48 protein-coding genes and 1 riboswitch (1 of these 49 cut by a window edge) are annotated in these 57520 nt (G+C 63.0%); of the genes, 21 read left to right on the top strand and 27 right to left on the bottom strand.

Annotation, left to right across the window (positions count from 1 at the left end):
• On the top strand, positions 1-1301 hold the 3' portion of the coding sequence (thrS, locus tag NKJ46_RS23320) for a threonine--tRNA ligase (RefSeq protein ID WP_352667954.1). It extends 673 nt beyond the left edge of the window; the window shows 1301 of its 1974 coding nt (coding positions 674-1974); its start codon lies beyond the left edge, outside the window; the stop codon is at positions 1299-1301.
• Between the two features lie 118 nt (positions 1302-1419).
• Here the strand turns inward: thrS and NKJ46_RS23315 are convergent, their stop codons facing one another.
• Positions 1420-2385, bottom strand: coding sequence for an RgsD C-terminal domain-containing protein (locus tag NKJ46_RS23315; protein WP_352667952.1), 966 nt, complete (start codon positions 2383-2385; stop codon positions 1420-1422).
• 156 nt (positions 2386-2541) lie between these two features.
• Here NKJ46_RS23315 and NKJ46_RS23310 point away from each other — a divergent pair, with 156 nt between their 5' ends.
• Positions 2542-3126 carry a nitroreductase family protein gene (locus NKJ46_RS23310; RefSeq protein ID WP_352667950.1) on the top strand — a complete coding sequence of 195 codons (585 nt, stop codon included), beginning with the start codon at positions 2542-2544 and terminating at the stop codon, positions 3124-3126.
• Positions 3127-3145: 19 nt separating this feature from the next.
• Here the strand turns inward: NKJ46_RS23310 and NKJ46_RS23305 are convergent, their stop codons facing one another.
• Together NKJ46_RS23305 and NKJ46_RS23300 are read right to left on the bottom strand one after the other, a co-directional pair.
• The gene (locus NKJ46_RS23305) at positions 3146-4027 is read right to left on the bottom strand and encodes an HpcH/HpaI aldolase/citrate lyase family protein (protein ID WP_352667948.1); all 882 of its coding nucleotides are present in this window, start codon (positions 4025-4027) and stop codon (positions 3146-3148) included.
• 3 nt (positions 4028-4030) lie between these two features.
• Positions 4031-4522 (bottom strand): MaoC family dehydratase, encoded by a 492-nt coding sequence (locus NKJ46_RS23300; RefSeq protein ID WP_502903444.1) that lies wholly within the window; start codon positions 4520-4522, stop codon positions 4031-4033.
• Positions 4523-4632: 110 nt separating this feature from the next.
• Between NKJ46_RS23300 and NKJ46_RS23295 the strand changes: the two genes are divergently transcribed.
• The gene (locus NKJ46_RS23295) at positions 4633-5754 is read left to right on the top strand and encodes a DUF2336 domain-containing protein (protein WP_352667944.1); all 1122 of its coding nucleotides are present in this window, start codon (positions 4633-4635) and stop codon (positions 5752-5754) included.
• On the opposite strand, the gene NKJ46_RS23290 is transcribed toward NKJ46_RS23295, so the two are convergent.
• Positions 5751-7817 carry an FUSC family protein gene (locus NKJ46_RS23290; RefSeq protein ID WP_352667942.1) on the bottom strand — a complete coding sequence of 689 codons (2067 nt, stop codon included), beginning with the start codon at positions 7815-7817 and terminating at the stop codon, positions 5751-5753. The genes NKJ46_RS23295 and NKJ46_RS23290 overlap by 4 nt on opposite strands.
• 42 nt (positions 7818-7859) lie before the next feature.
• The gene (gene parE / locus NKJ46_RS23285; RefSeq protein WP_352667939.1) at positions 7860-9911 is read right to left on the bottom strand and encodes a DNA topoisomerase IV subunit B; all 2052 of its coding nucleotides are present in this window, start codon (positions 9909-9911) and stop codon (positions 7860-7862) included.
• Positions 9912-10177: 266 nt separating this feature from the next.
• On the opposite strand from parE, the gene NKJ46_RS23280 reads away from it, so the two are divergent.
• Positions 10178-11347 (top strand): GGDEF domain-containing protein, encoded by a 1170-nt coding sequence (locus NKJ46_RS23280; protein ID WP_352667937.1) that lies wholly within the window; start codon positions 10178-10180, stop codon positions 11345-11347.
• 72 nt (positions 11348-11419) lie between these two features.
• Here NKJ46_RS23280 and gcvP read toward each other — a convergent pair whose 3' ends face one another.
• From gcvP to gcvT, 3 genes are read right to left on the bottom strand one after another with little or no spacing between them, the layout of a single operon-like run.
• Positions 11420-14230, bottom strand: coding sequence for an aminomethyl-transferring glycine dehydrogenase (gene gcvP, locus NKJ46_RS23275; protein WP_352667935.1), 2811 nt, complete (start codon positions 14228-14230; stop codon positions 11420-11422).
• A 16-nt stretch (positions 14231-14246) separates the two neighbouring features.
• Positions 14247-14615 carry a glycine cleavage system protein GcvH gene (gcvH, locus tag NKJ46_RS23270; RefSeq protein ID WP_352667933.1) on the bottom strand — a complete coding sequence of 123 codons (369 nt, stop codon included), beginning with the start codon at positions 14613-14615 and terminating at the stop codon, positions 14247-14249.
• Between the two features lie 5 nt (positions 14616-14620).
• Positions 14621-15739 carry a glycine cleavage system aminomethyltransferase GcvT gene (gene gcvT, locus NKJ46_RS23265; RefSeq protein WP_352667931.1) on the bottom strand — a complete coding sequence of 373 codons (1119 nt, stop codon included), beginning with the start codon at positions 15737-15739 and terminating at the stop codon, positions 14621-14623.
• 148 nt (positions 15740-15887) lie between these two features.
• Positions 15888-15974: riboswitch (glycine riboswitch) on the bottom strand.
• A gap of 213 nt (positions 15975-16187) precedes the next feature.
• Here gcvT and NKJ46_RS23260 point away from each other — a divergent pair.
• Positions 16188-17186, top strand: a complete 999-nt coding sequence (locus NKJ46_RS23260; protein WP_352667929.1) for a hypothetical protein — start codon at positions 16188-16190, stop codon at positions 17184-17186.
• 25 nt (positions 17187-17211) lie between these two features.
• On the opposite strand, the gene NKJ46_RS23255 is transcribed toward NKJ46_RS23260, so the two are convergent.
• From NKJ46_RS23255 to NKJ46_RS23230, 6 genes are all read right to left on the bottom strand, one after another.
• Positions 17212-18021, bottom strand: a complete 810-nt coding sequence (locus NKJ46_RS23255) for a molybdopterin-binding protein (RefSeq protein ID WP_352667926.1) — start codon at positions 18019-18021, stop codon at positions 17212-17214.
• Between the two features lies 1 nt (position 18022).
• Positions 18023-18901: a cytochrome b/b6 domain-containing protein gene (locus NKJ46_RS23250; protein WP_352667924.1), complete on the bottom strand. Its 879-nt coding sequence runs from the start codon at positions 18899-18901 to the stop codon at positions 18023-18025.
• A gap of 101 nt (positions 18902-19002) precedes the next feature.
• On the bottom strand, positions 19003-19680 hold the full coding sequence (locus NKJ46_RS23245) for a DUF1345 domain-containing protein (protein WP_352667923.1): 678 nt from the start codon (positions 19678-19680) through the stop codon (positions 19003-19005).
• A 5-nt stretch (positions 19681-19685) separates the two neighbouring features.
• Positions 19686-20153: a YaiI/YqxD family protein gene (locus NKJ46_RS23240; RefSeq protein ID WP_352492737.1), complete on the bottom strand. Its 468-nt coding sequence runs from the start codon at positions 20151-20153 to the stop codon at positions 19686-19688.
• A gap of 170 nt (positions 20154-20323) precedes the next feature.
• Positions 20324-20893 carry an S-(hydroxymethyl)glutathione synthase gene (gene gfa, locus NKJ46_RS23235; protein ID WP_352667921.1) on the bottom strand — a complete coding sequence of 190 codons (570 nt, stop codon included), beginning with the start codon at positions 20891-20893 and terminating at the stop codon, positions 20324-20326.
• A gap of 71 nt (positions 20894-20964) precedes the next feature.
• A complete protein-coding gene (locus NKJ46_RS23230; protein ID WP_352667919.1) occupies positions 20965-22092 on the bottom strand; it encodes an S-(hydroxymethyl)glutathione dehydrogenase/class III alcohol dehydrogenase in 1128 nt (375 codons plus the stop codon).
• 212 nt (positions 22093-22304) lie between these two features.
• Here NKJ46_RS23230 and NKJ46_RS23225 point away from each other — a divergent pair, with 212 nt between their 5' ends.
• Together NKJ46_RS23225 and dnaE are read left to right on the top strand one after the other, a co-directional pair.
• Entirely contained in the window at positions 22305-24317 is a 2013-nt protein-coding gene (locus NKJ46_RS23225; protein ID WP_352667917.1) for an acetyl-CoA carboxylase biotin carboxylase subunit, read from the top strand.
• A gap of 469 nt (positions 24318-24786) precedes the next feature.
• Positions 24787-28314 (top strand): DNA polymerase III subunit alpha, encoded by a 3528-nt coding sequence (dnaE, locus tag NKJ46_RS23220; RefSeq protein WP_352667915.1) that lies wholly within the window; start codon positions 24787-24789, stop codon positions 28312-28314.
• 14 nt (positions 28315-28328) lie between these two features.
• On the opposite strand, the gene NKJ46_RS23215 is transcribed toward dnaE, so the two are convergent.
• Entirely contained in the window at positions 28329-29210 is an 882-nt protein-coding gene (locus NKJ46_RS23215; RefSeq protein WP_352667913.1) for a DMT family transporter, read from the bottom strand.
• 171 nt (positions 29211-29381) lie between these two features.
• On the opposite strand from NKJ46_RS23215, the gene NKJ46_RS23210 reads away from it, so the two are divergent.
• Positions 29382-29888, top strand: a complete 507-nt coding sequence (locus tag NKJ46_RS23210) for a hypothetical protein (protein ID WP_352667911.1) — start codon at positions 29382-29384, stop codon at positions 29886-29888.
• Between the two features lie 3 nt (positions 29889-29891).
• Here NKJ46_RS23210 and NKJ46_RS23205 read toward each other — a convergent pair whose 3' ends face one another.
• Positions 29892-31220, bottom strand: coding sequence for a DNA polymerase IV (locus tag NKJ46_RS23205; RefSeq protein ID WP_352667909.1), 1329 nt, complete (start codon positions 31218-31220; stop codon positions 29892-29894).
• Positions 31221-31288: 68 nt separating this feature from the next.
• On the opposite strand from NKJ46_RS23205, the gene NKJ46_RS23200 reads away from it, so the two are divergent.
• Positions 31289-31864, top strand: coding sequence for a GNAT family N-acetyltransferase (locus NKJ46_RS23200; protein WP_352667908.1), 576 nt, complete (start codon positions 31289-31291; stop codon positions 31862-31864).
• Between the two features lie 82 nt (positions 31865-31946).
• Entirely contained in the window at positions 31947-33485 is a 1539-nt protein-coding gene (locus NKJ46_RS23195; protein WP_352667906.1) for a hypothetical protein, read from the top strand.
• Positions 33486-33676: 191 nt separating this feature from the next.
• Here the strand turns inward: NKJ46_RS23195 and NKJ46_RS23190 are convergent, their stop codons facing one another.
• A complete protein-coding gene (locus NKJ46_RS23190) occupies positions 33677-33976 on the bottom strand; it encodes a DUF3572 domain-containing protein (protein WP_352667903.1) in 300 nt (99 codons plus the stop codon).
• Between the two features lie 172 nt (positions 33977-34148).
• Between NKJ46_RS23190 and NKJ46_RS23185 the strand changes: the two genes are divergently transcribed.
• The 8 genes from NKJ46_RS23185 to NKJ46_RS23150 all read left to right on the top strand — a co-directional run bounded on the left by NKJ46_RS23185 (position 34149) and on the right by NKJ46_RS23150 (position 42676).
• A complete protein-coding gene (locus NKJ46_RS23185) occupies positions 34149-34565 on the top strand; it encodes a response regulator (RefSeq protein WP_352493125.1) in 417 nt (138 codons plus the stop codon).
• Positions 34566-34598: 33 nt separating this feature from the next.
• Positions 34599-35972 carry a PleD family two-component system response regulator gene (locus NKJ46_RS23180; RefSeq protein ID WP_352667901.1) on the top strand — a complete coding sequence of 458 codons (1374 nt, stop codon included), beginning with the start codon at positions 34599-34601 and terminating at the stop codon, positions 35970-35972.
• Between the two features lie 462 nt (positions 35973-36434).
• Complete coding sequence (locus NKJ46_RS23175) at positions 36435-37169, top strand: FadR/GntR family transcriptional regulator (RefSeq protein ID WP_352667899.1); 735 nt, start codon at positions 36435-36437, stop codon at positions 37167-37169.
• A complete protein-coding gene (locus tag NKJ46_RS23170) occupies positions 37166-38353 on the top strand; it encodes a PLP-dependent transferase (RefSeq protein ID WP_352667898.1) in 1188 nt (395 codons plus the stop codon). The genes NKJ46_RS23175 and NKJ46_RS23170 overlap by 4 nt, the downstream gene beginning before the upstream one ends.
• Before the next feature lie 29 nt (positions 38354-38382).
• Entirely contained in the window at positions 38383-39660 is a 1278-nt protein-coding gene (locus NKJ46_RS23165; RefSeq protein ID WP_254820140.1) for an ABC transporter substrate-binding protein, read from the top strand.
• 172 nt (positions 39661-39832) lie between these two features.
• Positions 39833-40756, top strand: coding sequence for a carbohydrate ABC transporter permease (locus NKJ46_RS23160; protein ID WP_352667896.1), 924 nt, complete (start codon positions 39833-39835; stop codon positions 40754-40756).
• Entirely contained in the window at positions 40756-41604 is an 849-nt protein-coding gene (locus NKJ46_RS23155; RefSeq protein WP_352667893.1) for a carbohydrate ABC transporter permease, read from the top strand. Before NKJ46_RS23160 ends, NKJ46_RS23155 begins: the two co-directional genes overlap by 1 nt.
• Before the next feature lie 4 nt (positions 41605-41608).
• Positions 41609-42676 carry an ABC transporter ATP-binding protein gene (locus NKJ46_RS23150; RefSeq protein ID WP_352667891.1) on the top strand — a complete coding sequence of 356 codons (1068 nt, stop codon included), beginning with the start codon at positions 41609-41611 and terminating at the stop codon, positions 42674-42676.
• A 68-nt stretch (positions 42677-42744) separates the two neighbouring features.
• On the opposite strand, the gene rpmG is transcribed toward NKJ46_RS23150, so the two are convergent.
• The 9 genes from rpmG to NKJ46_RS23105 all read right to left on the bottom strand — a co-directional run bounded on the left by rpmG (position 42745) and on the right by NKJ46_RS23105 (position 52440).
• Positions 42745-42912 carry a 50S ribosomal protein L33 gene (gene rpmG, locus NKJ46_RS23145; protein ID WP_006201775.1) on the bottom strand — a complete coding sequence of 56 codons (168 nt, stop codon included), beginning with the start codon at positions 42910-42912 and terminating at the stop codon, positions 42745-42747.
• Positions 42913-43243: 331 nt separating this feature from the next.
• Positions 43244-43612 carry a YybH family protein gene (locus NKJ46_RS23140; protein WP_352667890.1) on the bottom strand — a complete coding sequence of 123 codons (369 nt, stop codon included), beginning with the start codon at positions 43610-43612 and terminating at the stop codon, positions 43244-43246.
• Positions 43613-43663: 51 nt separating this feature from the next.
• A complete protein-coding gene (locus NKJ46_RS23135; protein ID WP_352667887.1) occupies positions 43664-44125 on the bottom strand; it encodes a YqfO family protein in 462 nt (153 codons plus the stop codon).
• 110 nt (positions 44126-44235) lie between these two features.
• Positions 44236-45411, bottom strand: coding sequence for an MFS transporter (locus tag NKJ46_RS23130; protein WP_352667885.1), 1176 nt, complete (start codon positions 45409-45411; stop codon positions 44236-44238).
• 16 nt (positions 45412-45427) lie between these two features.
• Entirely contained in the window at positions 45428-46162 is a 735-nt protein-coding gene (locus tag NKJ46_RS23125) for an NUDIX hydrolase (RefSeq protein ID WP_352667883.1), read from the bottom strand.
• Positions 46163-46234: 72 nt separating this feature from the next.
• The gene (locus NKJ46_RS23120) at positions 46235-46687 is read right to left on the bottom strand and encodes a DUF983 domain-containing protein (protein WP_352667881.1); all 453 of its coding nucleotides are present in this window, start codon (positions 46685-46687) and stop codon (positions 46235-46237) included.
• On the bottom strand, positions 46687-48993 hold the full coding sequence (gene rnr, locus NKJ46_RS23115) for a ribonuclease R (protein ID WP_502903443.1): 2307 nt from the start codon (positions 48991-48993) through the stop codon (positions 46687-46689). The genes NKJ46_RS23120 and rnr overlap by 1 nt, the downstream gene beginning before the upstream one ends.
• Positions 48994-48999: 6 nt before the next feature.
• The gene (gene topA, locus NKJ46_RS23110) at positions 49000-51615 is read right to left on the bottom strand and encodes a type I DNA topoisomerase (RefSeq protein WP_352667878.1); all 2616 of its coding nucleotides are present in this window, start codon (positions 51613-51615) and stop codon (positions 49000-49002) included.
• Positions 51616-52062: 447 nt separating this feature from the next.
• The gene (locus NKJ46_RS23105) at positions 52063-52440 is read right to left on the bottom strand and encodes a COG4315 family predicted lipoprotein (protein ID WP_352667876.1); all 378 of its coding nucleotides are present in this window, start codon (positions 52438-52440) and stop codon (positions 52063-52065) included.
• 188 nt (positions 52441-52628) lie between these two features.
• Here NKJ46_RS23105 and NKJ46_RS23100 point away from each other — a divergent pair, with 188 nt between their 5' ends.
• The gene (locus tag NKJ46_RS23100; protein ID WP_352667875.1) at positions 52629-53375 is read left to right on the top strand and encodes a cytochrome c biogenesis CcdA family protein; all 747 of its coding nucleotides are present in this window, start codon (positions 52629-52631) and stop codon (positions 53373-53375) included.
• A gap of 65 nt (positions 53376-53440) precedes the next feature.
• Here NKJ46_RS23100 and NKJ46_RS23095 read toward each other — a convergent pair whose 3' ends face one another.
• Positions 53441-54334 (bottom strand): SDR family oxidoreductase, encoded by an 894-nt coding sequence (locus NKJ46_RS23095; RefSeq protein ID WP_352667872.1) that lies wholly within the window; start codon positions 54332-54334, stop codon positions 53441-53443.
• Between the two features lie 129 nt (positions 54335-54463).
• On the opposite strand from NKJ46_RS23095, the gene NKJ46_RS23090 reads away from it, so the two are divergent.
• Both NKJ46_RS23090 and glmU read left to right on the top strand, forming a co-directional pair.
• Entirely contained in the window at positions 54464-55411 is a 948-nt protein-coding gene (locus NKJ46_RS23090) for an AraC family transcriptional regulator (protein WP_352667870.1), read from the top strand.
• Between the two features lie 130 nt (positions 55412-55541).
• A complete protein-coding gene (glmU, locus tag NKJ46_RS23085) occupies positions 55542-56903 on the top strand; it encodes a bifunctional UDP-N-acetylglucosamine diphosphorylase/glucosamine-1-phosphate N-acetyltransferase GlmU (protein WP_352667869.1) in 1362 nt (453 codons plus the stop codon).
• The last annotated feature ends 617 nt before the right edge of the window (positions 56904-57520 follow it).

The raw sequence follows: 57520 nt of genomic DNA, 5'->3' as shown, positions 1-57520 counted from the left end.
CCTGGGCCGACCAGGCGCAGCTCGACGCCTACCAGACGATGCTGGAGGAGGCCGAGAAGCGCGATCACAGGAAGCTCGGCCGCGAGATGGACCTGTTCCACTTCCAGGAGGAGGGCCCCGGGGTCGTGTTCTGGCACGCCAAGGGCTGGAGGATGTTCCAGAACCTGGTCAACTACATGCGTCGCCGCCTCGACGAGCAGGGCTATCAGGAAGTCAACGCGCCGCAGGTGCTCGACAAGAGCCTGTGGGAGACGTCAGGCCACTGGGGCTGGTACCGGGACAACATGTTCAAGGTGACGGTGGCCGGCGACGACACCGACGACGACCGGGTGTTTGCGCTGAAGCCGATGAACTGCCCCGGCCACGTCCAAATCTTCAAGCACGGGCTGAAGTCCTACCGCGATCTCCCGGTAAAACTTGCGGAATTCGGCAATGTGCATCGCTATGAGCCGTCCGGCGCACTGCACGGGCTGATGCGCGTGCGCGGCTTTACCCAGGACGATGCCCACATCTTCTGCACCGAGGAACAGCTCGCCGACGAGTGCATCAAGATCAACGACCTGATCCTGTCGACCTATGCCGATTTCGGCTTCGACGAAATCACCGTCAAGCTGGCGACCCGTCCCGAAAAACGGGTCGGCACCGACGCGATGTGGGATCATGCCGAGGGCGTGCTGCAGGACGTGCTCGACAAGATCGCGGCGCGGTCGGGCAACCGGATCAAGACGGGCGTCAATCCGGGCGAGGGCACGTTCTACGGGCCGAAGTTCGAATATGTGCTGAAGGACGCCATCGGCCGCGACTGGCAATGCGGCACCACGCAGGTCGACTTCAACCTGCCGGAACGGTTCGGCGCCTTCTACATCGGCTCGGATTCGGAAAAGAAGCAGCCGGTGATGGTGCATCGCGCCATCTGCGGTTCGATGGAGCGCTTCCTCGGCATCCTGATCGAAAATTATTCCGGCCATTTCCCGCTCTGGTTCGCGCCGCTGCAGGTGGTGGTGGCGACGATCACTTCCGATGCCGACGATTACGCGCGAAAGGTCGTCGCGCAGCTGAAGGCGGCCGGACTGATCGCCGAAGCCGACCTGCGCAACGAGAAGATCAACTACAAGGTTCGCGAGCATTCGCTGGCCAAGGTCCCGGTCATCCTTGTCTGTGGCAAGCGCGAGGCCGAGGAAGAAACGGTCAATGTCCGCCGTCTCGGGTCGCGCGACCAGGAATCGCTCGGCCTCGCAGCCGCCGTAAAGCTGCTTGCCGACGAGGCGGTGACACCCGACCGCAAGCGCCGCGCGGCCTGAACCAGCCGACCTGCAATGAATGGCGGTGGAGCGATCCACCGCCATTTTTCATGTGCCCGTCACGCCGCGCGCAGTTGTTGGCGCAACGCATGCGCAAGGCAGCTTAGACAGGCAGCGCTCAGTCGGCGCTTTCCTCGGAATCGATGGCCGAAGCCTCGGTGGCCAGGACCTCGATATCCTGGTTGTGCCCGGCCACCACCGTAAAATCCTTCTGGTAGATGCGGTCGCGGTTCTTGGCGATGATGGTGTAGTCGCCCTCGGCCAGCACCATCGAGGCAAAGGCGCCGACGGTTTCCTTGATCGGATCGCCGGATTCGTTGAGCAGCGACCAGGAGGTGTCGGCGATTGCCTCGCCGCCAGGCTCGCGCACCAGCTTCATGGTCATCTCGGCGGCACGGTGCTCGACCGTCGCTTCGGTGAGCTTGCCGGCCTCGACGCGGATGTCGGAGCGGATGACCGCGTTCACCGCACCATAGGTCGACACGACATGGTAGGTGCCGGCATTGAGCCGCACGACGCTGTTCGGCTCGACATCGGGTATGATCAGGGCGCGATCGCCATCGGCCGCGGCGTGGCTCTCATAGATCGAGAAGCGCAGCTTCTTCGGCGGTATGCGCACCCCGCCGGACAGCACGGCATCAAGCTTGAGGCCACCTGCATCGAGCACGAGGCTCTCACGCTTGGCTTCCTTGCCGACGGTGATGCGCTTGGTGGCGCCGGCACGCCCGTAGGAGGCGTGGACCAGATACGAACCCGGCTCGAGCTGGAATACGGCGGTACCGCCATGAGCCGAGGCGACCATCGGCAGCTTGCCGTCGCTGGCCGATTCGGGCTTGAAGACTCGCCAGACGATGCCGCGCGTGATGTCGGCGCCCTTGTCGGTCAATTGCGCCGACAGCGTGATTGCCCCGCTGCTCCCCAACGCCAGCGATGTCTCGCTTTTCGGAGGCGCATAGCCCGAAATTCCGGGAAGTTTCAGCTCGCCGAGGCCGTCCACATCCTGGGCGACGGCGAGCGAAACCGGCACCATCAACAGTGCGGCAGCGAGCGATATCAGGAAAAGACGCAATGTCCCCTCAAACATGCCTTGCGTTGAAGCCCAAGGCGGTGGCAATTTCAAGGCTTAAGAGTCCGGTTGGCTTCTGCTACAGGGCTCTTTGTCCGGCGCGCCGCGCCAATGCCCAAGCCGCCCGATGTCCCGATGGTGCGCTTCAGCTCAAATTCCAGGAGACTTGCGCCCATGGCGTCGCCGATCATCGATCTTCTGCTGACCCGAAATTCCGCGCCGATCCCGGATTTGAAAGAACCGGCACCGAGCGATGCGGAGATCGCGACGATGATCGCCGCAGCCTCGCGGGTGCCGGACCATGGCCGGCTGGAGCCCTGGCGTTTCATCCTGTATCGCGGCAAGGCTCGCATCGAGATCGGCAAGAAGCTGGCGGCACTTGCCGAACAGCGCGAAGGGCCTCTGCCGGAAGGCCGCCGCAACCAGGAATTGGCGCGCTTTTCACGCGCGCCGCTGGTCATCGGCGTGATCTCGATCCCCAGGGAAAATCCAAAGATCCCGCAATGGGAGATGTTCCTGTCCGGCGGCATGGCAGCGATGAACCTGATGCTTGCCGCCAATGCGCTGGGCTACGGCACCAACATGATCAGCAACTGGTATTCCGACGTGCCCGAGGGCAGGGCGATCCTCGGTCTGGCGCCGCATGAGCGGGTCGTCGGCTTCGTCCATATCGGCTCCTACCGGGGGCCGGCACCGGAGCGGCCACGGCCCGATCCGGCAAAGCTCTATGCCGATTATTCGGGGCCGTGGGCGGGATAGTTTTCGGCGCGGAACAGGCTTAAGCGCCAAGCCCAGCCACCCCGGCCCGCGCCAGGAGCCGCTCGGCGAGCTTGAGATGCGGCCGGTCGTACATCTTGCCGTTGATGCCGACGACGCCCGGATTTCCTGCCGCCTTAAACGCCTCGACGATCGCCAGCGCGCTTTTCACCGCTTGCGCCGAAGGCGCGAAAGCAGCGTTGATGACCGGCACCTGCACCGGATGGATCGCCATCTTGCCGGTGAAGCCGTCGCGCTCGGCCTCCGCGCATTCGGCCTCGAAGCCTGCCATGTCACGAAAGTCCGGAAAGACTGTGTCGATCGCCGCGACCTCCGCGGCACTTGCGGCGAGGATGGTCATGGTGCGGGCGAGGCGGAACACATCCGTGTAGCGGCCCTTCGCGTCGCGCGCGGCGCGCGCGCCGATTGCCGCCGACAGATCTTCCGCGCCCCAGGTGACGCCGACAAGCCGCGCGCTTGCATGGGCGTAGGTCGCTGCGGCCAGAACGCCGGCGGCGGTTTCAGTGATGATCGGCAGGATCTTTATAGCTCCATCCGGCAGGCCGCTTTCAGCTTCGTGCACCCTGAGCTTGGCCGAGAGATGCTGGACATCCAGTCCGCTGTTCGACTTAGGCAGCATGATGCCGTCTGGTTTTGCTGGCACGAGCGCCGCCAGATCGTCGTCGGTCAGTCCGGTCGAAAGATCGTTGACGCGAACATAGATCGCGGGGCTGGTCCGGTGCCTGTGCCCGGCGATGAAACGCGCCGCTGTGTCGCGCGCCAGATCCTTGTCTTGCGCGGCAATCGAATCCTCGAGATCGACGATGACCACGTCGGCGCCCACGCCAAAGCCCTTCTCCAGCTTCTTTTCCGAATCGCCGGGAACGAAGAGAAGAGAACGCATCGGCTATCCCTTTTTCATCATCATGGCTTGCCTCGTGCATTTGGCAACCAGCACGTCGTTCTGGTTATAGGCGCGATGCTCGAGCTCGACGATGCCGCGGTCCGGCTTCGACCTGGATTCACGCACCGAGACGACAGTGGTCTCGACGCGAATTGTGTCGCCATGGAAGACAGGATGCGGAAATACCGTCTCCTTCATGCCGAGATTGGCGATGGTGGTGCCGACGGTGATGTCGTTGACTGAAATGCCGATCATCAGGCCAAGCGTGAACAGCGAATTGACCAGCGGCTTGCCCCATTCGCTCTTCGCCGCGAAGTCGAAGTCAATGTGCAGCGGCTGCGGGTTCAGCGTCATCACCGAAAACAGCATGTTGTCGCTTTCGGTCACGGTTTTGCGCAGCGTGTGCTTGAACACATGGCCGACGACGAACTCGTCCAAATAAAGTCCGGCCATTGTCGATCTCCTCCGCCGCTTAAGGGTTGATAGGCGTTGCATACCGGGCTCGCAAGCCAGTTAACGAACATGGTGAACCGTTCGTAAACCATTTGTGCCTACGGTCTCGACAGGGGCCAGAAGCGTTCTGGCAAAGGGCGTAAGCAGGCGACATGGTCGTTTCGCATTTCCTGAAATGGATCCACACAGCGAAGGTGTCGGAGCGCGCTGCGGCGGCAAGCGCGCTGGCTCGCGCCTATGTCGACTCGGACTTGCCTTTCGAGGACCGCTGCGCTGCCGAGGCGGCGCTGACATTGCTGCTCGATGACGCGTCGTCGAAGGTGCGGCTGGCAATCGCCGACGCGCTTTCCATGAGCCACCACGCGCCGCCGCAGATCGTCAGCGCGCTGGCTTCGGACCAGCCCGAGGTGGCCGCTTTGGTATTGGCGCGGTCGCCGCTGCTTACCGATGCCGACCTGATCGACCGGGTTGCCGGCGGCCAGAAGGCGACGCAGAAGGTGATCGCCAACCGGCCACGCGTCTCGATGTCGGTTGCGGCGGCGATCGCCGAGATCGGCGAGCCGGAAGCCTGCGCCACGCTGCTCGCCAACAGCGGCGCCGACATCGCATCGATCAGCTTTCGCCGCATGGCCGAGCGGCACGGCCATCTGCCTCTGGTGCGCGAGGCGCTGATTGCCGACGCACGCCTGCCCGCCGATTGCCGGCATTTGCTGCTGGTCAAAGTGGGCGAGACGCTCAAAGGTTCGCCGCTGGTGCTGGCGTTGATGGGCGCCGCCAGGGCCGAGCGCGTCACCCGCGATGCCTGCGTCAAAGCTTCCGTGACATTGATCGAAGGCACGCGTGCCGAGGAACATACAGCGCTTGTCGAACATCTGCGCCTGCGCGGCGACCTGACCGCAAGCTTCGTCATCCGCACCATCGCCCACGGCAAGGTCGACTTCTTTGGTTCGGCGCTGGTCGCGCTCAGCCAGCAGTCCGAACAACGGGTGAGCGCACTGCTGGCCGGGGGGCATGACATAGCGTTGCAGGCACTGTTCCGCAGCGCCGGGCTTACCGCCGCCACCCACGCAATCATCCTGCGCGCGCTGAAGGTCTGGCGCGAGGTCGCCAATGGCAAACGCCTCGCCGGCGTCCAGGAAGTCAGCTGGCTGATGCTGAAGGAATTGGGCGGGCAGTCCGCCGAAGGCGATCTCGCCGGGCTGGTCAAATCGATCCACCTCGATGCGCTGCGCGTGAACGCGCGCGGCCACGCGCTGGCGATCGCCGCTGCTTAAACCCGGTCCTTCGCGAAAAAATCCGGAAAATCCTCGATAGCGGCGGCGATGATGCGCAGCGAGGCGGCGATCTGCAGCATTTCGGCTGCTTCGCTTCGCTCCGCGATGCCTGCTGCATATTGCCTGGCGACGGCGACGGTCGCCGTCGGCGGCTCGCCGGGCCGCCTGAACAGCAGTTCGCGCGCCACACCGCGCAGGAAATTGGCGATGGAAAGTGCTGTTTCAGGCGGGATCGCGGAACTCTGTTGCGCGTTGCGCAGCCGCAGGATTTCGAGGCCGACAGTAACGGCAGCAATGCCGCCGGCGAGAACGGCGTCGCCTTTCTCGCCGGCGTTCTGCAGCAGCGGCATCAACTGATTGACCCGATCATAGGCAAGGCTCTCGAAAGCCAGCCGCCGCGGCATACGCTCATGTAGACAGAGGCGGGCAAGATCTTCGCGCATGGCTTGCAGGATGCGGTTGACGGTGACCCAGGGGTCGGCGGGCAGCACGATGGCGAAGACGCCGATCGCCAGAAGAATGCCGACCAGGACCGATGCCGAATTGGCGAAGAACGGAAACGGATCGTAGGTCATCGCCTGATGTGGGCTGAGGAAGGCGAGGAAATTGATGGCAAAGGCCGTTGCCACGCCGACATAGCGCGGATTGGCCATGCCCAGTGCCGCTGGTACCAGGATCGGGACGACAAAGACCATGAACCATCCGAAGCCTGGCAAAGCCGGAAGCGCCAACTGGCCGATGAGAAACGCAAAGGGCAGGGCGAGCAACGTGCCCTCGAAGAAGTTCCATGCCGACCGGATCGGATCGGGGCGAGCGGCAAACAGGCTGGAGACGACGGCGACCAGAATGACCGTGCCCGTCGCGTCCGACCATTTCGTCGCCAGCCAGAAGCCGGCGACCAGGAGCGTGGCGATTGCTGCGCGCACGGCATTGCGCGATGCCGCACGGTAATCGCGGTGCACCACCAGCGCCGGCTGCCGCCGTTCGCGACTGGCACGAGACGGGGGAGAGCGGAGTGCATCCAGGCCGCGCAGCACTTGCTGAATGGCCTCGGCGAAGTCGGCGGCAATGGTTAGGCGGGTGACAGTGCCAGCCCAGTCAATGTCTTGCCCGGCCGCGACGTCAGGCATCTGCCGCGCCTTGCCGGCGATTGCGTCTAGCCGCGCCACCCAGGGCGCCGTATCGTCCAGCGCGCCCGGCCTGGCTACCAGTTCGCTGACAACGGCCTGCAACTCGGCGCGAACGGGGATGAGGGCTGCGTTCTTCGGAGCGGCATGGGCATGCAGCGCACGCGCCGCTGACAGGGCCGACAGAAGCTGACCGATTGTACGCCGGACTGGATAGGCGCGGGTGGCGAGGCTCGGCCCCTCCAGCCTTGCGTAGGTGCGCATCTCGCCGAGCGTTTGGACATCGCCGATCAGCTTGCGGTGCAGCCCGGCAAGCTTTTCCGTATCGCCGCCGGAAAAAGCGCCGTCCGCGTAGGCCGCCAGGTCGAGAATGCTGCGTTTCAGTCTTGAGATGATGGCGTCGGCGGCCAGTTTCGGCAGGATCAGCCGGCTGGTCAGCGCAGCGCAGGCGATACCCAGCACGATTTCCGCGCAGCGCGCCACGGCGAGATCGATGACGAGGTGCGGCTGGCCGAAAGCCGGCAGGCCGATGATCATCGCGGTGTAGCCGGCAAGCGCCGCGCCATAGGCCTCCGGATTGCGTAGCAGCGACGAGACCAGCGTGCAGATGCTGATCCAGACGGCAAGAACTGCAACCAGCAACCACGAGTTGGCACCGAAGACAGTGGTAATGCCGATCGCCGCCAGCGCGCCGGCAAGCGTGCCGAGGAGACGATAAAACCCCTTCGCCAGCACCATGCCGGCGACCGGCTGTGCGACGATGAACACCGTCATCATCGCCCATTGCGGGTGGTCGAGCTTCAGCGCATAGGCGGCCAAAAGCGCGATGAGGCCGGCCGAAACGGTGCGCAGGGCAAAGATCCAGTCCGAGCGCGTCGGCCGCGTCAGGCCAGCGATCCGCGTGCCGATATCGTCCTTCAGCCGCGCCCAGATCAAGTGCTCGTCTCCAGCTCAGAAGGCCAAGCTAGCGGCGGGAGCTCAGATATCCAGCACTTCCGTCTCGGCGAATTCCGCGCGTTCCTGGATGAAGCGGAAGCGGGCCTCGGGCTTGGTCCCCATCAATGCGTCGACCGCATCCTTGGTTGCCGCCTCGGCGTCGATCACATCGACCCGCAGCAGCGTGCGCTTTTTCGGGTCCATGGTGGTTTCCTTGAGCTGAGCAGCCATCATTTCGCCCAGCCCCTTGAAGCGGCCGATTTCGACCTTGCCGCGCCCGGTGAATTCGGTGCGCAGGAGTTCGTCCTTATGCGCGTCGTTGCGGGCATAGGCGACCTTGCCGCCTTGCCGGATCGAATACAGCGGCGGCACCGCCAGATAGAGATGGCCGCCGTGGACCAGGCTTGGCATCTCCTGGTAGAAGAAGGTGATCAGCAGCGAGGCGATATGGGCGCCGTCGACGTCGGCATCGGTCATGATGATGACCCGGTCGTAGCGCAGGTCCTCGTCGCGGTATCTCGAGCGCGTACCGCAGCCAAGCGCCTGGATGAGGTCGGATATCTGCTGGTTGCCGGCCAGCTTGTCGCTGCCGGCGCTGGCGACGTTGAGGATCTTGCCGCGCAGCGGCAGCACCGCCTGGCTGGCGCGATCGCGCGCCTGCTTCGCCGAACCGCCGGCCGAATCGCCCTCGACGATGAAGAGCTCGGCACCGGCGGCAGCATTCTGCGTGCAGTCGGCGAGCTTGCCGGGCAGGCGCAGCTTGCGCACCGCACTCTTGCGCGACACTTCCTTTTCCTGGCGGCGGCGCACCCGCTCGTCGGCGCGCGCGATCACCCATTCGAGCAGTTTCGACGCTTCCTGCGGATTATCGGCCAGCCAGTGGTCGAACGGGTCGCGGATAGCGCTTTCGACGATGCGGATCGCCTCGATCGTCGCCAGCCTGTCCTTGGTCTGGCCGACGAATTCCGGCTCGCGGATGAACACCGATAGCATGCCCGCTGCAGAGATCATCACATCCTCGGAAGTGACGATCGAGGCGCGCTTGTTGCCGACTAGATCGGCGTAGGCGCGCAAGCCGCGCGTCAGGACGTTGCGGAAGCCGGCCTCATGCGTGCCGCCTTCGGCGGTCGGAATGGTGTTGCAATAGGAATTGATAAAACCGTCGCCGCCGAACCAGGTCACGGCCCATTCGAGCGAGCCGTGACCGCCCTGCTTCTCGCTCTTGCCGGCGAACATTTCACGGGTCACCTGGAATTCGTCGCCGAGCGAGGCTTTCAGATAGTCCTTGAGGCCGCCCGGAAAATGGAATTCTGCCTTGGCCGGCGTCGTGTCCTTTTCCTTGATCAGCGAGGGATCGCAGGTCCAGCGGATTTCGACACCGCCGAACAGGTAGGCCTTTGAGCGCGCCATGCGGTAGAGCCGGGCCGGCTCGAACGCAGCACCCTTGCCGAAAATCTGCTCGTCTGGATGGAAGCGGATCTTCGTGCCGCGGCGATTGTGCACCTCGCCGAGCTGCTCAAGGCCGGTCACCGGAACGCCTCGCGAGAAGCGCTGGCGATAGAGCTTGCGCCCAATCGCGACCTCGACCTCGAGATGGTCGGACAGTGCGTTGACCACGGAAACGCCGACACCGTGCAGACCTCCCGAAGTTTCGTAGACCTTGCTGTCGAACTTGCCGCCTGAATGCAGCGTCGTCATGATGAGTTCGAGCGCCGGCTTCTTGAATTTCGGGTGCGGATCGACCGGAATGCCGCGGCCATTGTCGGTAACGGACAGGTATCCATCGGCGGAAAGCTCGACATCGATGAAGGTCGCATGGCCGGCGACCGCCTCGTCCATCGAATTGTCGATGACCTCGGCAAACAGATGGTGCATCGCCTTGTCGTCGGTGCCGCCAATGTACATGCCCGGGCGCCGTCGCACCGGCTCCAGCCCCTCCAGCACCTCGATGTCGGCGGCACTGTAGCTCTCGCTGGCGTCGCGGGGCGCCGGCCGCTTCGCCGCCTGCACCAGCGGGTCGGCCGGGCGCGCGGCGGCGCGAGCCGGTTGCGGCTGCTTGTCCAATTTGGCGAAAAGATCGTTGTTGTCGTCCATGCCGGTCCTGGATTCCGATGCTGCGAATCACCACCCGATACTGCCACGCTTTTCGCGGGCAGGCGACGGAGGTTCCTGTTACGTTCGAGGATAGAGCCTCTTACTGCAAAACCATTCGACAACCAAGCGGCGGAAATAAGCCTAGAGCATCGACGCTTTGTAAACCTTGTCCGAAGGTTGCGCCGCAAGGTTGGCTGAAAAACGATATCCGCGAACTGTCGCTGACCTAGAATGCAGCGGAATCCTCAAGAGGCTGTCGCTTAAGCATGTTGGATTACAGTTCGCTCTTGCTCGCGGCGACGCTGTCGGGCACGTGCCTCAGCATCACCATGTTTGCGATCTGGTTCACCGCGCCACAAGCCCGCTTTGTGCTGACGGTGGCGTGCGGCATTCTCGTGCTCGTCGCACATGTAGTGTTGTTCTGGCATTACACCAAGGATCCAAGCGCCTGGCTTTGCCAGATCGTGCTTGCGCTTCTCAGCCTCGGTTTTCTGATTATCTGCCTGTCGGCCATGCAATATCTCGGCATGCGCGACTACAGGCGCGCCATCTTGCCGACCTTGCTTGCGATGGCTGTTTGCGCGGGCGCGACATATCTTGGGTTTGATGGCGTCGGATTTATTGTCACCTACGCGACGGTAACGGCGCTGCTCTCGCTCATCGGAGCGATGTTCTGGATTGAGGGTGGTCACGATCGCCGGATATTGCTGGTCGTCTCGTTCCTGAGCGGCGTCTGTGCCCTGTCGTTCGGACTTTGCGGCGCGGTCTTGTTGGTCAAGGGCCAATGGGTGCTCGGTGTAGCACCGGACAATTGGGCCGAGCGGGTGAATTCCGTCGTAGCCGTCGCCTGCATGACCGGGCTCGGCGCATTGACGCTCTCCCTGCACCATTTGCAGGCGCAGATCGAATTGAAGGCCGAAACGATGACCGATCCATTGACCGGGCTGATGAACCGGCGGGCGTTGACGGCACTCTACGGCGAGCGGGTCTTCGGTCCGTTCATGTCCGTCGCCATGTTCGACCTCGACCATTTCAAGAGGACGAACGACGTATTCGGTCACCCGGTCGGCGACCAGGTTCTGCGCCGCTTTGCCGCCGTCATCAGGAAATACGCCAGAACCGGCGTCGACGCCTTCCGGTTGGGCGGCGAGGAATTCGTCCTCGTCATGTCGCGGATGACGGAAGAGAAGGCCTATGATGTTGCGAGCAAGATCAGCGTCGCCTTCGGCACGGAAGTCGTGGCCACCCAACTTGGTCCGTTGCGAAGCACAGTCAGCGGCGGCATCGGCTTTGGCGGAACAAGCGGCACCGGTCTCGACGATGTGCTGGCCGAAGCCGACGCAGCACTCTATGCGGCAAAGCGCGCCGGGCGAAATCGCGTCGTCGCCCGGGACCGCGCGAGCAAGGCCGACGAGCCGGCCTTGCGTTCTGCCTGATTGGGATTTCTATCTTCTTGTTAGACCCATGATCTTGTCCGAAAACCGGAGTCCACTTTTCGGAATCATGATCTACTCCGCTGCGCCCAGATATTCCGACAGCGGCGGGCAGGAGCAGACAAGGTTGCGGTCGCCGGCGACGTTGTCGATGCGTGACACCGGCGGCCAGTATTTTGCCGCCGTATCGGCATCGCCGGCGGGGTAGGCCGCTTCCAGACGGGAATAGGGATGGGTCCACTGGCCGGCCAATGCCTCGGCGGCGGTGTGCGGGGCGTTGACCAGAGGATTGTCGGCCAACGGCCATTCGCCCCTCGCCACCTTGGCTGCCTCGCCGGCTATGGCGATCATGGCTTCGCAGAAACGATCCAGCTCGCGCTTGGGCTCGGATTCGGTCGGCTCGACCATCAGCGTGCCGGCCACCGGGAACGACATGGTCGGCGCGTGGAAGCCATAGTCGATCAGCCGCTTGGCGATATCGTCGACGCTGATGCCGGCGCTGTCCTTGAGCACGCGGGTGTCGAGGATGCATTCATGCGCGACGCGTCCGTTGCGCCCCTTGTAAAGCAGGGGGAAATGCTCGCCAAGCCGCGTCGCCACATAGTTGGCGGAGATGATCGCCGTCTCGGTCGCCTGCTTCAGGCCGGAAGCGCCCATCATGCGGATATACATCCAGGTGATCGGCAGGATCGAGGCACTGCCGAACGGTGCCGCCGCCACGGCATGGGCCGAGCCTTCGGTGACGTGGCCGGGCAGATATGGCTTCAGGTGCACCTTGACGCCGATCGGGCCGACACCGGGACCGCCGCCGCCATGCGGGATGCAGAAAGTCTTGTGCAGGTTCATGTGGCAGACGTCGGCACCGATATCGCCGGGACGGGCGAGGCCGACCAGCGCGTTGAGATTGGCGCCGTCGAAATAGACCTGGCCGCCATGGCTGTGGACGAGGGCGCAGAGGTCGCGCGCGCCTTCCTCGAAGACGCCATGCGTCGAAGGATAGGTGAACATCAGCGCCGCAAGGTTGTGCGAATGCTCGGCCGCTTTGGCCTGCAGGTCGGCCATGTCGATATTGCCGTCCTCCGTGCAGCGCACGACGACGACGCTCATGCCGGCCATGGCCGCGCTTGCCGGATTGGTGCCATGCGCTGAGGACGGGATCAGGCAGACGGTGCGATGGCCTTCGCCGCGCGACAGATGATAGCCGCGAATGGCGAGCAGCCCGGCATATTCGCCCTGGCTGCCGGCATTGGGCTGCAGGGTCACCGCGTCGAAGCCGGTGATCTCCGCCAGCCAGCCTTCCAGCTCGTCGATCATGGCGCGATAGCCTATCGAATGGTTTGCCGGGGCGAAGGGATGCAGGTTGGCGACATCAGGCCAGCTCACCGGCATCATTTCGGCGGCGGCGTTGAGCTTCATGGTGCAGGAGCCGAGCGGGATCATGGCGCGGTCGAGCGCCAAGTCCTTGTCGGCCAGCCGGCGCAGGAAGCGCATCATGTCGGTTTCCGAGTGGTTTTCGCGGAAGACGGGCTGGGTGAGGAACTCCTTGCCGCGCGGTTTTCCGGGCGTGGAACTGCCGGCGGCAACGCCGGACTTTGCGCCGAAAAGTGTTGCGATTGCTTCCAGATCGGCTTCGTTGGAGGTCTCGTTGAAGCTGATGCCGACATGGTCGGCGTCGATGACGCGCAGCAGCCGGCCGGTCTTTTCTGCGGCGGCGGCAATCGCGCCAGCTCTGCCCCTCACTTCCACGGTCACCGTGTCGAAGCGGCTTTCGCCGACCACCGAAACGCCCGCTGCCTTGAGGCCGGCGGCCAGGCGGTTGGCCAGCGTGTGGACGCGGCCGGCAATCGCCTGCAGCCCGGCAGGGCCGTGCCAGATCGCATAGGCCGTCGCCATATTGGCGAGCAGCGCCTGTGCGGTGCAGATGTTGGAGGTCGCCTTGTCGCGGCGGATATGCTGTTCGCGTGTCTGCAAAGCGAGGCGGTAACCGGGACGGCCCTTGCTATCCGTCGACTGGCCAACGAGCCGGCCGGGCATCAGCCGAGTCAGCCTGTCGGAGACGGCGCAATAGGCGGCGTGCGGTCCGCCAAAACCCATCGGCACCCCAAAACGCTGCATCGGGCCGACGGCGATGTCGGCGCCAAGCCTGGCCGGCGCATCGGTCAGCGTCAGGCCGAGCGGGTCGGCGATGAAGACGACCAGCGCGCCGGCAGCACGGGCCTTGTCGATCGCTGCCTTGTGATTGCCGTAGACGCCGAATGTATCGGGCCAGGAGACCAGCAGGGCGGCGGTGTTGTCGTCGATCACCTCGCCGTCGACCTCGATGCCAAGCGGCTCGGCGCGGGTGCGCACGACATCCAGCGTCTGCGGGTGCGGCGTGCCGGCCAGTGCCACCTTGGTGCGCTTGTCGCGATGATGGCGCAGCGCAATGCCGACAGCTTCGGCCACCGCCGTCGCCTCGTCGAGCAGCGAGGCCGACGCCACCGGCAGACCGGTCAGTTCCGTCACCAGCGTCTGGAAATTGAACAGCATTTCCAGCCGGCCCTGGCTGATCTCGGCCTGGTAAGGCGTGTAAGCCGTATACCAGGCCGGGTTCTCGAACAGGTTGCGCTGGATCACCGGCGGCACATGGACGCCATGATAGCCGGCACCGATGAAGCTCTTCAGCACCGTGTTCTTTGTCATCGTCGCCGCGAGCTCGGCCAGCGCTTCTGCTTCGCTTGCGGGGGCGGGCAGGGCCAGCGGCCGGTCGAGCCGGATCGACTTCGGCACTGCCTGGCTGATCAGTGTCTCGACCGAAGGAACGCCGATCGTCGCCAGCATGGCTCTGACGTCATGGAGGCCCGGGCCGATATGGCGAGCCGAGAAGGGGTAGGGTGCTGCGGTCATCTTCCTGGTCCTGCTATCAACCAATATGGGCTTTGTAGGCGGCTTCATCGAGGAGCCCGTCGAGTTGGCTCTCATTGGCCAGCTTCATCTTCCACAACCAGCCGTCGCCGGTTGCCGCCGAATTGACGAGCGAAGGATCCGATGACAGCGCGGTGTTGGCTTCGGTGATCTCGCCGTCCGCCGGCGCGTAGACGTCCGATGCCGCCTTGACCGATTCGACCACTACGGCCGTATCGCCCTTGGCCAGCTTTTTCCCCGGCTCCGGCAGCTCGACAAAGACGAGGTCGCCGAGCTGCTGCTGTGCGTAGTCGGTGATACCGACCGTGGCGATGCCGCCCTCGACGCGCAGCCATTCGTGATCTTCGGTGAAATAGGTCTTTGCCATTGAAATCATCCTTTGCGGTAGCGATGGGGCGTGAAGGGCAATGGGTGGATGTCGACCGGGATTTTCGTCCCGCGGACATCGGCGAACAGTTTTGCGCCGGATTTGGCAAGCGGCGTCTGGACGTAGCCCATGGCGACCGGATGACCGGCCGAGGGGCCGAAGCCGCCGGAGGTGACATGGCCGGCAGGGTTGCCGTCGGCATCGAAAAGGGCAGCACCGGCGCGCACCGGCTGGCGGCCTTCCGGCTTCAGGCCGACGCGTTTTTGCGCCGGGCCGCGCTCCAGGATGGCGCGCAGCGCATCGGCGCCGATGAAGGCGCCAGAGGCGCGCACCTCCTTGGGAATGGCCCACATCAGCCCGGCGCTGGCCGGATCGATCTCCGGCGTAATGTCCAGCCCATGCAGGCACAGTCCGGCTTCGAGCCGCAGGCTGTCGCGGGCGGCAAGGCCGACCCATATCACGCGCTCGTCCTCGAGCAGCTTGGCGACGAGGTTTCTTGCATCTGCTTCCGGCAGGCCGATCTCGAAGCCGTCTTCGCCGGTATAGCCGGACCGGCTCATGAACCATTTTTCGCGCGGCTCGATGCCGTGCATGAACACCAGCGAACCGGTCTCGATGCCGGCGCGGGAAAGGGCAGCCCACGCCTCGGGGCCCTGGATAGCCAGGAAGACGCGGTCGAGTGCGTCCACCTTCACGTCGAAATCGCCCTCTGCATCAAAATTCTTGGCCAGTGCGCGCAGATGCTTTTCGTCGGTGGCGGCGTTACCGGCATTGGCGACCATCATGAAGCGCTCTGCGCCGAGCCTGGTGACGATCAGATCGTCGAGTATTCCGGCGGCCTCATTGAGGAAGAACGTGTATTTGGACTGGGAAACCTCAAGCGCGCCGGCATCGAATGGGCAGGCGCGGTTCAGAAGCGCTGCAGCGCCCGGACCGCTGATTTCGAACAGCTTCATGTGCGAGATGTCGAACAGGCCGGCATGCTCGCGGCTGTGAAGGTGCTCTTTCATCACACCGGCCGGATAGGTCAGCGGCATCGACCAGCCGGCGAAGGCGCCAAAGCGCGCACCGGCTGCCACATGCAGATCTTCGAGGGGAAGGTGTTTGGTGTCGTCGCCCGTCATGTCATCTCCAGAGTCGCACGCAAGCGGCCGCGAATGGCGACCAGTCCGTGCCCCTCTGTCTGAAGCCTGAGAGACTCGCGCCCCGTAACTCTGTCGGCAGCGCTTACACCTTCGGCGCGGGGGCAAGCCCCGACTTTCCAGAGTGTCTTTCCCGTCTACGGTTCTTTTGCCTGAGAGATTTCGGGCGATTTCCCCTTCGGCGGCAGCTCTCGCTGCTCTCTCCCGCAAACAGGTAGGACTCGATCAAGAGCCCTCGACTCGTCATCCATAGCCCGTGGACGACATCTTGTCACCTGCCAGCGACGTTTTTACTGGCAAGTCTTCTGCGGGCCTTCTTTAGAGGCAAGACAGGCAAGCCTTCGCTAACCACGCCGCTTGCTGGTTTCTCAAGACCTTGCCGATATACCGGATAAGGGCCGGCAACCACCGGCGGCGGGCGGGGAAGAAAATGGGCGAATTGATCATGAGCGCGCCGGTGGCCGGGCTGACTTCGAAAAATCGGATCACGGCGGAAGACGTGATCATGCTGCGCCGCGAAGTGTTCGGCGACGGCGTGGTAACGCGCGGCGAGGCCGAGGCGCTGTTTGCGCTGGATGCGACGGCGAGGGACAAATGCGCCGAATGGCTCGAGTTTTTCGTCGAGGCCGTCACCGATTTCATCGTCCACCAGGAAAAGCCGGCGGGCTATGTTTCGCAGGACAATGCCGACTGGCTGATCCGGACGATTTCGCGCGACGGCATGGTCGACAGCCAGACCGAACTCGAGCTGCTGGTGCATGTGCTGGAAGTTGCCAAATCATCGCCGAGCACGCTTTCCGGCTATGCGCTGGAGCAGGTCGCTCATGCTGTCGTGGACGGCAAGGGGCCGCTGATGGCCGGCGGCAGGTTTATCCCTGGGTCGATTGCCAAGGCTGAGATCGAGCTGTTGCGCCGCATTCTTTACGCCTATGGCGGCGATGGCAACATCGCCATCAGCCGCGCCGAGGCCGAGGTGCTGTTCGAGATCAACGAGCGGACAGCGGCGGGTGACAACGATCCGTCCTGGAACGATCTGTTCGTCAAGGCGATCGCCAATTTCGTCATGTGTTCGGCCGGCTACGAACCGCCGGTGCGCGACGTGGCGCTGCGCCGGGATTCGTTCTTCGAGCAGGCCGATCCGGAGATCGGCAGTTTCTTCAGCCGTATGGTGTCGGGCGGCCTGTCCGGCATCATGGAGGCCTATCGTTCACCGGGCGACGTCGAGGCCGAATGGGAATCGAGGAACAAGGCAGCCGAGGCTCTGGCCCGCCGCGCCGAGACGGTCGATGCGGGTGAAGCGAAGTGGCTCGCCGAACACATCGGCGACCGGCCGCTGCATGAGAACGAGCGCGCGTTGCTGACGCTGATCAAGCACGCCTCGCCGGAAATCCATCCGGCGCTCAAACCGCTGATCGACAAGGTCGCCTGAACAAAAGCCACTAATTCGTCGGTCGTCAGATACCGCCGTACCAGTCATAGCCATTGTCCTCCCAATAGCCGCCTCTGCCGCCGCCGATATTGGCAAAGCCGTCGACCAGCTCGATCTTGTAGAGATATTTCGGCATCTTGTAGCCGAGTTGGCGCTCGACGCGGACGCGCAGCGGCGCGCCGTTTTCGACCGGCAACGGCTTGCCGTTGAGGCCATAGGCAAGGATCGTCTGCGGATGACGGGCATCGACCAGGTCGATCGAGCCGTAATATTTGATATCGCCGGCAAGGCTGCGGTCGATCGTATCGAGGCAGTGGAACATGACGTAGCGCGCCTGCGGCTTGACCACGGCCTGGTCGAGCACCAGCGACAGCGGCGTGCCGGTCCATTTGGCAATGCAGCTCCAGCCTTCGACGCAGTCGTGGCGGGTGGTCTGCGTGCGGCTCGGCATGGCCATCAGCTGCTCGCGGCTCAGCGACAGCGGTTTTTCGACGAGGCCTGAAACCTCCAGCCGCCAGTCGGCGAAATCGCTGGCGAGGAGGCCCTTGTAGTAGTCGTCGTCCGGTGCGGTGACACCGTTCGGCCGCTGCGGCTGGCGAATGTCGGCCTCGGTGAACTCCGGCGCCAGCGCATCACGGCCGGCAAGCAGCCGCTGCGCCCGCCAGGTCAGGCCATTGGCGCTTTCGAGGAAGCTACGCAGGCTGTCGCCGACGCCAAGCTGGCCGTCGAAGGCGTCGCAGCCCGACAGCATGATGCCGGAAAGGCCGAGGCTGGCCGAAGTCAGGAATTTCCTTCGGCTTATCTGTAGCTTGGGGCTGATCTCGAATTTCGCCATGTCAGGCACTCCTCTCTGGCGCATTGTCGCCATGTGCCGGCGGGTCGGTTCGGTACCAGCCGGTGATGATGGAGCGCAGCTCGTTGATCGGGCCGGCGGCCAGGATCATCAGGATGTGGATAATGAAGAAGGCGACGAGCAGCAGCATCACCGTGAAGTGGATGGTGCGCGCCGTCTGTCGGCCGCCGAGCACGTCGTTGAGGAACGGCAGCACCGAATCCATGCTCGGCGACATGGCAAGGCCCGTGATGATCATCAGCGGCAGCAGCACGAACAGCACGCCGCCATAGGCCATCTTCTGCAACGTGTTGTAGTCGCGCGTGTGATGGAATCTGAACCTGGCGTGCTCGACAATGTCTCGCGGCAGGCGCTTGAAATCCTCGAGGCGCGGAGCAAGATCGCGGCGCAGATGGCCGTTGATCAGGCTGGCGACCAGCCAGACCAGTAGCGTGGTGGTCAGCACCCAGGCAAAGAAGAAATGGACGACGCGCGCGGTGCCGAGATCGTAGTAGGAAGGGATCGTCGCCCAGGACGGGAAGGCGCGGGAGGTCTCCTGGCCGGCCGGACCCGACCAGCCGAGCACGCCAGTGGTATCGAGGCGCTTGCCGAAGATGTCGGTGTAGCCGCGCGGGCCGCTTGCGGTGTTCTCGGCGCCGATGGCGAAGATGGTGTTGTTGTAGCCAAAGCCCGACTCCTTGCCGACGTAGAGCTGCGGGCGGGCGTTGAAGATCTGCAAGCCGGAAAGCAGCATGAAGAACAGCGCGATCGCCCACAGCCAATGCGTCAGCCGCGTCCAGCGCGACTGGCGATAGATCAGCGTCGCATCGCTCGGCGCGGCGGTATCTGCTCCGGCGGCTTGGTTTCTGGCAAGCGATTCCATCTGTTGTTCCCTCCGGCCGCGTGTTCGCCGCGGCCTGTCAGATCTCTTCTCCTCCCAATACGTCGCCAGCTTAAGCGATGTTTCACCCGATCACGGAATTATTACGGATTGCCGAGGCTGACGGCGAGATTGACCGCGGCTGCCACGATGACCGTGTTGAAGAAGAAAGACAGGATCGAATGCACAAGCACGACACGGCGCATTTGCGAGGTCGTGATGTTGGTGTCGGCGGTTTGCGCCGTCATGCCGATCACAGTCGCAAAATAGAGGAAATCCGAGCCTTCCGGCCGTTTGCCGCCCGGGAAGTCGAGGCCGCCGACCGGAATTTTCTTTTTGGTGTCGCCATCTATCGCATCGCCGTCCATCCAGTAGAGATGCGCGTAGTGAAGTGCGGCCATGGCATGGATGGTCAACCAGCCAAGCGGGATGGACAGCAGCGCCACCGTAAGCTCGACGGCGTCCACGCCCTTCTCCCTGTTGATCAATTGAAACAACGAAATGATGGCAATAGCCACGACAACCAGAGTGACCGCGAAGATGGCCAGTACCGGCAGGTCGGTGTCGCCTGCATTCTTGCGCAGATAGCTGCCGGTAAGCCGCGGCATGTGGGCGATGACAAGAACGAGATAGGCGGCAAAGAACACATTGGCGCCGATCGAATAGGCAAGCGGCGCACGCCAGATCAGCGCTGCGCCGAAGGCTGCCACGCCGATGCATGCCGAGAGCGCGAACGGCGTGTGGCGTCGCAAAGGCATCTTGGTGGGGATACCGGTCGTCATGGTTCTCAGTCCGCTGACGCGGATTTCAGCGCTCGCCGTAGGATGCGGTCAAGCTCGCCCAGGAACCGCGAGCGATCCTGCGGCGCGAAGCTCGAATTGTAGCCCTTGCTTTCGCCGGTCTCGCGCAGATGCTGCTTGAGATCGCGCATTGCCACCGCCATGCCAATCGTTTCCGGCGTAAACGGGCGTCCCGTCGGGCCGAGCACATGGGCGCCAAGCGCCACCGCGCGGGCGGCAAGCGGGATGTCGGCGGTCACCACGATGTCGTTGGGCCGGGCATTGTCGACGATCCAGTCGTCGGCGGCGTCGGCACCCTTGGAGACGACGACATTGCGGATCATCGGATCGCGCGACGGACGCAAGCCGCCATTGGAGACGAAGGTGACGACGATGCCGTGCCGTTCGGCGACTTTTTCGACCTCGGCCTTCACCGGGCAGGCGTCAGCATCGACGAGAATGGCGGGTGCGGGCATCGTTGTTCCAAATGTGAAAGAGCCGGGCGATGTCGCCCGGCTCGATCGATGATAATGCATGTCGCGCAAAAGTGTGCAGCGGTTTCGCGACAACGACATGCATAAAAACAAGAACCTAAAGCGCGTCGCATGAGGCCAGTCGAACGCGACGCGCTTTAGTCGAGCGGCTACTAGGCCGGCAACGCGCCGGACCTCTTGGCCGTCCAGGTGGCGATATAGTCCATCAGGCCGGGATTGAGGCAATCATAAGGTTCGAGCCCGATCGACTTCAGCTGTGACCTTATGCCGTCCATGCGGCTCGGATCGACACCGGATTCGATGATCGACGAAACAAAGGCGGTGAAGCCCGGCGGCGACCAGCCGTCCTCCTGGAAGCGCTCGGGATGAATGAAGGACAGCCCCTTGAAAGCGTGGTCGCGCTCGACCGGGCCGTGCATGTGGACGCCGCAGCCGGTACAGGCATGGCGCAGGATCAGCGCGCCCGGATCGACGACCTTCAGCTTGTCGCCGTTTTCGGTCACCGTCACGTCGTTTGTAGCGGCAACCGCCACGACCGAGAACAATGCGCCTTCCGGCTTCCAGCATTTGGTGCAGCCGCAGGCATGGTTGTGGGCGATCTGGCCCTTGACCTTCACCTTGACCGGGTTGCTGGTGCAGGCGCAGACCAGCGTGCCGCCGGCAAAGTCGGGCTTTTCCCGGGGCAGTCCATTGTCGATTTTAGGATGCAGTTTTTCCGGCATTTTTGTCTCCTCCCGTTTTGAACATCTGCATTTTTCGGCCGCTGGCTGGTTAGCCGGCGGCTTTCTCCTCCTCAGTAAACCACCACGCTCCTGATCGACTTGCCTTCATGCATCAGGTCAAAGCCCTTGTTGATGTCCTCGAGCTTCAGCGTGTGGGTGATCATCGGATCGATCTCGATCTTGCCGGCCATGTACCAGTCGACGATCTTCGGCACGTCGGTGCGGCCGCGCGCGCCGCCGAAGGCGGTGCCCATCCAGGTGCGGCCGGTGACCAGCTGGAACGGCCGCGTCGAGATCTCCTGGCCGGCGCCGGCAACGCCGATGACGACCGACTTGCCCCAGCCGCGATGCGACGATTCCAGCGCTTGGCGCATGACTTTGGTGTTGCCGGTGCAGTCGAACGTGTAGTCGGCGCCGCCGATCTGGTCGGCGCCGCGCTTGGTCATGTTGACGAGATGAGCCACGACATCGCCGTCGATCTCCTTCGGATTGACGAAATGCGTCATGCCGAATTTCTCGCCCCATTCCTTCTTGTCGTTGTTCAGGTCGACGCCGATGATCATGTCGGCGCCGGCTAGGCGCAGGCCCTGGATGACGTTGAGGCCGATGCCGCCGAGGCCGAAGACGACGGCCGTCGCGCCTTGCTCGACCTTGGCCGTGTTGATCACAGCGCCGATGCCGGTGGTGACGCCGCAGCCGATGTAGCAGATCTTGTCGAACGGCGCGTCGGCATTGACCTTGGCCACCGCGATCTCGGGCAGCACTGTGAAGTTGGAAAAGGTCGAGCAGCCCATATAGTGGAACAGCTTGTCCTTGCCGATCGAGAAGCGCGAGGTGCCGTCCGGCATCAAGCCCTGTCCCTGCGTGGCGCGGATGGCGGTGCACAGGTTGGTCTTGCGCGACAGGCAGGACGGGCACTGCCGGCATTCCGGCGTATAGAGCGGGATGACATGGTCGCCCTTCCTGACCGAGGTGACGCCCTTGCCGACGTCGACGACGATGCCGGCGCCTTCATGGCCGAGGATCGCCGGAAACAGGCCTTCCGGGTCGGCACCCGACAGCGTGAACTCGTCGGTGTGGCAGATGCCGGTTGCCTTGATCTCGACCAGCACCTCGCCATCACGGGGACCTTCGAGGTCGACCTCCATGATCTCCAGCGGCTTTCCGGCGGCGACGGCGACAGCGGCGCGCGTTTTCATCAGGCAATCCTCCCATGGCAGTCTGCAATCCCGGTTAGATTTAACTTACCATTCAGCTCTGCGCTATGCACGAAGCGACGTTCTGATCCCGGATTTTCGTCAGCGCCCGCCGATTTGCATCCGGGATAGGCCCGACTTTGCCTTGACCGGCCCCCTGAAGCCCATAAAACGGGAAGCCCGTAAAAGACGGGCAGCCGAGGGACGAGGCCTGCATGTTCTCAAAGATCCTGGTCGCCAACCGTGGCGAGATCGCCTGCCGCGTGATCAAGACGGCGCGCAAGATGGGCATCGCCACCGTCGCGGTCTATTCCGACGCCGACCGCGACGCCGTGCATGTCGAAATGGCCGACGAGGCGGTGCATATCGGGCCTTCGCCTGCTGCGCAAAGTTATCTGGTCCCGGAAAAGATCATCGCCGCCTGCAAGACGACAGGGGCCGAAGCCGTGCATCCCGGCTATGGCTTCCTGTCGGAGCGGGCATCCTTCTGCGAAGCGCTGGAGCAGGAAGGCATCGTCTTCATCGGCCCGAAGCCCAAGGCCATCAAGGCGATGGGCGATAAGATCGAATCGAAGAAGTTCGCCAATGCGGCCAAGGTGTCGACGGTGCCCGGCTGGCTCGGCGTCGTCGAAAACGCCGCCCATGCCGAAAGGATAGCCGGTGAAATCGGCTATCCCGTGATGATCAAGGCCTCGGCCGGCGGCGGCGGCAAGGGCATGCGCATCGCCTGGAGCAAGGCAGAGGTGCGCGACGGCTTCGACCGGGCGCGCTCGGAGGCCAAAAGCTCGTTCGGCGATGACCGCGTCTTCATCGAAAAATTCATCGTCGACCCGCGCCATATCGAAATCCAGGTGCTCGCCGACGCGCATGGCAATACGCTCTATCTCGGCGAGCGCGAATGCTCGATCCAGCGCCGCAACCAGAAGGTCGTAGAGGAGGCGCCGTCGCCCTTCCTCGATGCCAAGACCCGCAAAGCCATGGGCGAGCAGTCGGTGGCGTTGGCCAAGGCGGTCGACTACCAGAGCGCCGGAACGGTCGAATTCATCGTCGATAGCGACAAGAACTTCTATTTCCTGGAAATGAACACGCGGCTGCAGGTCGAGCATCCGGTGACGGAACTCGTCACCGGCATCGACCTGGTCGAGCAGATGATCCGCGTGGCAGCCGGCGAAAAGCTCGCCATCAAGCAGAGCGACGTCAAGCTGAACGGCTGGGCGGTGGAAAGCCGCCTCTATGCCGAAGACCCCTATCGCAATTTTCTGCCGTCGATCGGCAGGCTGACGAAATACCGGCCGCCGGAAGAGGGAAAATTCGGCGAAATCGTCATCCGCAACGATACCGGCGTCACCGAAGGCTCGGAAATTTCGATGTTCTACGACCCGATGGTCGCCAAGCTGTGCACCTGGGCGCCGACGCGGCTGGCGGCGATCGATGCGATGTCGGAAGCGCTGGATAGCTTCGTCGTCGACGGCATCGAGCATAACATCCCGTTCCTGGCGGCGCTGATGCAGCATCTGCGCTGGCGGGAAGGGCGGCTGTCCACCGCTTTCATCGCCGAGGAATACCCGGACGGCTTCGCGCCGATCGTGCCAGACGCCGAGGAGAAAGCGGTGCTGGCGGCGATCGCAACTGCGGTCGAACTTCTGCGCCGCGACCGGCTGGACCGGCTGGGCGGGCGGCTGGCGCCGCATTCGGGCGCCTTGAAACGCGATTGGGTGGTGAAGATCGGCCGGGATTATCTTTCGCTCGCCATCGTCGAAGGCATGATTTCCGTTCCGATGGAGCTCGATCTCACAATCGACGGCGGCAAACCGCTGACCGTGGCATCCGACTGGCGGCCGGGCGATCTCATCTGGCGCGGCACGGTCGGCGGTCGCAAGGTCGCGGCGCAGGTCAGGCCGGTACTGAACGGGTTCCGCATCGCCTGGAAAGGCATGTCGGTGACAGCCCGCGCCATGCTGCCGCGCACTGCCGAACTCGAAAGGCTGATGCCTGAAAAAATCGCGCCGGACACTTCGAAGATGCTGCTCTGCCCAATGCCCGGGCTCGTCGTGTCGATCGCCGTTGTCGAGGGGCAGGAGGTCAAGGCCGGCGAGACGCTTGCAGTGGTCGAAGCGATGAAGATGGAAAACGTGCTGCGCGCCGAGCGCGACCTCATCGTCTCGAAGCTCAACGCCAAGCCCGGCGACAGCCTTGCCGTCGATGCGGTGATCATGGAATTCGCGTGAGGGTGAAAAAAACCGCCTGAGGCTAGCCTGGGACGTTGGAGATTAGCGAAAGCCGAGGTGACGGCCAATCTCCCCCCTCGTGGGGGAGATGTCCGGCAGGACAGAGAGGGGCGCGAAGAAACGCGACCAGACAATTCGTTGGGCAACGAGACAGAATTCGCATTTTTTTGCCGCCACAACGTATTTTGTTCTTGCTTTGTGCCGGCAACTATGCTACTAATTTGGGTATGGTGCTAATTGGCTCCAACGACCCGCCTTTGAGGCGGGTTTTGTGTTTCCTGGCCCGAGGTTGGCGGGACAGCGCCCCTCTCTGTCCTGCCGGACATCTCCCCACGAGGGGGGAGATCGGCAGTTGCGGCGGCTGCTCTAAACGTCCAAAGCTCCAATCGCTACCGCTGGACTCGTGTTACCGGGTGCCGGACAATACATCTTCATCGACTGAGTCCTTGTGAGGCGGCGCGAAAAAACCATGGCGGATGAGAGACTTCCACGCGATCCCTTGCTGCGCGAAGCCTATGCAAAGGCGTCGCGGGCGGAGGCGGCGGCGCGTCGGTTCATTCATCTGCGCGTGCATTCGGCCTATTCGCTGCTCGAAGGTGCGTTGCAGCTCGGCAAGATCGTCGGCCATGCGGTGCAGGACGAATGCCCGGCAATCGCCGTCACCGACACCAATAATCTGTTCGGCGCACTGGAATTCGCCCAGAAGGCGGTAAAGGACGGTATCCAGCCGATCATCGGCTGCCAGATCGACCTCGCCTTTTCCGGCGAGGCGAGCGACAGCCAGCGCGACCGCAGGCGGCAAGGACCGGAGATGCGGCCGGTCGTCCTGATCGCCGCAACCGAGGCCGGCTACGGCAATCTGGTCAGGCTGGTCAGCCGCGTCTACCTCGAGACACCGCCCGGCGAAGCGGTGCATCTGACGAGCGGGATGCTGCAGGGCCACTCCGACGGTCTGATCTGCCTTACCGGCGGGCCGCGCGGGCCGATCGGCACCGCCTTGAAAGAGGATCGCCGCGAACTCGCCGAGACCCGGCTGCTGGCGCTCAAGGGCCTGTTCGGCGACCGGCTCTATGTCGAGCTTGAGCGGGTGTCCGGCTACGACCGTGCGATCGAGCAGTCGTCGGTCGATCTCGCCTACCGCCATGATCTGCCGTTGGTTGCCACCAACGAGGCGTTTTTCTTCTCTCGTGAAGACTATGACGCGCATGATGCGTTGATCGCCATCGCCGAAGGCTCCGTGGTTGCAGCCGACAATCGCCGCCGCCTTTCGCCCGACCACTTCCTGAGAAGCCAGGCCGACATGGCGAGGCTGTTCGCCGACCTGCCGGAAGCAATCGACAACACCGTCGAGATCGCATTGCGCTGCTCGTATTACCCGAAGACGCGCAATCCGATCCTGCCGCGCTTTGCCGGCCGCGATGTCGCCGACGCCGATGCTGCGGTCAAGGCGGAGGCGCAGGAGCTTGCCAGGCAGGCGCATGAAGGGCTGGAGGCGCGGCTGGCGGCGCACGGGCCGACGCCCGGCTATACCGTCGAGCAATATCGCGAGAGGCTGGATTTCGAGCTCGGCGTCATCGAGAAGATGAAATATCCCGGCTATTTCCTGATCGTTGCCGACTTCATCAAATGGGCAAAGACGCAAGGCATTCCGGTCGGCCCGGGCCGCGGTTCGGGCGCCGGCTCGCTGGTTGCCTATGCCACGACCATCACCGACATCGATCCGCTGCGCTTTTCGCTGCTGTTCGAGCGCTTCCTCAATCCCGACCGCGTGTCGATGCCCGACTTCGACATCGACTTCTGCCAGGACCGGCGCGAGGAGGTCATCCGCTACGTCCAGCAGAAATACGGCCGCGACCAGGTCGGCCAGATCATCACCTTCGGGACACTGCAGGCGCGCGCGGTGCTGCGCGACGTCGGCCGCGTGCTGCAGATGCCATATGGGCAGGTCGACAAGCTGAGCAAGATGGTGCCGTCGAACCCGGCCAATCCGGTCAAGCTCGCCGACGCCATCGCCAACGAGCCGCGCTTTGCCGAAGAGGCGGAGCGTGAGCCGATCGTGCAGACGCTGCTCGACACGGCGCAGAAGCTGGAAGGTCTCTACCGCCACGCCTCGACGCACGCCGCCGGCATCGTCATCGGCGACCGGCCGTTGTCGGAACTGGTGCCGATGTACCGCGATCCGCGCTCGGACATGCCGGTCACGCAGTTCAACATGAAGTATGTCGAGCAGGCCGGGCTGGTGAAATTCGACTTCCTTGGCCTGAAGACGCTGACGGTGCTGGACAGGGCCGTCAAGCTGATCCGCCGCCGTGGCATCGAGATCGATCTCGCCCACATTCCGCTCGACGACCCGGAAACCTACGCCATGCTGTCGCGCGGCGAGGTGGTCGGCGTGTTCCAGGTGGAAAGTGCCGGCATGCGCAAGGCGCTGATCGGCATGCGGCCCGACTGTATCGAAGACATTATCGCGCTGGTCGCGCTCTACCGGCCGGGGCCGATGGAGAACATCCCGACCTACAATGCCAGAAAGCACGGCGAGGAGGAGATGGCGTCGATCCACCCGAAGATCGACCATCTCGTCAAGGAGACGCAGGGCGTTATCGTCTACCAGGAACAGGTGATGCAGATCGCGCAGGAGCTCTCCGGCTATTCGCTGGGCGAAGCCGATCTGCTGCGTCGCGCCATGGGCAAGAAGATCCGCGCCGAGATGGACAAGCAGCGCGAGCGCTTTGTTTCGGGTGCCGTCGAGCGCGGCGTCGGCAAGCCGCAAGCCGACTTCATCTTCGACCTGCTGGCAAAGTTTGCCGACTACGGTTTCAACAAATCGCATGCCGCCGCCTATGCCGTCGTCTCCTACCAGACCGCCTATCTGAAGGCGCATTACCCGGTCGAGTTCCTGGCCGCGTCGATGACGCTCGACATGGGCAATACGGACAAGCTCGCCGATTTCCGCCAGGATGCGCTGCGCCTCGGTATCGAAGTAGTGGCGCCGTCGGTGATGACGTCATTCCGGGATTTCGAGGTCGGCCAGAACCGCATTTTCTATTCGCTGGCCGCGCTCAAGGGCGTCGGTGACGCGGCGGTCGAGCACATCGTCGCCACGCGCGGCGAAAAACCGTTCAAGAGCCTCGCCGATTTCTGTGAAAGGGTCGATCCGAAGATCGTCGGCAAGCGCGTCTTCGAAAGCCTGATCATGGCCGGCGCGCTCGACTGCTTCGGTCATGACCGCGCGGCGATGATGGCTGGCGTCGAGCGGATGATGGGGCTGGCGTCGCTGGCGCAGCAGAATGCCGTCACCGGCCAGCACGACATCTTTGGCGCCTCGCTCGGCGCACAGTCGCAGGCGCTCAACCTGCCGACGACCGATCCCTGGCTGGCCGCCGACCGCCTGCACCGTGAATTCCAGGTGGTCGGGTTCTATCTCTCGGCGCATCCGCTCGACGAATACAAGGCGGCGCTGCAGAAAATGCGGGTGCAGACCTGGGGCGAGTTTTCGGCGGCCGTCAAACGCGGTGCTGCCGCCGGCCGGCTCGCCGGTACCGTCACCACCAAGCAGGAGCGCAAGACGCGCACCGGCAATAAGATGGGCGTCGTGCAGTTTTCCGACACGTCAGGCCAGTATGAAGCGGTGCTGTTTTCCGAGGGGCTGGCGCAATACCGCGACCTGCTCGAACCCGGCCGCTCGGTGGTGATCACCGTTTCGGCCGAGGACAGGCCTGAAGGCGTCAATCTGCGCATCCAGACCGTGCAGTCGTTGGAGGACGAGGCAAGCCGTATCCAGAAAGCGTTGCGCATCTTCGTCAGAAATGACGCTCCGGCATCGACAATCCAATCGCAGCTTGGCCAACGTGGCGACAGTCAGGTGAGCATCATCGTCATCAAGGAAGGCGGCGAGGGCGAGGTCGAGATCGAGTTGCCCAACCGCTACCGCGTATCGCCGCAGATAGCGTCGGCGATGCGGGCGGTGCCGGGCGTGGTCGAGGTGGAACTGGTCTAAGAGTTAGCGCACGCTTATGAAGCGGCGATCTCCGCCGGTTGCGGTGCTCTCCGCTGCAGGTTGAGCAGATTGCCCATCAGGATCAGCAGGGCGCCACCAGCGGTGAAGGCGTCGATCTGCTCGTGATAGAGCAGCCATCCGATCACCGCCGACAGCGGCACGCGCAAAAAGTCCATTGGCGAGATGACCGTCGCATCGGCATAGACAAGTGCACGGGCCATGCAGAAATGCGACGACATGCCGGTAAAGGCGATCAGCAGGATCCACGGCCAGAGCTCGAGCGGCGGGTTTTGCCATTCGTATAGCGCCGGGACAAGGCCAAGCACCGACTGGATGATCAGCATCCAGAAGATAATGCGCACGACGCTGTCCGTCCGCGTCAGCGACTTGACGAGGACCACCGAGATGCCGAAGCAGACCGCGGCTCCCAGCACGATAACATGCCCCGGATTGACCGCGCCGACGCCCGGACGCACGATGATCACAACGCCGACCAGCCCGAGCACGATCGCCGCGAGCCGTGGCCGGGAGAGCCTTTCGCCGAGGAAAGCGACCGCCAGCAAAGCGGTCCAGATCGGCGTCGTGAATTCGATCGAGATCAGTACCGCAAGCGGGATCAGCGTCAGGGCGTAGAGCCAGGCAGCCTGGCCGGTATAGTGGACGACGTTGCGGGCGATATGGGCCAGCGGACGCCCGGTGCGCATCGCCGCAAAACCGCCTGACATCATGACCAGCGGCAGCAGGATGAAAAAGCCGATCACCGAGCGCAGCTCGAGCACCTGGAAGACGTTGAGTTCGGCCGTCGTGGCCCGGCCGGCCACCGACATCGCCAGGAACGAGGCGATCGACAGCGCCATCCAGAACGCGGCCTTGGGGATCGAGGGTGCGGGTGCCATGCGGCTATGTCGCAAGCCGGAGCGCTCATCGCAACCGCTAGCCGGCGCATTCGGCTGGGCCAGCCGTGCAGCGTTGCACAGTGATGTTGAAGCCGGAACCCGCCGCTGTGGGAAGCGTTGGTCCTTCAGTGTTTGCGTGCTGTGTTTTGGATACCAACGAGGAGCGGCCCGATGAAATCACTTGCACGATTTGTACTTGCCGGCTGCCTGACGGCCGGGGCTGGCGTAGCGCATGCCGACGATCCGGATTTTCTTCGCTCGTTCCAGGGGAATTTCGCCGGTAAAGGCATCGTCAAGGTGACCACTGATGCGCCGACGGTGAATGTCTCATGCCGCTTCAATTCCGACGCGACGTCGAGCTCGTTGTCGCTCGACGGCAGTTGCCGCGGTCTTATCGTGGTAACGCGCGCCATCAGCGCGGATCTCAGGTCCAGCGGGACGAAATACAGCGGTACCTATGTCGGATCGCGCACCGGGCCGGCGCAATTGAGCGGCAGCCGCTCCGGCAACGCGATCAATCTCGGCATCCGTTGGGCCAAGGAGGTCAATGGCGATCGCACGGCGCAAATGACGGTCGAGAAGAACGGCAAGGACGGCATGCGGCTGACCGTTATCGACGTCGACCCGAAAACCGGCGAGCGCGTGATTACCACCCGGATCGATCTGCGGCGCACCTGACTATCACTCCTCGACCGGTTCGGGCGGATGGGCATCGCGGCCCTTGCCGAAGGTATAGCCGGTCTCCACCGCCCTGCGGCCGAACTTGCCGCGCAGCGTGTCGATGGCGCCTTCGGCCATGGCGCGCTTACGTGACTGGACGTCGACCAGGTCGGGCGGGTCCGCCCGGTCGTCGTCGGAGAGATCGCTGACGCCAATACCGAGCAGCCGGTATTTCGTGCCATCCGCTTCCTTGCGCAGCAGCTCGAGCCCGGTCTGAAAGATGCGGTCGGCCAGCCGGGTCGGATCGCCGAGCTGGCGATTGCGCGTGCGGATCTTGAAATCCTGGGTCTTCAGCTTGAGGACGACGGTGCGTCCGGCCATGCCGGATTTTTTCAGCCGGGCCGAGACTTTTTCCGACAGCGCCCTCAGCACCGAAACCAGTTCGTCGACGGAGGAGATGTCGGTGTCGAAAGTGGTTTCCGCCGAGACGCTTTTCGCATCCTGGTCGGGAACGACGCGACGGTCGTCCTCGCCGCGCGAAAGCCGGTAGAGCCGGTCGCCCATGACGCCATAGCGGCGCATCAGGTCGCCGCGCTCCATGCGCTGCAACTGGCCGATGGTGCGGATGCCGTCGCGCTCGAGCGTGGCGGCAAAGGCCTTGCCGACCCCCCAGATCAGCGTTACCGGCTGCTCGGCCAGGAAGCCGATAGCCTCGGCCTCGCCGATCACCGAAAAGCCGCGCGGCTTGCGGAAGTCCGACGCCACCTTGGCCAGGAACTTGCAGTAGGAAAGGCCGGCAGAAACGGTGATGCCGATCTCCTTTTCGACGCTGAGCGCGAAGCGCGCCAACACCACCGCGGGCGGCAGGCCATGCAGGCGCTCGGTGCCGGCGAGGTCGAGAAAGGCCTCGTCGATCGAGAGCGGCTCGACCAGCGGCGTCAGCGCCTGCATCATGGCGCGCACCTCGCGGCCGACGCGCACGTATTTCTCCATGTCCGGCGGGAGGACCACCGCGTCCGGGCAGGCTTCGAGCGCCTTGAACATCGGCATTGCCGAGCGCACGCCATGGATGCGGGCGATGTAGCATGCGGTGGAGACGACGCCGCGCTTGCCGCCGCCGATGATCAATGGCCGGTCCTTCAGCGCCGGGTTGTCGCGCTTTTCGACCGCCGCGTAGAACGCGTCGCAATCGATATGGGCAAGGCGCAGCCGGTAAAGCTCGGGATGGCGGGCGAGCCGTGGACTGCCGCAGCGCTCGCAACGGCGTGCCTCGCTGCGCTGAAAACTCAGGCAGTCGCGGCAAAAACCGTGTTCGGGATTGTTGACAGGAGCCGCCATCGCTGCGAACATAAAGAGAACAAATGCAATGGTACGTCACGACGGACGCCACGACAAGGCGGTGGGCCGGGAGAGAGCTCATGAATACGACCATAGCGCCGCTAGTGCCCGAGCTTTGGGCGGATTTCGAAGATCTTTTCGGTAAGCAAGGCGCCTGCTACGGCTGCTGGTGCACACATTTCCGGCTGTCGCCGGCAGCGCGCCGCGCGAGCAACCGGGAGCGGAACAAGGACCACATCAAAGCCCGGATCGAGGCCGGACCACCACCTGGCCTGCTGGCCTTCGAGGACGGCAAGGCGGTCGGCTGGATGCAGATCGGCCCGCGCGCCGACGTGCCCGAGTGGAATAACCAGGGCCGGGGGTCGGCGCCGCTCGACCCCGCCGATGCCAGCGATCCAGACGTCTGGGCGATCTCCTGCTTTTTCATCCGCGCCAAGGCACGCGGCAGGGGCCTGTCGCACCGCCTGGTCCAAGGCGGCATCGACTTCGCACGGGAAAATGGCGCGCGGCTGCTCGAGGCCTGCCCGATCGACCTGTCGAAGGATTCGCGCTCGATCGGGCTGTTCGTCGGCTCGTCGCGGGTCTTCGAAAAGGCCGGGTTCCAGCGATTGATCGAACGCAAGCCGGGCCGGCCGCTGGTGCGGCTGGTGCTTTAGCTGGTCGTGTCGTGGCTGTAACAGTATCTTGCGATCAATCTCGAAGCGACTTTGAGTTCAGTGGTCGAAAATGGGGGTTAACATGAAGCGTGTTTTGCCATTTGTTTTGCTGCTTGCATTCGGTACGCCAAGCTGGGGGCAGGCCATCGATAGTCAGGGTGCGAAGCAACTTTCGGATGATCTGTCGCGTTACATTGGCAAGAAGGCGCTCGACAGCGGTATTTTGAAGATCTCGACCGACGGCGATGCCTATCGGATAGCCTTCGATTTCAACGCCCTCATTAGGGCAAATCGCAACAATGACCCTCTGACATTCAATCTCGCGCCCTTTGCGATGCTGGTCAAACCGCGCAGTGACGGAAGCTGGAGTGTGTCGTCAGATCTAGCATCCAACGCTTTTGTCGATCTCCAGGGACCGCAAGGGGTGCGTTTCTCCGTCTCCGGCTCCGCGTTCAGCGGCATCTACGATCCGGGGCTGACGGCGTTCACCAGCGGAGCCGGCTCGATGGCCGGCATGCAAGTGACGTCCAGAGATCCCAAGGAGCCGATGGACCTCAGCATTGGCGCCGGCACGTCGACCTTGAACGCTAGCAAATCCGCAGGCGGCGGCGTCGATTTTGCCATGACACAGACGATCGCTGATTTCGTCGAAACGGCCATTGTCGATGAAGGCGGGACGGGGCTGAAAGTGCCAGTCACGATGAAGTCACCGAGGGTGTCGGCCGAGATTACCGGAAATGGCGTGCGTACGAAGGCGTTCCTCGATCTTCTCGGTTTTGCCATCGCCAATCAGGACGAAGCTTCACTGAAGGCAAACCAGGCTGAGCTCAAATCTCTACTGACAAGCGCATTGCCCCTTTGGGAACGATTGGAAGAGTCCTACCGCTTTGAGGGCCTGACCTTTGCAACGGCTGTGGGTGATTTCCGGCTCAGTGATTTGAGCGCAACGACCAGCATCGGCGGCATCTCCAGCCATGGAAAGATTGACTACAGCATCACGGCGGCAGGGCTGACTGTTCCTCAGCAGCTCTTACCAAGCTGGAGCGCCGCCTTGCTGCCAACCGATCTCGAATTGAACATCGGAGGCGACAACATTGATCTCGACACGATGGCGAAAAAAGCGATCGAAGCCTTTGATCTCAATAAGGATCCGCCGCTGTCGGACGAGTTTGGCGATGCCCTGGTCGCCGATTTCATGGCCAACAACCCGAAGATCGTGCTCGAGCACAGCATAGCCAAGAATGGCAACGTCGAAGTTGCCGTGGAAGGGAAGATGACGTTCCCGGGCATGAAGCCGGAGGCGACGATGACAGTACATGTCGCGGGCTATGACAAGATCGTGGAGTCCCTGCAGACGGCGGCCAAGACCGAACCGGAAGCGGCACAGTATTTCCCGTTCGCACTCGCCGTCAAAGGATTCGGCAAGGAACTGCCGGATGGTCGACTGGAATGGGTCGTCAACGCCAAGGCAGACGGTTCGGTCACGGTCAACGGCGCCATGCTGAAGCCGGCCGATGCCGTTCAGGACAACCCCATCATGGACCCAAGCGATGTTACCGTTCCGGATCATGGCTCGGGCGAGAATGACAATGGCGGGGCAGGGGCGAAGTTGAAACCCTAAGCGCCGAGCTTGGAGCGGTTCATCGTTTCACGGAAACGCCGAACCGCTCCATGTCTTTGTTTTTGCACAATTCCGGACGGAAAACCGTTTCACACTTTTCCTGGAATTGCTCTAGAACCGGCTGGCGTTAACGCCCGAGTGCGCTCGCGGTTTTCGCCGCGGCGATCTGTCCGCTGTCTCGGGATCGTTCCTTATATCGAATGCTCATGATTGTCGTCGCCGAGCGGCAGCGCCCGCAATGCCTTGCCGACTGCGACGGGCGGCGTTCCGGTCTCCTCGGAAAAACGCATCAGGGTCGGCTCGTGGGCAAGGATGAACTGCAGCACGCCGGCCAGGAATCCCGGCTCGCCGGCCGCCCTGCGGATGGAATGGGCTTCGATGCCGGTGATCGCCAGGAAGCGGGGCAGAAGTTCCGGATCGGCGGCGACGAAGCCCAACGCCTTTACGGCGATCGTTTCCGCTTCCTCGCGCATTGACGCTGCGTTTGCCATCGCTACCTTCCTTCATGGGCGGAATCGTTCTGTTTTCGCAGTAGTGGCAAGTGTCGCCGGCAGCAAGCTCGCCGACCTGGAATCCGAACGCTTTTCGGGCGGCCGGTTTCCGTTTCGTCAATCATATTGCCGTATAGTGGGAACAGGTTTGGTGCGTGCCGACAAGGGGCGCATGACGGCACCCTTCGAGTGGAAGGTCAGCCGGGACGGGAAATCGATGCCAAAGAAGGTTATGATCGTCGAAGACAACGAGCTCAACATGAAGCTCTTTCGCGACCTCATCGAAGCGAGCGGCTACGAGACGGTGCGCACACGCAACGGCCTGGAAGCGCTGGATCTGGCGCGGAAGCACAGGCCGGACCTCATCCTGATGGACATCCAGCTGCCCGAAGTGTCGGGCCTCGAGGTGACCAAATGGCTGAAGGAGGACGATGATCTCCACGTCATCCCGGTCATCGCCGTCACCGCCTTCGCGATGAAGGGCGACGAGGAGCGCATCCGCCAGGGCGGCTGCGAGGCATATATCTCCAAGCCGATCTCGGTGCCGCGTTTCATCGAAACCATCAAATCCTACCTGGGCGATGCCTGATGTATCTTTCCAGCCGAGCCGGAGCTTTGTGAAATGACCGCGCGGATCCTCGTCGTCGACGACATCCCAGCCAATGTCAGGCTGCTGGAGGTTCGGCTGCTCGCCGAATATTTCGAGGTCCTGACCGCCACCAACGGGCCGGATGCGATCGAGATCTGCGAGAACGGCAAGGTCGACGTCGTGCTGCTCGACGTGATGATGCCCGACATGGACGGGTTCGAGGTCTGCCGGCGGCTGAAGGGCGACCCGGCGACATCGCACATCCCGGTCGTGATGATCACCGCGCTCGACCAGGTTTCGGATCGGGTGCGCGGCCTCGAGGCCGGCGCTGACGATTTTTTGACCAAGCCGGTCAACGATCTGCAGCTGATGACGCGCGTCAAGAGCCTGGTCAGGCTGAAGTCGCTGACCGACGAGCTGCGGCTGCGCGCCTCGACGACACGCAATATCGGCATCGAGGAGCTTTTGAGCCGCAACTTCGCTACTGACGATGCGGTGCCCAAGGTGCTGCTGGTCGACGAGCGCAAATCCTCGTTCGAGCGCATCCAGAAGATGCTGCGCGGCAGTGCCGATCTCGACGTCGCCACCGATCCGCATGCCGGCTTCTTCCAGGCCGCCGAGCTGCCCTACGAATGCGTGATGATCTCGACGGCCTTTGCCGATTTCGACCCGCTGAGGCTCTGCTCGCAATTGCGCTCGCTTGATCGCACCCGTTTCCTGCCAATCATCCTTCTGGCGGACGAGGGCGAGGAGGGGCGTATCATCCGCGGCCTCGAACTCGGCATCAACGATTATCTGATGCGGCCGATCGACCAGCAGGAGCTGACGGCGCGGCTGCGCACGCAGGTGCGTCGCAAGCGCTACAACGACCAGCTTCGCGCCAGCGTCACCCAGACCATCGAGATGGCGGTGACCGATGCCCTGACCGGCCTGCACAACCGCCGCTATCTCGACAGCCATTTGCAGACGCTGTTCGACCGCGCCGTGGCACGGCGCCGGCCGCTGTCGGTGATGATCACCGATCTGGACCGCTTCAAGAGCATCAACGACGCGCATGGCCATGACGGCGGCGACGACGTGCTGCGCGAATTCGCGCGGCGGCTGCGCAAGAATGTGCGCGGCATCGACCTGGCCTGCCGCTTCGGCGGTGAGGAGTTCGTCGTGGTGATGCCGGACACCGACGGCGCGGTAGCCGAAAAGGTCGCCGAGCGCATTCGCGCCGAAATCGCCCAGCTGCCGTTTGCCGTCGGCACCGAAGGCAAGGCCGTCGAAGTCACCGTCAGCGTTGGCGTGTCGTCGGTGCTGAAAGGGGTAGACACGGTCTCGGCGCTGATGAAACGCGCCGACCTCGCGCTCTACGAAGCCAAGAGCGGCGGCCGCAATCGCGTCGTCGCCAAGGCGGCTTAGCACCGAACAGCAATTGCCCGGTCAACGCGACAAGGTTACGAATTTACCTTAATCCAAGCGATTTGCGAGGCTTGGTTAAGAAACGGTTGATTTCTATAAGTTGTTGCGCAAATGTGCAGCCCTTAGACGTAACCGGCACGAGGCTAGATCGCCGGTTCGACCCGAAGAATACCCCATGATGCTCAGGTCCGCCGCATCTCCTGGGTCCGTGGGGTCGGCCGGCCGGCGCTGGCACATAGTGGCCTCCTCGTACCGCTGCCAAACGCCGGCCGGCCCCCAATTTTCAAAACACATCAGGATTCTGCGTCAACATCCCGAAGATGCTGGGTTTTTGCCGCGGCAGCGACAGCGCCCTTTGAAATAGCCGGCTGGGCAGAGCGTATGCGCCCGCAGTCGGTTGACAGGGTCTGTCTTCTATGCAGAAATTGGTTGGACCATTGAGCCATTTGGTGACCCGTTGGCATGACCGAATTCGGCCTTTCCCCCATACAGGCAACTGCTCGTGACGACGCGGTGCTCAAGGCGCTGGCCGGCTTTGTGATACGGGAAGCTCTCGGGCCCGGCCAGAGACTGCCGACCGAACGCATCCTTGCCGAGCGCCTCAAGGTGAGCCGCAACACCGTGCGCGAGGCGCTGACGCGCTGGGAAGGGCTCGGCCTGGTCGAACGGCGGCAAGGCAGCGGCACCTATCTCAAGGGAGTGGTCTCGCTGGACATGATGCACATGCCGCTGACGCTGGCCGGCGGCAATGATTTCACCAGCCTAATGCAGACGCTGGAAATCCGCCGGGCACTGGAAGCGGAAGCAGCAGCCCTTTGCGCCGTCCGCGCGGGCCAGGCCGAGATCGCCGAGATCGCGCGCAAGCTCGACGTCATGGAGCAGGCCTTTCACACGCGCGCCGGCATGTCGGCGGAGGAGGACTGGGAATTCCACCAGTCGATCTATCGCACGTCCGGCAATCCACTGTTCGAGCAGATCATCGCCGCCATGCACGAACTGTTCCATCGTTTCTGGGAGCATCCGCTTGGCGTGCGCGACTTCGGCCACGCCAGCTTTCCTTACCACCGCACGATCTACGAACGCATCGCCACGCACGATCCGGAGGGAGCCCGGGCCGAGGCGCTCAAGCTGATCGCCACCGTCGAGGACGATCTGAAGCGCGGTGCGGCCAAACTCAAACTTTCGGGCCAGAAATGAGCGACCATCCCGCCGATTTCGAAAACGACTATCTCGCCGAGGCGGCGACGCTTCTCGCCCATGACGAGCCTTTCCCCGGCGGCGCGGTGGTACCGCCGATCTACCAGACTTCGCTCTTCACCTTCGCCAATTATGCCGAGATGGCCGACACATTCGCGGGCAGGCGACGCCAGCCGATCTATTCGCGTGGCGACAACCCGACGGTCATGGAGTTCGAGGCGCGCGTCGCCGCTCTCGAAGGGGCGGAGGCCGCGCGCGGCTTTTCCAGCGGCATGGCGGCGATCAGCGCCACGGTGCTTGCTTTCGTCGGTGCCGGCGAGCGCATGGTCGTCGTGCGCAATTGCTACGGCGATGCCTACCGGCTGTTCGAGCGGCTTTTGCCACGGCTCAACATCAAGGTCGACTATGTCGACGGTTCCGATCCGGACACGGTCGCCGCGGCACTTCCCGGCGCCAAGCTGCTCTACCTGGAAAGCCCGACGTCGATGATGTTCGAGCTTCAGGACATAACGCATCTGGCGCGGCTGGCCAAAGAGCAGGGCATCATCACCTCGATCGACAATTCCTGGGCGACCCCGGTGTTCCAGAAGCCGATTTCGCACGGTGTCGACCTGGTGCTGCATTCGGCTTCGAAATATCTCGGCGGCCACAGCGATACCGTCGCCGGTGTGGTGGCCGGTTCGGCGGCCCATATCCGACATATCAACGAGCAGACCTATTCCTATCTCGGCGGCAAACTTTCGCCTTTCGAGGCCTGGCTGTTGCTGCGCGGCCTGCGCACATTGCCGCTGCGGTTGCCGCATCACATGAAGAGCGGGCTGACCATCGCCGAACGGCTGAAGGCGCATGGCCATGTCGAGCGGGTCAACCACCCGGCCTATTCCAACCATCCAGGCAAGGCGACGCTTGCCGGCTATGCCGGGCTGTTCTCGTTCGAAGTGACGGAAGACATCGACATCCCGGCTTTCGTCGATGCGCTGAAGCTCTTTCGAATCGGCGTCAGCTGGGGCGGCCATGAGAGCCTGGTCGTTCCGGCAAAGGCCTCGCTCGAGCAGACGCCGGGCCTGAATTCGATGGCGCGCTTCGGCGTCAGCCCCCGAACCATCCGCTTCAGTGTCGGATTGGAAAGTGTCGAAGACCTGTGGGCGGATGTTGCCCAGGCCTTCGACAGAGCAAAAAGATAAAGGAGCCGTTCAAAATGGGAGTGCTGAACATGAAAAAACTGAGCATCCTTCTTGGTGCCGTCGCGGGTCTGGCGATTTCCGCCGGCAGCGTGCTGGCCGATTCCACGGTCAAGATGGTCGAGGTCATCACCAGCCCGCCGCGTACCGAATTCCTCAAGAAGCAGATCGCCGAATTCGAGGCGGCCAATCCGGGTGTCAAGGTCGAGCTGGTATCGCTGCCCTGGGGCCAGGCGTTCGAGAAGTTCCTCACCATGGTGCAGGCCGGCGACACGCCCGACATCGTCGAGATGCCGGAACGCTGGATGGGCCTCTATGCGACCAACGGCCAACTCGAGGATCTCGGGCCATACATGGCCAAATGGGACGATGCCAAAACGCTGGGCGAGCGTGCCAAGCAGTTCGGCTCGACGGTCGACAACAAGCAGTACATGATCCCTTACGGCTACTACCTGAACGCGCTGTTCTGGAACAAGAAGCTGTTCAAGGAGGCCGGTCTGGACGGCCCGCCGGCGACGCTCGATGAATTCGTCGAGGACTCCAAGAAGATCTCTGCGATACCGGGCAAATACGGCTACTGCCTGCGCGGCGGCCCGGGCGCCTTCAACGGCATGCATATGTTCATGAACATCGCCGCCGGCAAGGGCGGCTATTTCAACGAGGACGGCACCTCGACGATCAACGAGGAAGGCTCGGTAAAGGGCCTGCAGATGCTCGCCGACATGTACAAGAACGGCCTGGCGCCGAAAGATGCGGTGAGCTGGGGCTTTAACGAGACCGTCACCGGCTTCTATTCCGGCACCTGCGCCATGCTGAACCAGGATCCTGACGCGCTGCTCGGCATCGCCGATAAGATGAGCGCCGACGACTTCGCCGTGGCGCCGATGCCGGTCGGGCCGAGCGGCAAATCCTACCCGACGCTCGGTTATGCCGGCTGGGCGATGTTCGCCAATTCCCAGCACAAGGACGATGCCTGGAAGCTGATGGCAACGCTTTTGTCGCCCAAGGATAATCTGGAATGGGCAAAGGAAGTCGGCGTCATTCCAATCCACAACGGCGCCGACCAGGACGCTCACTTCAGGACCGAGCAGTTCAAAGGCTGGTTCGAGGAACTGAACAACGGCGACAAATACGAGATGGTGACGCCTCCGACGCATCTGGAAAATCTCGGCAATTTCGTCGACCAGGTGGCGATCAAGAATTTTCAGGAAGTGCTGCTTGGCCAGAAAGCGGCCAAGGACGTGGCTGACGAATGGGCCAAGTTCCTGACCAAGGAACAGCAGGACTGGATGGCCAAGAACAAGAAATAGCTTTTGTTCCTTCACCCGTTCAAGGGGAGGGGGTGTCACGACGTGACGGATGAGGGGCGGCGCCAACCTGTCGTGGCTCGTGTTGCCTCTCATCTGCCTGCACGCATCTTTTCACCGTAACGGGAGAAGCGCGCTGTCCTCGACGCTGCTTCAGGAGACAGTCCAGCACCAAATGACCTATGCCGTGTCCGAAATACGATCCGCCGGCAGGCCGCGGAAGAAGCGGCTATCCCATGCCGCGATCGAGCCCTGGCTCTATCTCAGCCCGGCGATCGTGCTGCTGGTCGTCGTGCTGCTGGTGCCGCTGGTCATCGGCATCGGCTACTCGTTCCGCAGATTCTCCGCTTTCAAATCCGAATATGTCGGGCTTGGGCAGTATCAGGCGATGCTGTCAGATCCCGTGCTCGGGCAGGCGCTCGTCAACACGCTGTGGTGGACGGCAGCCAGCCTGTTCTTCCAATTTTTCCTTGGACTTGGCCTGGCGCTGCTGCTCGACACACCGTTCCGGGGCAGAAAGATCGTGCAAGCGGTGGTGTTCCTGCCCTGGGCGGTGCCGTCCTTCCTCTCCGGCCTGACCTGGGCCTGGCTGTTCAACCCAATCATCGGACCGCTGCCGCACTGGCTCTATGCATTGGGACTGAAAGCCGAGCCAACCAACGTGCTCTCCGATCCCGCGACAGCCATGTGGGGACCGATTGTCGCCAATGTCTGGTTCGGCATTCCCTTTTTTGCCATCACGCTTTTGGCGGCGTTGAAGTCGATCCCGTCGGAACTGCATGAGGCGGCGGCGATCGACGGCGCCTCGCCCTGGCAGCGCTTCACCAAGGTGACGCTGCCGTTCCTGGCGCCGACCATCGTCATCACCGTCATGCTGCGCACGATATGGATCGCCACATTCGCCGACCTGATCTTCGTCATGACCGAAGGCGGGCCTGCCGGTTCGACGGCCACAGTGCCGGTCTATATCTACGTCAGCGCGTTCAAGTCGCTGGACAAGGGCTATGCCTCGGCGGTGGCGGTGCTGCTGCTTGTGCTGCTCATCGTCTATGCGATTGCGCTGATAGGCATCCGCCGCTCGCTGGTGAGGCACGTCTGATGATTGCCGGACGCTCCGTCTCCTCGCGCATTCTCGGCGGCATCGGCCTTTACGGCGCCATCGGTGCCTATATGGCCTTCGCGCTGTTCCCGATCTTCTGGACGTTGAAGATCTCGGTCACGCCGGAGCGGCTGCTCTATTCCGAAGGCATCAGTTTCTGGCCGTCGCAAACGACGCTGCAGAACTTCGTCACCGTGCTCGAAGCCACTGATTTTCCGCGCTATTTCCTGAACAGCGTTATCGTTTCGGTGTCAACGGCAGCCTTCGTAACCGTCATCGCCACGCTTGCCGGCTACGCCATGTCGCGATTTTCCTTCCGCGGCAAGGCAACCTTGGCCATCCTGCTTTTGCTCACCCAGACTTTTCCGCTGGTGATGGTCATTCCGCCGATCTACCGCATCATGGGACAGATCGGCCTCATCAACAGCCTGACCGGCCTCGTCGTCATCTACACCGCGTTCAATACGGCCTTTGCGACCTTCCTGATGCAATCCTTCTTCGACGGCATCCCGCGAGACCTGGAAGAGGCAGCCATGATCGACGGCTGCACGCGCCTGCAGGCGATGCGCAAGGTGATCGTGCCGCTGACGCTGCCTGGTATGGGCGCGACGCTCGGCTTCGTCTTTACCGCCGCCTGGAGCGAGTTGCTGTTTGCGCTGATGCTGATTTCCAGCGACGACCAGAAGACTTTCGCGGTCGGCTTGCTCACCTATATCGGCAAATTCGCGGTCGACTGGGGGCAGATGATGGCTGCTTCCATCCTGGCGCTGATCCCGGTCTGCGTCTTCTTTGCCTTCCTGCAACGCTACCTCGTCACCGGCCTTACCGCCGGTGCCGTCAAGGGATAGATCGATGGCCTCCGTCACACTCGACAAAGTCCGCAAAGACTATGGAGCCGTGCGCGTCCTGCACGCGGTCGATCTCGAAATCGCAGACGGCGAGTTCGTCGTTCTGGTCGGCCCGTCCGGCTGCGGGAAATCGACACTGCTGCGCATGATCGCCGGGCTGGAGGAGGTCTCCGACGGGGAGATCCATATTGGCGAGCGCCTGGTCAACGACATCGCGCCAAAGGACCGCGACATTGCCATGGTGTTCCAGTCCTACGCACTCTATCCGCACATGGACGTGTCGAGGAACATGGGTTTCAGCCTGATGCTGAGAAAGGCCGGCAAGCCGGCGATCGATGCAAGGGTGGACGGTGCCGCCAGGCGGCTCGGGCTCGATGCGCTTCTGCAGCGCCTGCCGCGGCAATTGTCCGGCGGCCAGCGTCAGCGCGTCGCCATGGGACGGGCCATCGTGCGCGACCCGAAGGTCTTTCTCTTCGACGAGCCGCTTTCGAACCTCGACGCCAAGCTGCGCGTCCACATGCGTGCCGAGATCAAGGCGCTGCACCAGCAATTGAAGACCACTTCTGTCTATGTCACCCACGACCAGACCGAAGCGATGACAATGGCCGACCGCATCGTCGTCATGCATGACGGCCTCGTCCAGCAGGTCGGTGCGCCGCTCGATCTGTATGACCGGCCGGTCAACACGTTCGTTGCCGGTTTCATCGGCTCGCCCGGCATGAATTTTCTGCCTGCGGTGGTTGAAAAGGGCGCCAAGCCGGATGCCATCCTGGCCGACGGCCAGAAGCTGAGGCTGCCGGACGGCATGCCGCTAAGGGATGGCGATGCGATCACCGTCGGCTTGCGGCCCGAGCATATCCGGCTCGCCGACAATGGTGCGCTGAAAGGCGAGGTGGGCGTGGTGGAGCCGCTCGGCCTGTCGACCCAGTTCTATGCCAGGCTTGCCGGCCAGCAGGTCTGCGTGTTTGCCATGGGCCGGGCCAGCGTGAAGCCGGGTGAGGCCGTGCGCCTGTCGGCTAATCCGGCGTCGCTGCATCTGTTCGATCCGGCAAGCGGCGATCGCATCGGCTAGTCCTGCACCCCCGAAACGAAAAACGCCGCCCGGAAGGCGGCGTTTCGGTACTGCGAGAGAAAACCCGATTACTTGATCTTGGTTTCCTTGAATTCCACGTGCTTCTTGGCGACCGGGTCGTATTTGCGGAACGACAGCTTGTCCGTCTTGGTGCGGCTGTTCTTGCTGGTCACGTAGAAGAAACCGGTGTCGGCGGTCGACAGAAGCTTGATCTTGATGTTTGCGGCTTTGGCCATGATGTTCGTCCGTTAATGTTCGTGGAGTTTTGGCCGCTGGAGCACGGGGAAACACCCGGACGCGGGAAACTTGCCGCGACACATAAAGAACGCACCCGGAAAGTCAACCCTTGTCCAGGTTCTGTGTCGCAGGCAGATGAGTTGTCCGGATTAGGTAGCACATGAGCTTGTCCGGGTTTATTGCCAGCCGATGGAGGCTGGGGATGAAGCGGACAATTGATGTGCTACCAGAACCCGACAACTTGATTGGCTGCCGACGGCCGCGGGAGGCTCCTGTGTGCCTCCGGCCGTCCTAAGCAGGCTCGGGGTGGCGTCTCAGTTTGAATGCTGGCTATGAGTATCGAGCGATGGACGGCTGATCGATCACCCAAAGCCAGTTCCCGTCACCTTGCCGGCGAGCGATTTCCGCAGTCACCGTACCATCGGCAAGGCGCGTGGAAGTGAGCGCCAAATCCCCGTTGATGATAGCCGGACGCTGATCTCCGAGATCAAACGTTCGTCCCGCTGCCACCAACTTGGCGTAAAATCGGCTGATGGCGTCTCTGCCGCAGGCCAACTGTCCGTTGCCGGTATCGAGGATGGCACCGGGTTCGTAAAGAGCAGCCATTCCTTCCGCGTCTCCCGCTTGCTCGCGAGAAACCAACAGCCGCGCCAGGTCCTGGGGATCGCTTGCCGGTTTGCGGTTTGCTTCATCATCCATTGGCAGGCTTCCTGACAGCCAAATTCAAACCGAGATACGACCAGGTTCCGGTCACTCCGCCGCGACGGTTTCCGGTTGCAACGCCTTCTTCCAGTCCCCCGTCGTGTTCCACCAGCGGTTCGGATTGGCGCGGTCGTCGAGGCCCTTGGAGCGGCTGGCAAGCAGTGGCTGAATGCGGATCACCGGCTCCTGATAGCTGTGAACCTGGTAAATCGCTTCGACGACGCGAGCGGCGAGCTTCTGGTCGTCAGGCAGTTCGAACGACACTTCGACAGTGCCCGGCCGCCTGCGCAATTCCGTCTCGGCGCCGGCGGCGGCACCTTCAAGGGGCCGGTAACGTTCGATGCCGTCCGCCGACTGAAACGCATTGCTATCATATTTGCCCATTCTGAGCGGCGCGATCGCGACCACCGCTGCCATGATGCGGTCGACATCGGCTGCCGGTGCCTGAAAGGTCACCAGCAGCAGCAATTCCATCCGCAGCGATTTTGTTTCAAAGCCACTATCGATCATCCGAGGTCTCCCTGCTTATGCACTTTGGGGGAGCATATACTCGAGCCCTCCTGACATGGTTGTGTCAGGAGTTGGTCAGCAGTGGGAGCGATGTCGGCAGCTGAGCCGACTCAGAGGATTTTGCGGAGCAGCCTGGTGCCGACCAGCACGATATAGCAGGCGAAGAACAGGCCGAGCGCCCAACCGAAGCCCGACGGCCCGAAAGCGTCCATGCCGATGCCGATTGCCTGCGGGCCAAGCACCATGCCGACGCCGTAGCAAAGCACGAAGGCGGCGTTGGCGGAGGCCAGTTCGTGGCCGGAAAGTTGCGAGCCAAGATGCGCCAGACCGATTGTGTACATGGCAGCGACCACACCGCCCCAGACGAACAGAAGCGCTGCCATCAAATGCCAGTTCTGCGCGAAGAACGGCATGAAGACCGTGCCGGCAAGTCCGACGGTGGCACAGGCCATCAGCAGATAGCGGCGGTCGCTGACGCGGTCGCTGATCATGCCGATAGGGATCTGCAACAGCACGTTGCCAAGCCCGATCATGGTGAGCAAAAGGGCGGCGTCCGCCTCCGAGTAGCCGATGCGGTTACCGTAGACCGGGAACAGGGCAAAGCCGCCGGTCTCGACCGCGCCGAACACCAACACGGCCGCGGTCGCCGTCGGCACCAGCCAGATGTAACGCAGGAAATTGCTGGTTTCGCCGTCCGAGACGATCGTCGGGCTCTCGTTGCGTGCCGCCAGGACCGGTATGGCAGCGAGCGTAACCAAGGCGATGGTAACGCCGAAGGGCAGGAAGCCACTGCTGCCGAGATGGGCGAACAGCCAAGGCCCGGCGGCAAAGCCGAGAGACAGCACAGTGGCATAGATGCCGAGGACCAGTCCGCGCCGGTGTGGCGGCGCCGAGGTGCTGATCCAGAATTCCGACAGGATGAACAGCACCGTCAGCGCGATATGCAGCAGCACGCGCAACGGAAACCACATCCAGAAGGCTGGTGCGAAATGGAAACCGACAAAGGCCAGCGCCCCGGCCGCAATCATGGCAAGCATCGTCCAGGCGACCCCGAACCGCATGGCGAGCGGGGTGGCGAGCGGCGCGCCGGCGATCGAGGCGAGGCCGGCGACCGCGGTGTTGAGCCCGATCATCGACGCGGAGTGGCCACGCGTTTCCAGGATCACGCTGAGCAGTGGCATGCCGAGGCCGATGGCAATGCCGACGACGCTGATCGACGAGATCGCCGCGACCATCGGCAGCCAGTGTACGCGTTCCTCGACCTCTCGCTGGGTATCCACTGTCATGAAATGCCTGGCTGCTCTAGAGAATTTCGCGGACGAAGCGATTGCGGACAAGCCGGTAGAACGGCACGGGACCGCCGGGGCTCAGCAGCGGATCCCGGGCGAGCCGCTTTTCCAGCTCCTCCAGGACCGTGCGCGTGATGTCTGGAATATCGGCTTGCCTGGCCCTGGCCAATGGCAACCAAACGACGTCTTCCAACTCATCGGTCGGACCGCCATCCGGCAGTTGCACCGCGACATCGTCGCGCCATGCCGCGAGAAAGCGCGTATCGAAGCGGCGCACCCGGTTGGGCGGGGTGATGGCGCGTGCGACGAAGTGTAGCGCTCGCAGTGATGGTATGACGCCGTGCTCGACAAAGCCCTGCCAGTCGCTCTTGGCGGTCGCGAAGGCGCCTTTTTGGCCGATCAGCAGGCCGGCCTCCTCGTAGGTTTCGCGGATTGCCGACATGGCAATGGCGCGGGCGCGGGCCGGGCTGGTGCGGCCGATGCCGGCGGTCAATCTCGCTTCTTCCTCAGGATGAAGTGCGGTGGCTGTCGGAATGCGGCTGTCGGCCGGATCTGTGCGGCCGCCGGGAAACACGAATTTTCCCGGCATGAAGGCATGATCGGCGTGGCGCCGGCCCATCAGCACCAGGAACTCGTCGCCCTTGCGGTCAAGCAGGATCAGCGTCGCGGCGTCACGCGGGCGTATAGGCTTGGCATCGAGCGCGATCCGCTCAACCTTGTCGATTTCCGCCTTGGTCATAACGTCCATGCGCTCGACCTAGCGGAATCTTCTCCGATGCGAAAGTGGCGTCCAGCCATGCCGATTGCGCCAGCCTCGGTTTCAAGCCTCGGGATGCGACTCGATCAGATCTTCTTCACCGCCAAAGCCGTGCATATAAAAGGCCCATTGCAGGCCGATGACAGCGCCCTTGACTGGCTGCAGCAGGACGACGGCGAGAATGATGGTCAATGGCACCCAGATGGCGATGTGCTGCCAGGTCGACAGCGTCGAGGTCGCCTCGACACCCATGAAGGCGCCGAGCACGATGTGGCCGACAATGACGACCACGAGATAGGCCGGCAGGTCGTCGGCGCGATGGTGGTGGAGCTCCTCGCCGCAACGATCGCATTTATCGACGGTCTTGACGAAGGCGCGAAACAGCTTGCCCTCGCCGCAATGCGGGCAGCGGCCGAGCATGCCGCGCTTCATTGCCGTCCATAGCGGCCGGGCGGTCCGGCCCGAGTGATGTTCGCCGCCGAAAACCCGTTCTTCCACCTGCAGTTCTGTTGGCATTACCGTCTCCTGCCGCGCGTGCCTGGACGCGATTGCGACGCCCGGGCGCGGCCTTTGGCCTTGTGGAACGACCGTTTGGAGCCGGGCAGCGGCTTTGGCTCGGTCAGCATCTCGAAACGCATCGCGCCGGCCATCGGCGCCACCTCGATCAGGCGAACCTCGACGCGATCAGCAAGCTGATAGCCCTTGCCGGTGCGTTCTCCGAAAAGCGATCGAGCAGTTTCGTCGTATATATAGTAGTCGCCGCCCAGGGTTGAAACCGGAATGAAGCCATCCGCGCCATACTGCGGCAATTGGACAAACAGGCCCGATTTGGTGACGCCCGAGATGCGGGCGTCGAAACGGTCGTCGATGCGCTCGGCGAGATAGGCGGCGATCAGCCGGTCGACCGTGTCGCGCTCGGCGGCCATAGCGCGCCGCTCGGTCGCGGAAATCAGTGCCGAGACCTCTTCCAGCCGCTCCGCCTCGTCCTGCGTCAGGCCCCCCGGACCAAGGCCGAGTGCGGCAATCAGCCCGCGATGCACGATCAGGTCGGCATATCTGCGGATCGGCGAGGTGAAATGCGCATAGCGCTTCAGGTTGAGGCCGAAATGGCCGATATTGGCAGGCGAATATTCGGCTTGGCTCTGCGAGCGCAGCACCACTTCGTTGACTAGCCCCTCATTGTCGGCGCCGCGCACGCGAGCGAGGATGCCGTTGAACTGGTTCGGCCGCATCTGCGCGCCGCGCGCCAGCGACAGGCCTAGCGTCTGCAGGAATTCACGCAGCGATTCCTGCTTGGCGAGCGAAGGCGCATCGTGGATGCGGTAGACCAGCGCCTGCCGCTTCGCCTCGAGTGTCTCGGCGGCGGCGACATTGGCCTGGATCATGAACTCTTCGATCAGTTTGTGCGCGTCGAGCCGCTCCGGCACGACGACCTTGTCGACGGTGCCGTCCTGCTTGAGCAGGATCTTGCGCTCGGGCAGATCGAGCTCAAGCGGCTGGCGCGTGTCGCGGCCGCGCTTCAGGATCGCGTAGGCGTCCCATAGCGGCTTCAGCACCGCATCGAGGATCGGGCCAGTCGTGTCGTCCGGTGCGCCGTCGATCGCCGCTTGCGCCTGCTGATAGGCAAGTTTCGCGGCCGACTTCATCATGACGCGATGGAACGAGTGTCTGAGTTTGTGGCCATCGGCCGAGAAAGTCATACGCACCGCTATCGCCGGACGATCCTGGCCCTCGCGCAGTGAGCAGAGGTCGTTCGAGATGCGCTCCGGCAGCATCGGCACGACGCGGTCGGGGAAATAGACCGAATTGCCGCGCTTCAGCGCTTCGCGATCGAGTGCCGTGCCGTAACGCACGTATGCAGCGACATCGGCAATGGCGACGGTGACAACCACGCCGCCGGCGTTCTTCTCGTCGGTGTCGGGCATGGCGAACACCGCGTCGTCATGATCCTTGGCGTCGGCCGGATCGATGGTGAGCAGCGGCAGCTCGCGCCAATCCTCGCGGCCGGCAAGCGTCGCCGGCTTGACCGCCTCCGCCTCGGCGATAACGTCGGCGGGAAAAATATGTGGAATGTCGTGTGCATGGATGGCGATCATCGAGACCGCCTTTTCGCTGGCCAGCGACCCCAACACCGCCAGAACCTTGGCTCGCGGCAGCCCGTAGCGGGAGGCCCGCGCCGGCTCGACCTCGACCAGATCGCCGTTCTTGGCGCCGTTCTGGAATTCCTTGTCGACGACCAGCTCCGGCTGGCGCCTTTCCACCGGCTCGATGCGGAGCGTGCCGTCCTTCAGCACACGGAAAACGCCGAGAACCGAATCGGTGCGCTTCTCGAATATCTTCATCACCCGGCCGGTATAGGCCGGGCCTGCCGGATCGTCGGTCGGAAAGGTCTTGGCCAGCACGCGGTCGCCGATGCCCGGCGTCGGGCCATTGCCGCCGCGCGACACGCGGATCGCTATGACCGGAGGTTCGCCATTGCCAATCGCTTCGGTCGGGTGCGCCAGCAGCACACCGTCGGCGTCACGGCCGAAGATGTCGAGCACCGCGACGTGGGGCAGGGCGCCGACACGGGCAAGCCGCTTGCGCTCCTTGGTCAGCAGGCCTTCGTCCTGCAGGTCGCGCAAGACGTCCTTCAGCCAGATACGGTCTTCGCCGCGCAGCGCAAACGCCTTGGCGATGTCGCGTTTTCCGGCGCGGTCCGGATTTTCGGCGATGTAACGCAGTATCTCGTCGCGTGAAGGCCGGTAATTGTCCCTGACCTTGGCGCGGGTATCGGCGGTGCGCAGATCGCCGTGGCTTCTTCCGGAGACTTTGTGCGCCAACCCGTCCTATCCCTTTTTCCTGGCCGCCGGTTTTTTGGCCGCAGCCGGTTTCTTGGCAGGCGCGGCCGCTTTGCGGAAGGGCTTCCTGGCGCCATTGCCGCCCTTGGCTTCCTTTTCCGCAATGAGCGCAACCGCATCCTCGATAGTCACCGATTGCGGATCCTTGCCCTTCGGCAGCGTCGCATTGACCTTGCCGAAATTCACATAAGGCCCGTATTTGCCGTCGCGCACGACGATCTTGCCGCCGCCGGCAGGATGATCGCCAAGTTCCTTGAGCGCAGCGGCTGTGCCGCCATTGCGGCCGCCTTTGCCCTTCAATTGCTTCTCGGCGATCACCGAGACGGCGCGATTGAGGCCGATCGAGAACACGTCCTCGATGCTGTCGAGATTGGCGTAGGTGCCGTCATGCAGCACGAACGGCCCGTAGCGCCCCAGCCCGGCCGAAATCATCTTGCCGGATTCCGGATGCTTGCCGACGTCGCGCGGCAGCGACAAGAGGGCGAGCGCCTTTTCATGATCGATCGAATCGACAGTCCAGCCCTTGGGCAGGCTGGAGCGCTTGGCATCCTTGCCGTCGCCGCGCTGGATATAGGGGCCGAACCGGCCATTGCGCAGCGTGATCTCCTCGGCGGTATAGGGGTCCTTGCCGAGCACCTTGGTGCCGTCTTCGCCATTGCCGTTCTCGCCATTGGGATTGGCGGCGTCGCCGAGCTGGCGGGTGAAGGAGCATTCGGGATAGTTCGAACAGCCGACGAAGGCGCCGAACTTGCCGAGCTTCAGCGACAGGTTGCCGGTGCCGCATTTCGGACAGATGCGCGGGTTCGAACCGTCTTCGCGCGCGGGAAACACCAGCGGCGCCAGTTCCTCGTTCAACGCATCGAGAACGTCGGTGACGCGCAACTCCTTGATGTCGGCGACGGCGCCGGAAAAATCCTTCCAGAAATCGCGCAGCACGTCCTTCCAGGCGAGCTTGCCGTCAGAGATTTCGTCGAGTTTCTCCTCGAGCGAAGCGGTGAAGTCGTACTCGACATAACGCTCGAAGAAGCTTTCGAGGAAGGCTGACAATAGCCGGCCCTTGGCCTGTGGCACCAGCTTGCGCTTGTCGATGGTGACGTAATCGCGATCCTCGAGCGTCTTCAGGATCGCCGTATAGGTCGACGGCCGGCCGATGCCCAGCTCCTCCAGCTTCTTGATCAGCGAAGCTTCCGAATAACGCGGCGGCGGCTCGGTGGTGTGTTGGGTAGCGTTGATCGCCTCGCGTGTGAGCTGCTCGCCGGCACGGATCTCGGGCAGGCGGCGGCTTTCCTCGTCTTCCGAATCTTCTTCCTTCTGCTCGATGTAGGCGGCAAGGAAGCCGTCGAAGCGAACAACCGAGCCGACAGCACGAAGCTCGGCGGTGCGCGGGCCGTTGATGGCCTCGATCTCGACCGTGGTGCGCTCGATCTCGGCCGGCTGCATCTGGCTGGCGATGGCGCGTTTCCAGATCATCTCGTAAAGCCGCGCCTGGTCGGCGTCGAGATACTGCCTGACGGAAGCCGGCGTGCGCATGAAATCGGTCGGACGGATCGCTTCGTGCGCCTCCTGGGCATTCTTGGCCTTGGCGGAATAGACGCGCGGCTTTTCAGGCAGGTACTTGGCACCGAATTCCTTGGCGATCGCATCGCGTGCGGCAGAGATCGCCTCCGGTGCCATCTGCACGCCGTCGGTTCGCATATAGGTGATCAGGCCGGTGGTCTCGCCGCCGATCTCCATGCCCTCATAGAGCCGCTGCGCCACCTGCATGGTGCGGTTGGCCGAAAAGCCGAGACCCGATGAGGCTGCCTGCTGCAGCGTCGAGGTGGTGAAGGGCGGCCCGGGATTGCGCTTGGTCGGCTTGGCTTCGACCGACGCCGCCTTGAAGCTTGCGCCTTCGAGCATCGCCTTGATGTCGTCGGCCTGCGCCTTGTTGGAAATGTCGAGCTTTTGCAGCTTCTTGCGCTCGAAGGCGGTCAGCCGCGCCTCGAAATTTTCCTTGCGCGGCGTGCCGAGGATGGCGGCGACCTGCCAGTATTCCTCGCGGATGAAGCGCTCGATTTCGGATTCGCGGTCGCAGACCAGACGCAGCGCCACCGACTGGACGCGGCCGGCGGAGCGGGCGCCGGGCAGCTTGCGCCACAGCACGGGCGACAGCGTGAAGCCGACCAGATAGTCGAGCGCGCGGCGGGCCAGATAGGCATCGACCAGCGGCGCATCGATCTGGCGCGGATTGGCCATCGCCTCCAGCACCGACGCCTTGGTGATAGCGTTGAAGACGACGCGGCTGACCGGCTTGTCCTTCAACGCGCGCTTTTGCTTCAGCACTTCGAGGACATGCCAGGAGATCGCCTCGCCCTCGCGGTCCGGATCGGTGGCGAGGATCAGCCCGTCGGCGTCCTTGACCGCCTTGGCGATATCGGCGAGACGCTTTCCAGACGCGGTGTCGACGGCCCAGGACATGGCAAAGTCTTCATCCGGACGCACCGAGCCATCCTTGGCCGGGAGATCGCGGACATGGCCAAACGAGGCCAGAACCTTGTAGTTCTTGCCGAGGTATTTGTTGATTGTCTTCGCCTTGGCCGGCGATTCGACGACGACGACGTCCATACGGTCTCATATCAGTTGTGATGCGGCAGAAGAATTCCGCTGCGCGCGACGAAATCTCGTTCAATGTGTCGCTCACATGGCCGCGCTTTTGCATCGGGTCAAGGCCAAGCAGTCAAAATGCGGCCCTGTACCGAATGCGCAACCCAACGGCGCGCCATGCGATTTCCGCAATCCTGGACAAGGGAAATGGGCAGCCCATCGCTGGACAAGCCCGGCAATTGATCCTGGAGAACGGGACAAACTCTCCCGCGGATATAAGAGAAACATCCAGCACGCGCCAGCCCTGCTTGAACAGATGCTGTGAAGCGCGTGATCGGTAGCCCGGCATTTTGCTCGGACAGTCGCAAGGAATTACCGTGCTGAAAAGCTGGCCGCCGGGGCGGTTGGGTCGAGTTCCCAGCGACCAGCCGTGTTACCGCCTGTTACAGCGGATCAGAAGCTCAAGGCTTAGTCGGCCTTGGCGATATGCCAAACGCCGCCGACACCCTCGCCGGTGACGTCCCCGGCCTTCTTGTCCTTGATGAACGTGTAGAGCGGCTTGCCTTCGTAGGCCCACATCCTGGTGCCGTCGGTGCGGTCGACGATCGTCCATTCGCCCTCGGCCTTGGCGTTGGCGTCAGCCTTCAGCGGCGGCCAATTGGCGGCGCATTTGTCGTAGCAGTTCGACTTGCCCGTCTCGTCCTTGTCGTAGGTGTAGAGCGTCATGCCGCTGGCGTCGGTGTAGATCTTGCTGCCGCCGAGTTCTGCTTCCTTCCACGCCTCGGCGGCCAAGGACGCCGTGGTGCCGAGCAAAAGCGCGGCCATGCCAATTGCGATCGTTTTCATGGACTTCTCCCTGGATCATTCGAAAAGCGCGCGGAACAACGCAGCTTCGTTTGATCAACGCTGCCTGGCTGCCCTTTCTTCCCGGGCGGGCGTCGGCATTGCTACCCAATGTGATGGGGCCACGCGATGGTGATTGGCGGACGGCCGTTGTCGTAGCTATATGGCTGCGCAGTCATCGGGAGACGGAAATGGCATTGGACGTCGGCTATGTCAGCGCGATCGGGGCGGGAGCAATTTCGTTCCTGTCACCCTGCGTGCTGCCGCTGGTGCCGCCTTACCTGTGCTATATGGCCGGCGTGTCGGTCGACGATTTCCGCGGCGAGGCCGGCATTACGGCAAAGGCCGGTGCGCGCGGCGCGCTGGTTAATTCCTCCATCGCCTTCGTGCTCGGCTTTTCGACCGTCTTCGTCGCGCTCGGCGCCGGCGCCTCGACCATCGGCCATCTGCTGCGAGTCTGGCAGGAGCCGCTGGCAATGGCGGCTGGCGTGCTGATCATCCTGATGGGGCTGAATTTCCTCGGTGTACTGCGCATCCCTTTGCTTTCACGCGAGGCGCGCTTCCAGTCACAAGGCAAGCCGGCCAGCCTGATCGCCGCTTATGTCATGGGCTTGGCCTTCGCCTTTGGCTGGACGCCCTGTATCGGCCCGGTGCTGGGGCCGATCCTGACGCTTGCCGGCGGCCGCGAGACGGTGGGCGAGGGCGCGCTGCTGCTTGCCGCCTACTCGCTCGGCCTCGGTATTCCCTTCCTCGTTGCGGCGCTGTTTTCCGGCGCCTTCATGCGCTTTCTCGGGAAATTCCGCGTCCATCTCGGCCGCGTCGAAAAGGCCATCGGCGGGTTGCTGGTGGTCGCCGGCGTGTTTTTCCTGACCGGCGGCGTGCAGGCGGTGTCATACTGGCTGCTTGAGAATTTTCCGGTGCTGGGGCAATTGGGATAGGTTCCCGCCCGGCCGAAGCGCGAGGCCGTAGCTGCGGTGCAAGGCACCGCAGCTACGTGGTCCGTTCAACCTTCGAAATAGCCCGGCTGGTTGATATCGGCGATGAGCTCGGGTCCGCTCGGCGCCCACCCCAGCAGCGCGCGAGTCCGTTCGCTTGAGGTCGGGACATCCATCGCCGCGAACATCGCGAACCAGCCAAAATGATCGGCGGCTTCTTCCCCGGACTTGGCGACGACCGGCACGTTCAGGCGACGGCCGATCACGCCGGCGATGTCCTTGAACGGCACTCCTTCTTCGGCGATCGCGTGATATCGCCCGCCACCGGCTCCATGCTCGAGCGCAAACCGGTAGACGCGGGCGGCATCGAACCGATGCACGGCAGGCCAGCGATTGAACCCTTCGCCGACATAGGCCGACACGCCCTTCTTGCGAGCAAGGTCGATGAGGATCGGAACAAAGGCGTGGTCGCCCTGGCCATGGACCGACGGAGGAAGGCGAACAACCGACGCGCGCACGCCGCGTGCCGCCAGCGCGGCGGCTGTCGCTTCGGAGGCGCGGGGATACGAGGCGGAAGAGGGGACAGGCGCATCTTCCTCCGTCGCGACACGGCCCCGCGCCTGGAGCGCGGTTCCGGAGGTGACGAGCAGGGGCCGCTCGGAGCCTTCGAGTGCTCCGCCCAAGGCCTCGATGGCGCGCCGGTCCATCTCGCAGTTTTGCGCGAATTTCGAGAAGTCGTGGTTGAAGCCGGTATGGATCACGCCATCGGCTGCCGCTGCGCCCCTACTGAGGCTTTCGAGGTCTTCGAGGTCACCTCGATGCACCTCGGCTCCGGTGGCTGCAAGCGACTTGGCCGACGCCGCCGAGCGGGCGAGGCCGAGCACCTGATGGCCGGCGCCGATGAGTTCTTGAACGACGGCAGAACCGACGAATCCGGTCGCTCCGGTAACGAAAACACGCATCACGACTTCTCCTTGTTCATTTCTGACCACGACCATGCTCGCGGCTCGGTTGTATCGTGATAGGCGCTTGAGAAAATACGATCTATGCGGTAGAGTCCGTATTATCTTCGCAATCGTCCGGAATGACCTGTGGATCCCCTTTCAGATGTGCTCTCGCTGCTGAAGCCGCGAAACTATATGTCGGCCGGTTTCGATGCTGGTGGTGAATGGTCGATCCAGTTCCCCGACCAGCAGCAAAGCATCAAGACCGGAGCGGTGGTCTCCGGCCGGTGCTGGCTATCTGTGGAGGGCGTTGCTGACGCAGTGCGCCTTGAGACGGGAGACTGCTTCCTGCTGCCGAGTGGACGGCCCTTCCGCCTTGCAAGCGACATGAGCTTGACGCCTGTTGAAGCCGTCAAGATTTTTCCGCCCGCGCGAGCCGGCGGTGTCGTGACCCACAATGGCGGTGGTGATTTCTTTCTGGTCAGCAGCCGCTTCGCGCTTGGCGGGAATCATGCCGGCATCCTGTTGCGGATGCTGCCAGCCATTGTGCATATCCGCAAAGAGTCGGACCAGTCGGCGCTGCGCTGGTCGGTGGAGCGGATGATGCAGGAGCTGCGCGAGCCGCAGCCGGGCGGCTTTCTGGTGATTCAGCACCTCGCCCACATGATGCTGGTTCAGGCGCTGCGGCTGCATCTTTCGGAAGGATTGAAAGGTGGCATCGGCTGGCTCTTTGCCCTGGCTGACAAACAGATCGGCGCGGCGATCAGCGCCATGCATGACGATCCTGCGCATGGCTGGACGTTACAGGAACTGGCGGAACGGACCGGCATGTCGCGATCGACCTTTGCGCTCAGATTCAAGGAGACGGTTGGCGCGTCGCCGATGGACTATTTGACGCGCTGGCGAATGCTGCTGGCCGGCGACCGGCTGACGAATTCCAGCGATCCCGTCGCCGTCATCGCGCTGTCGCTCGGCTACGAATCCGAAAGCGGCTTCAGCACAGCCTTCAAGCGGGTCATGAACTGTTCGCCACGGCAATACGGCCGTGGCCGAGCCCCCAGCTTCGCATCACGCAACGAGGCGGAAGCCGCCTGAGCCGATCGGCTTGAGCGTGTCGCGGGTTGGAGGTTCTACCGTCTCACCGGAATTTAACCGCATTGGTGCAGCATGCCGCCGGTGCTACTAACGCTTCGATTCCAGACCCCTTTCAACGGTTGCTGTCCCCATGAGCCAGAGATCCTGCCTATCCATCATCCTCGCCGCTGGCGAAGGCACGCGCATGAAGAGTTCAGTGCCGAAAGTGCTGCACACAATCGCCGGCCTGCCGATGGTTGCCCATGTCGTCAAGGCGGCTGAAGCCGCCGGCAGCGGCGATCTGGCGCTGGTGATCGGCCATGGCGCCGATGAGATGCGCAAGGCCGCAGTCAAGTTTGCGCCGAAGGCCGAGGCTTTCGTCCAGGAAAAACGTCTTGGCACCGCGCACGCCGTGCTTGCCGCACGCGCAGCAATATCAAAGGGTTATGACGACATCTTGGTGATGTTTGGCGACACGCCGTTGATCGATCCGGAAGCGCTCGCGGCGGCGCGGCTGAAGCTGGCCGAAGGTGCGGCCGTCGTCGTGGTCGGCTTCCGTACAGAGAATCCTTCGGGCTACGGCCGGCTTATCGAAAAGGCCGGCAAGCTCGTGGCCATCCGCGAGGAGAAGGACTGCTCGGACGAGGAGAAGAAAATCACCTTCTGCAATGGCGGGCTGATGGCGGTCGCCGGCAAGCACGCGCTGAAGCTGCTCGATGAAGTCGGCAGCAAGAACGCCAAGGGCGAGTATTATCTCACCGATATCGTCGAGATCGCCGCTGCGCAGGGACTTGATGTCGTCGCCACCGAAGCCAGTTTCGAGAACGCGCTCGGCATCAACAACCGTGCCGAGCTTGCCCAGGCGGAAGGTATCTGGCAGACGCGCCGGCGGCGCGAGGCGATGCTTTCTGGCGTTACGCTGATTGCGCCCGAAACCGTGTTCTTCTCGCACGATACCGAGATCGGCGCCGACACGATTGTCGAACCCAATGTCTGGTTCGGGCCGGGCGTAAAAATCGCCACGGGCGCCAAGATCCATGCCTTCAGCCATATCGAAGGCGCCACCATTGCGTCGAACTGCGATGTCGGCCCGTTCGCGCGGCTGCGGCCAGGGGCCGATCTGAGAAACAAGGCCAAGGTCGGCAATTTCTGCGAGGTAAAGCAGGCGATCGTCGAGGAGGGCGCCAAGGTCAACCATCTGACCTATATCGGCGATGCCCGCATCGGCGCAGGCGCCAATATCGGCGCCGGCACTATCACCTGCAACTATGACGGCTATTCGAAATTCTTCACAGATATCGGCGAGGGCGCCTTCATCGGCTCGAACTCCTCGCTGGTGGCGCCAGTGTCGATCGGTAAGGGCGGCTACATCGCCTCGGGCAGCGTCATCACCGAAAGCGTACCCGACGATGCGCTGGCCTTCGGCCGCGCCCGCCAGCGGACTCTACCCGGCAAGGGCAAGGCGTTGCGGGAGCGTTTTTCTTCGGCCGCGGCTGTCCGCAAAAAAGGGTAGACTAGCGAACTCAGCGACAAGCTGGATTTCGCCAACGATTGCATCGTTGAAGGCCGACAGGTCTTCAGATGCGCCCGGCTGCCGGCATGCTGGACGCTGTAACGGTCCAGAAAGCTGCGACGCACCTCGAAACGCGTCACGAAACCTGATCTGCTCGCGGGCACATTCCAGTCCCGGGCGATCTGGGTGGCATAGGCCTCGCTGGTGACCGGATAGAAGATCGGCTGATCGGCAAGTCGAGGCGGAAAGGCGCGCATCCCTGCCTTCTGGATCAACTCCAGTTCGCCAACCGGACGCCAAAGCGTCACCGTGTCGATTCGTTCGTTCATAGCCGCATCATGTCTTTGACTGATTTCTGGAGCCGTTGAGCCGAGATAGGATACATAAGCGGAGAAACTGAGCAATTGCAGTAACCGGATTGCAAGTGCGCCCTGTCATGGTGCATCTGTGCAGGATAGTCCGGCTGATATCGGACGAAATGGAATGTGATTTTTCGCGACAGCCCGGCAGTCTCTAAATAGCGCCGGGTTTAAGGTCGGAATCGGGGGCAAGCGCCATGTGCGGTATCGTTGGAATTGTCGGTAACTCGCCGGTCGCGCCGCTTATCGTCGATGCGC

Origin of the sequence: Mesorhizobium sp. M0166 (genome assembly GCF_040322255.1) — a bacterium.
GTDB lineage: Bacteria > Pseudomonadota > Alphaproteobacteria > Rhizobiales > Rhizobiaceae > Mesorhizobium.
This window is presented reverse-complemented; position numbering and strand designations above follow the sequence as displayed.

Coding starts and splice junctions, on each gene's coding strand:
- NKJ46_RS23140 (WP_352667890.1), bottom strand. CDS start 43,612: ATGGATGATGAAGCAAACCGCAAACCGGCAAGCGATCCCCAGGACCTG.
- NKJ46_RS23210 (WP_352667911.1), top strand. CDS start 29,382: ATGAAATCACTTGCACGATTTGTACTTGCCGGCTGCCTGACGGCCGGG.
- NKJ46_RS23255 (WP_352667926.1), bottom strand. CDS start 18,021: ATGGCGAAATTCGAGATCAGCCCCAAGCTACAGATAAGCCGAAGGAAA.
- NKJ46_RS23190 (WP_352667903.1), bottom strand. CDS start 33,976: ATGGCAAACGCAGCGTCAATGCGCGAGGAAGCGGAAACGATCGCCGTA.
- NKJ46_RS23280 (WP_352667937.1), top strand. CDS start 10,178: ATGTTGGATTACAGTTCGCTCTTGCTCGCGGCGACGCTGTCGGGCACG.
- NKJ46_RS23105 (WP_352667876.1), bottom strand. CDS start 52,440: ATGAAAACGATCGCAATTGGCATGGCCGCGCTTTTGCTCGGCACCACG.
- NKJ46_RS23195 (WP_352667906.1), top strand. CDS start 31,947: ATGAAGCGTGTTTTGCCATTTGTTTTGCTGCTTGCATTCGGTACGCCA.
- NKJ46_RS23250 (WP_352667924.1), bottom strand. CDS start 18,901: ATGGAATCGCTTGCCAGAAACCAAGCCGCCGGAGCAGATACCGCCGCG.
- NKJ46_RS23160 (WP_352667896.1), top strand. CDS start 39,833: ATGACCTATGCCGTGTCCGAAATACGATCCGCCGGCAGGCCGCGGAAG.
- NKJ46_RS23180 (WP_352667901.1), top strand. CDS start 34,599: ATGACCGCGCGGATCCTCGTCGTCGACGACATCCCAGCCAATGTCAGG.
- NKJ46_RS23200 (WP_352667908.1), top strand. CDS start 31,289: ATGAATACGACCATAGCGCCGCTAGTGCCCGAGCTTTGGGCGGATTTC.
- NKJ46_RS23205 (WP_352667909.1), bottom strand. CDS start 31,220: ATGTTCGCAGCGATGGCGGCTCCTGTCAACAATCCCGAACACGGTTTT.
- NKJ46_RS23125 (WP_352667883.1), bottom strand. CDS start 46,162: ATGGACGTTATGACCAAGGCGGAAATCGACAAGGTTGAGCGGATCGCG.
- NKJ46_RS23130 (WP_352667885.1), bottom strand. CDS start 45,411: ATGACAGTGGATACCCAGCGAGAGGTCGAGGAACGCGTACACTGGCTG.
- NKJ46_RS23215 (WP_352667913.1), bottom strand. CDS start 29,210: ATGGCACCCGCACCCTCGATCCCCAAGGCCGCGTTCTGGATGGCGCTG.
- NKJ46_RS23165 (WP_254820140.1), top strand. CDS start 38,383: ATGAAAAAACTGAGCATCCTTCTTGGTGCCGTCGCGGGTCTGGCGATT.
- gcvH (WP_352667933.1), bottom strand. CDS start 14,615: ATGGCAAAGACCTATTTCACCGAAGATCACGAATGGCTGCGCGTCGAG.
- NKJ46_RS23225 (WP_352667917.1), top strand. CDS start 22,305: ATGTTCTCAAAGATCCTGGTCGCCAACCGTGGCGAGATCGCCTGCCGC.
- NKJ46_RS23135 (WP_352667887.1), bottom strand. CDS start 44,125: ATGATCGATAGTGGCTTTGAAACAAAATCGCTGCGGATGGAATTGCTG.
- NKJ46_RS23260 (WP_352667929.1), top strand. CDS start 16,188: ATGGGCGAATTGATCATGAGCGCGCCGGTGGCCGGGCTGACTTCGAAA.
- NKJ46_RS23150 (WP_352667891.1), top strand. CDS start 41,609: ATGGCCTCCGTCACACTCGACAAAGTCCGCAAAGACTATGGAGCCGTG.
- glmU (WP_352667869.1), top strand. CDS start 55,542: ATGAGCCAGAGATCCTGCCTATCCATCATCCTCGCCGCTGGCGAAGGC.
- topA (WP_352667878.1), bottom strand. CDS start 51,615: ATGGACGTCGTCGTCGTCGAATCGCCGGCCAAGGCGAAGACAATCAAC.
- NKJ46_RS23185 (WP_352493125.1), top strand. CDS start 34,149: ATGACGGCACCCTTCGAGTGGAAGGTCAGCCGGGACGGGAAATCGATG.
- NKJ46_RS23310 (WP_352667950.1), top strand. CDS start 2,542: ATGGCGTCGCCGATCATCGATCTTCTGCTGACCCGAAATTCCGCGCCG.
- NKJ46_RS23230 (WP_352667919.1), bottom strand. CDS start 22,092: ATGAAAACGCGCGCCGCTGTCGCCGTCGCCGCCGGAAAGCCGCTGGAG.
- NKJ46_RS23240 (WP_352492737.1), bottom strand. CDS start 20,153: ATGCCCGCACCCGCCATTCTCGTCGATGCTGACGCCTGCCCGGTGAAG.
- NKJ46_RS23100 (WP_352667875.1), top strand. CDS start 52,629: ATGGCATTGGACGTCGGCTATGTCAGCGCGATCGGGGCGGGAGCAATT.
- NKJ46_RS23300 (WP_502903444.1), bottom strand. CDS start 4,522: ATGCAACGCCTATCAACCCTTAAGCGGCGGAGGAGATCGACAATGGCC.
- NKJ46_RS23170 (WP_352667898.1), top strand. CDS start 37,166: ATGAGCGACCATCCCGCCGATTTCGAAAACGACTATCTCGCCGAGGCG.
- gcvT (WP_352667931.1), bottom strand. CDS start 15,739: ATGACGGGCGACGACACCAAACACCTTCCCCTCGAAGATCTGCATGTG.
- NKJ46_RS23305 (WP_352667948.1), bottom strand. CDS start 4,027: ATGCGTTCTCTTCTCTTCGTTCCCGGCGATTCGGAAAAGAAGCTGGAG.
- NKJ46_RS23295 (WP_352667944.1), top strand. CDS start 4,633: ATGGTCGTTTCGCATTTCCTGAAATGGATCCACACAGCGAAGGTGTCG.
- NKJ46_RS23155 (WP_352667893.1), top strand. CDS start 40,756: ATGATTGCCGGACGCTCCGTCTCCTCGCGCATTCTCGGCGGCATCGGC.
- NKJ46_RS23120 (WP_352667881.1), bottom strand. CDS start 46,687: ATGCCAACAGAACTGCAGGTGGAAGAACGGGTTTTCGGCGGCGAACAT.
- NKJ46_RS23175 (WP_352667899.1), top strand. CDS start 36,435: ATGACCGAATTCGGCCTTTCCCCCATACAGGCAACTGCTCGTGACGAC.
- NKJ46_RS23095 (WP_352667872.1), bottom strand. CDS start 54,334: ATGCGTGTTTTCGTTACCGGAGCGACCGGATTCGTCGGTTCTGCCGTC.
- rpmG (WP_006201775.1), bottom strand. CDS start 42,912: ATGGCCAAAGCCGCAAACATCAAGATCAAGCTTCTGTCGACCGCCGAC.
- gcvP (WP_352667935.1), bottom strand. CDS start 14,230: ATGACCGCAGCACCCTACCCCTTCTCGGCTCGCCATATCGGCCCGGGC.
- NKJ46_RS23245 (WP_352667923.1), bottom strand. CDS start 19,680: ATGACGACCGGTATCCCCACCAAGATGCCTTTGCGACGCCACACGCCG.
- NKJ46_RS23315 (WP_352667952.1), bottom strand. CDS start 2,385: ATGTTTGAGGGGACATTGCGTCTTTTCCTGATATCGCTCGCTGCCGCA.
- parE (WP_352667939.1), bottom strand. CDS start 9,911: ATGGACGACAACAACGATCTTTTCGCCAAATTGGACAAGCAGCCGCAA.
- gfa (WP_352667921.1), bottom strand. CDS start 20,893: ATGCCGGAAAAACTGCATCCTAAAATCGACAATGGACTGCCCCGGGAA.
- dnaE (WP_352667915.1), top strand. CDS start 24,787: ATGGCGGATGAGAGACTTCCACGCGATCCCTTGCTGCGCGAAGCCTAT.